Origin of the sequence: Bittarella sp. HCP28S3_D9, assembly GCF_052065655.1 — a bacterium.
Taxonomy (GTDB): domain Bacteria; phylum Bacillota; class Clostridia; order Oscillospirales; family Ruminococcaceae; genus Bittarella; species Bittarella massiliensis.
The window spans coordinates 57,672-110,308 of record NZ_JBQHTP010000006.1; the positions used below are offsets into that span (position 1 = coordinate 57,672).

Annotated in this window: 53 protein-coding genes (1 of these 53 only partly in view); 20 read left to right on the forward strand and 33 right to left on the reverse strand. The window is 63.0% G+C overall.

All coding sequences use genetic code 11. The features are described from left to right. On the reverse strand, positions 1-46 hold the 5' end (the start) of the coding sequence (locus ACTNAU_RS05040; protein WP_441097759.1) for a hypothetical protein. 245 nt of this gene lie to the left of the window's left edge; the window shows 46 of its 291 coding nt (coding positions 1-46); the start codon lies at positions 44-46; its stop codon lies beyond the left edge, outside the window. A 261-nt stretch (positions 47-307) separates the two neighbouring features. On the opposite strand from ACTNAU_RS05040, the gene trkA reads away from it, so the two are divergent. Both trkA and ACTNAU_RS05050 read left to right on the forward strand, forming a co-directional pair. Then, positions 308-1,669, forward strand: coding sequence for a Trk system potassium transporter TrkA (gene trkA / locus ACTNAU_RS05045; protein ID WP_256135267.1), 1,362 nt, complete (start codon positions 308-310; stop codon positions 1,667-1,669). Positions 1,670-1,684: 15 nt separating this feature from the next. Continuing rightward, positions 1,685-3,139, forward strand: a complete 1,455-nt coding sequence (locus ACTNAU_RS05050; RefSeq protein ID WP_441097760.1) for a TrkH family potassium uptake protein — start codon at positions 1,685-1,687, stop codon at positions 3,137-3,139. 74 nt (positions 3,140-3,213) lie between these two features. Here the strand turns inward: ACTNAU_RS05050 and ACTNAU_RS05055 are convergent, their stop codons facing one another. The 13 genes from ACTNAU_RS05055 to ACTNAU_RS05115 form a co-directional block, all read right to left on the reverse strand. After that, a complete protein-coding gene (locus tag ACTNAU_RS05055; protein WP_441097761.1) occupies positions 3,214-3,801 on the reverse strand; it encodes a M23 family metallopeptidase in 588 nt (195 codons plus the stop codon). Positions 3,802-3,804: 3 nt separating this feature from the next. Further along, positions 3,805-3,993 carry a hypothetical protein gene (locus ACTNAU_RS05060; RefSeq protein ID WP_441097762.1) on the reverse strand — a complete coding sequence of 63 codons (189 nt, stop codon included), beginning with the start codon at positions 3,991-3,993 and terminating at the stop codon, positions 3,805-3,807. Between the two features lie 13 nt (positions 3,994-4,006). Continuing rightward, positions 4,007-4,240 carry a hypothetical protein gene (locus ACTNAU_RS05065; RefSeq protein ID WP_021660956.1) on the reverse strand — a complete coding sequence of 78 codons (234 nt, stop codon included), beginning with the start codon at positions 4,238-4,240 and terminating at the stop codon, positions 4,007-4,009. Beyond that, a complete protein-coding gene (locus tag ACTNAU_RS05070) occupies positions 4,240-4,524 on the reverse strand; it encodes a hypothetical protein (protein WP_021660957.1) in 285 nt (94 codons plus the stop codon). Before ACTNAU_RS05070 ends, ACTNAU_RS05065 begins: the two co-directional genes overlap by 1 nt. Before the next feature lie 12 nt (positions 4,525-4,536). Continuing rightward, positions 4,537-6,069 carry a hypothetical protein gene (locus ACTNAU_RS05075; RefSeq protein WP_441097763.1) on the reverse strand — a complete coding sequence of 511 codons (1,533 nt, stop codon included), beginning with the start codon at positions 6,067-6,069 and terminating at the stop codon, positions 4,537-4,539. 16 nt (positions 6,070-6,085) lie between these two features. Beyond that, the gene (locus ACTNAU_RS05080) at positions 6,086-7,117 is read right to left on the reverse strand and encodes a siphovirus ReqiPepy6 Gp37-like family protein (RefSeq protein ID WP_441097764.1); all 1,032 of its coding nucleotides are present in this window, start codon (positions 7,115-7,117) and stop codon (positions 6,086-6,088) included. Between the two features lie 3 nt (positions 7,118-7,120). Then, positions 7,121-7,966: a phage distal tail protein gene (locus ACTNAU_RS05085; RefSeq protein ID WP_441097765.1), complete on the reverse strand. Its 846-nt coding sequence runs from the start codon at positions 7,964-7,966 to the stop codon at positions 7,121-7,123. After that, the gene (locus ACTNAU_RS05090) at positions 7,963-10,125 is read right to left on the reverse strand and encodes a phage tail protein (protein ID WP_441097766.1); all 2,163 of its coding nucleotides are present in this window, start codon (positions 10,123-10,125) and stop codon (positions 7,963-7,965) included. The genes ACTNAU_RS05085 and ACTNAU_RS05090 overlap by 4 nt, the downstream gene beginning before the upstream one ends. A gap of 71 nt (positions 10,126-10,196) precedes the next feature. Beyond that, entirely contained in the window at positions 10,197-10,340 is a 144-nt protein-coding gene (locus ACTNAU_RS05095; protein ID WP_216400786.1) for a hypothetical protein, read from the reverse strand. A gap of 29 nt (positions 10,341-10,369) precedes the next feature. After that, the gene (locus ACTNAU_RS05100) at positions 10,370-10,759 is read right to left on the reverse strand and encodes a hypothetical protein (RefSeq protein WP_441097767.1); all 390 of its coding nucleotides are present in this window, start codon (positions 10,757-10,759) and stop codon (positions 10,370-10,372) included. A gap of 12 nt (positions 10,760-10,771) precedes the next feature. Next, positions 10,772-11,377 (reverse strand): major tail protein, encoded by a 606-nt coding sequence (locus ACTNAU_RS05105; RefSeq protein WP_216400785.1) that lies wholly within the window; start codon positions 11,375-11,377, stop codon positions 10,772-10,774. A 70-nt stretch (positions 11,378-11,447) separates the two neighbouring features. Then, positions 11,448-11,774, reverse strand: coding sequence for a hypothetical protein (locus ACTNAU_RS05110; RefSeq protein WP_441097768.1), 327 nt, complete (start codon positions 11,772-11,774; stop codon positions 11,448-11,450). Between the two features lie 155 nt (positions 11,775-11,929). Next, positions 11,930-12,319, reverse strand: coding sequence for a hypothetical protein (locus ACTNAU_RS05115; protein ID WP_021660967.1), 390 nt, complete (start codon positions 12,317-12,319; stop codon positions 11,930-11,932). An 82-nt stretch (positions 12,320-12,401) separates the two neighbouring features. Here ACTNAU_RS05115 and ACTNAU_RS05120 point away from each other — a divergent pair, with 82 nt between their 5' ends. Beyond that, the gene (locus tag ACTNAU_RS05120) at positions 12,402-12,572 is read left to right on the forward strand and encodes a hypothetical protein (RefSeq protein WP_185915530.1); all 171 of its coding nucleotides are present in this window, start codon (positions 12,402-12,404) and stop codon (positions 12,570-12,572) included. A gap of 375 nt (positions 12,573-12,947) precedes the next feature. Beyond that, positions 12,948-14,327: an alanine/glycine:cation symporter family protein gene (locus ACTNAU_RS05125; RefSeq protein ID WP_441097769.1), complete on the forward strand. Its 1,380-nt coding sequence runs from the start codon at positions 12,948-12,950 to the stop codon at positions 14,325-14,327. 72 nt (positions 14,328-14,399) lie between these two features. Here ACTNAU_RS05125 and ACTNAU_RS05130 read toward each other — a convergent pair whose 3' ends face one another. After that, on the reverse strand, positions 14,400-16,052 hold the full coding sequence (locus tag ACTNAU_RS05130) for an AMP-binding protein (protein ID WP_216400781.1): 1,653 nt from the start codon (positions 16,050-16,052) through the stop codon (positions 14,400-14,402). A 5-nt stretch (positions 16,053-16,057) separates the two neighbouring features. After that, positions 16,058-16,639, reverse strand: a complete 582-nt coding sequence (locus ACTNAU_RS05135; RefSeq protein WP_441097770.1) for a helix-turn-helix domain-containing protein — start codon at positions 16,637-16,639, stop codon at positions 16,058-16,060. 1,185 nt (positions 16,640-17,824) lie between these two features. Here ACTNAU_RS05135 and ACTNAU_RS05140 point away from each other — a divergent pair. The 7 genes from ACTNAU_RS05140 (at position 17,825) to ACTNAU_RS05170 (ending at position 24,898) form a co-directional block, all read left to right on the forward strand. Then, the gene (locus ACTNAU_RS05140; RefSeq protein ID WP_185915526.1) at positions 17,825-18,073 is read left to right on the forward strand and encodes a YdbC family protein; all 249 of its coding nucleotides are present in this window, start codon (positions 17,825-17,827) and stop codon (positions 18,071-18,073) included. A gap of 68 nt (positions 18,074-18,141) precedes the next feature. After that, positions 18,142-19,086, forward strand: coding sequence for an AEC family transporter (locus tag ACTNAU_RS05145; protein ID WP_216400780.1), 945 nt, complete (start codon positions 18,142-18,144; stop codon positions 19,084-19,086). Positions 19,087-19,289: 203 nt separating this feature from the next. Then, positions 19,290-20,291, forward strand: a complete 1,002-nt coding sequence (locus ACTNAU_RS05150; protein WP_216400779.1) for a nucleoside hydrolase — start codon at positions 19,290-19,292, stop codon at positions 20,289-20,291. 139 nt (positions 20,292-20,430) lie between these two features. Beyond that, entirely contained in the window at positions 20,431-20,958 is a 528-nt protein-coding gene (locus ACTNAU_RS05155; protein WP_441097771.1) for a DUF4358 domain-containing protein, read from the forward strand. A gap of 244 nt (positions 20,959-21,202) precedes the next feature. Continuing rightward, positions 21,203-21,745: a rubrerythrin gene (gene rbr / locus ACTNAU_RS05160; RefSeq protein ID WP_059003345.1), complete on the forward strand. Its 543-nt coding sequence runs from the start codon at positions 21,203-21,205 to the stop codon at positions 21,743-21,745. Between the two features lie 391 nt (positions 21,746-22,136). Next, positions 22,137-23,813: a cobalamin B12-binding domain-containing protein gene (locus tag ACTNAU_RS05165; protein ID WP_216400777.1), complete on the forward strand. Its 1,677-nt coding sequence runs from the start codon at positions 22,137-22,139 to the stop codon at positions 23,811-23,813. Positions 23,814-23,830: 17 nt separating this feature from the next. Further along, a complete protein-coding gene (locus ACTNAU_RS05170) occupies positions 23,831-24,898 on the forward strand; it encodes an NAD/NADP octopine/nopaline dehydrogenase family protein (RefSeq protein ID WP_441097772.1) in 1,068 nt (355 codons plus the stop codon). A 394-nt stretch (positions 24,899-25,292) separates the two neighbouring features. Here ACTNAU_RS05170 and ACTNAU_RS05175 read toward each other — a convergent pair whose 3' ends face one another. Together ACTNAU_RS05175 and ACTNAU_RS05180 are read right to left on the reverse strand one after the other, a co-directional pair. Then, positions 25,293-25,448, reverse strand: coding sequence for a hypothetical protein (locus ACTNAU_RS05175; RefSeq protein ID WP_021660986.1), 156 nt, complete (start codon positions 25,446-25,448; stop codon positions 25,293-25,295). 1,296 nt (positions 25,449-26,744) lie between these two features. Next, positions 26,745-27,221, reverse strand: coding sequence for a hypothetical protein (locus ACTNAU_RS05180; protein WP_441097773.1), 477 nt, complete (start codon positions 27,219-27,221; stop codon positions 26,745-26,747). Positions 27,222-27,721: 500 nt separating this feature from the next. On the opposite strand from ACTNAU_RS05180, the gene ACTNAU_RS05185 reads away from it, so the two are divergent. Next, complete coding sequence (locus ACTNAU_RS05185; protein WP_185915521.1) at positions 27,722-28,123, forward strand: RrF2 family transcriptional regulator; 402 nt, start codon at positions 27,722-27,724, stop codon at positions 28,121-28,123. Between the two features lie 130 nt (positions 28,124-28,253). Here the strand turns inward: ACTNAU_RS05185 and ACTNAU_RS05190 are convergent, their stop codons facing one another. Genes ACTNAU_RS05190 through ACTNAU_RS05200 form a run of 3 tightly spaced genes read right to left on the reverse strand, consistent with a single transcriptional unit; the run spans position 28,254 to position 32,481 of the window. Continuing rightward, positions 28,254-30,245: an ABC transporter ATP-binding protein gene (locus tag ACTNAU_RS05190; RefSeq protein ID WP_441097774.1), complete on the reverse strand. Its 1,992-nt coding sequence runs from the start codon at positions 30,243-30,245 to the stop codon at positions 28,254-28,256. After that, positions 30,242-31,978, reverse strand: coding sequence for an ABC transporter ATP-binding protein (locus tag ACTNAU_RS05195; protein ID WP_441097775.1), 1,737 nt, complete (start codon positions 31,976-31,978; stop codon positions 30,242-30,244). The genes ACTNAU_RS05190 and ACTNAU_RS05195 overlap by 4 nt, the downstream gene beginning before the upstream one ends. After that, entirely contained in the window at positions 31,975-32,481 is a 507-nt protein-coding gene (locus ACTNAU_RS05200) for a MarR family winged helix-turn-helix transcriptional regulator (protein ID WP_441097776.1), read from the reverse strand. The genes ACTNAU_RS05195 and ACTNAU_RS05200 overlap by 4 nt, the downstream gene beginning before the upstream one ends. Positions 32,482-32,701: 220 nt before the next feature. Here ACTNAU_RS05200 and ACTNAU_RS05205 point away from each other — a divergent pair, with 220 nt between their 5' ends. The 5 genes from ACTNAU_RS05205 to ACTNAU_RS05225 all read left to right on the forward strand — a co-directional run bounded on the left by ACTNAU_RS05205 (position 32,702) and on the right by ACTNAU_RS05225 (position 37,492). Next, positions 32,702-34,063 (forward strand): aldehyde dehydrogenase family protein, encoded by a 1,362-nt coding sequence (locus ACTNAU_RS05205; RefSeq protein WP_216400771.1) that lies wholly within the window; start codon positions 32,702-32,704, stop codon positions 34,061-34,063. 34 nt (positions 34,064-34,097) lie between these two features. Beyond that, a complete protein-coding gene (locus tag ACTNAU_RS05210) occupies positions 34,098-35,063 on the forward strand; it encodes a carbohydrate kinase family protein (protein ID WP_441097777.1) in 966 nt (321 codons plus the stop codon). 94 nt (positions 35,064-35,157) lie between these two features. Beyond that, a complete protein-coding gene (locus ACTNAU_RS05215) occupies positions 35,158-36,141 on the forward strand; it encodes an initiation factor 2 (RefSeq protein WP_216400769.1) in 984 nt (327 codons plus the stop codon). After that, the gene (locus ACTNAU_RS05220) at positions 36,142-36,927 is read left to right on the forward strand and encodes a BtpA/SgcQ family protein (protein WP_441097778.1); all 786 of its coding nucleotides are present in this window, start codon (positions 36,142-36,144) and stop codon (positions 36,925-36,927) included. 226 nt (positions 36,928-37,153) lie between these two features. After that, complete coding sequence (locus tag ACTNAU_RS05225; RefSeq protein ID WP_441097779.1) at positions 37,154-37,492, forward strand: hypothetical protein; 339 nt, start codon at positions 37,154-37,156, stop codon at positions 37,490-37,492. 188 nt (positions 37,493-37,680) lie between these two features. Here ACTNAU_RS05225 and ACTNAU_RS05230 read toward each other — a convergent pair whose 3' ends face one another. The 12 genes from ACTNAU_RS05230 to ACTNAU_RS05285 form a co-directional block, all read right to left on the reverse strand. Continuing rightward, on the reverse strand, positions 37,681-38,061 hold the full coding sequence (locus ACTNAU_RS05230; RefSeq protein ID WP_059003317.1) for a cytidine deaminase family protein: 381 nt from the start codon (positions 38,059-38,061) through the stop codon (positions 37,681-37,683). Positions 38,062-38,083: 22 nt separating this feature from the next. Further along, complete coding sequence (gene trmB / locus ACTNAU_RS05235; RefSeq protein WP_216400766.1) at positions 38,084-38,746, reverse strand: tRNA (guanosine(46)-N7)-methyltransferase TrmB; 663 nt, start codon at positions 38,744-38,746, stop codon at positions 38,084-38,086. A gap of 198 nt (positions 38,747-38,944) precedes the next feature. After that, positions 38,945-40,771 carry a hypothetical protein gene (locus tag ACTNAU_RS05240; protein ID WP_441097780.1) on the reverse strand — a complete coding sequence of 609 codons (1,827 nt, stop codon included), beginning with the start codon at positions 40,769-40,771 and terminating at the stop codon, positions 38,945-38,947. A gap of 1 nt (position 40,772) precedes the next feature. Next, positions 40,773-41,471, reverse strand: coding sequence for a formylglycine-generating enzyme family protein (locus ACTNAU_RS05245; RefSeq protein ID WP_185915510.1), 699 nt, complete (start codon positions 41,469-41,471; stop codon positions 40,773-40,775). A 107-nt stretch (positions 41,472-41,578) separates the two neighbouring features. Next, positions 41,579-42,661 (reverse strand): BMP family lipoprotein, encoded by a 1,083-nt coding sequence (locus ACTNAU_RS05250; RefSeq protein ID WP_256135286.1) that lies wholly within the window; start codon positions 42,659-42,661, stop codon positions 41,579-41,581. A gap of 358 nt (positions 42,662-43,019) precedes the next feature. Then, positions 43,020-44,102 carry a BMP family lipoprotein gene (locus tag ACTNAU_RS05255; protein WP_441097781.1) on the reverse strand — a complete coding sequence of 361 codons (1,083 nt, stop codon included), beginning with the start codon at positions 44,100-44,102 and terminating at the stop codon, positions 43,020-43,022. A 431-nt stretch (positions 44,103-44,533) separates the two neighbouring features. After that, positions 44,534-45,085, reverse strand: a complete 552-nt coding sequence (locus ACTNAU_RS05260; RefSeq protein ID WP_256135287.1) for a pyruvate kinase alpha/beta domain-containing protein — start codon at positions 45,083-45,085, stop codon at positions 44,534-44,536. Beyond that, positions 45,082-45,576: an HNH endonuclease gene (locus tag ACTNAU_RS05265; protein ID WP_441097782.1), complete on the reverse strand. Its 495-nt coding sequence runs from the start codon at positions 45,574-45,576 to the stop codon at positions 45,082-45,084. The genes ACTNAU_RS05260 and ACTNAU_RS05265 overlap by 4 nt, the downstream gene beginning before the upstream one ends. Positions 45,577-45,579: 3 nt before the next feature. After that, complete coding sequence (locus ACTNAU_RS05270) at positions 45,580-46,728, reverse strand: aldo/keto reductase (RefSeq protein WP_256135289.1); 1,149 nt, start codon at positions 46,726-46,728, stop codon at positions 45,580-45,582. A gap of 160 nt (positions 46,729-46,888) precedes the next feature. Further along, positions 46,889-47,623: a hypothetical protein gene (locus tag ACTNAU_RS05275; protein ID WP_059003300.1), complete on the reverse strand. Its 735-nt coding sequence runs from the start codon at positions 47,621-47,623 to the stop codon at positions 46,889-46,891. A 21-nt stretch (positions 47,624-47,644) separates the two neighbouring features. Next, positions 47,645-48,382 (reverse strand): DUF5058 family protein, encoded by a 738-nt coding sequence (locus ACTNAU_RS05280; protein WP_185915504.1) that lies wholly within the window; start codon positions 48,380-48,382, stop codon positions 47,645-47,647. A gap of 70 nt (positions 48,383-48,452) precedes the next feature. Beyond that, a complete protein-coding gene (locus tag ACTNAU_RS05285) occupies positions 48,453-49,883 on the reverse strand; it encodes an amidohydrolase (protein WP_185915503.1) in 1,431 nt (476 codons plus the stop codon). A gap of 275 nt (positions 49,884-50,158) precedes the next feature. Here ACTNAU_RS05285 and ACTNAU_RS05290 point away from each other — a divergent pair, with 275 nt between their 5' ends. The 3 genes from ACTNAU_RS05290 to ACTNAU_RS05300 are packed head-to-tail and all read left to right on the forward strand — an operon-like array spanning position 50,159 to position 52,578. Further along, on the forward strand, positions 50,159-50,821 hold the full coding sequence (locus tag ACTNAU_RS05290) for an HAD family hydrolase (protein ID WP_185915502.1): 663 nt from the start codon (positions 50,159-50,161) through the stop codon (positions 50,819-50,821). Between the two features lie 59 nt (positions 50,822-50,880). Next, complete coding sequence (prmA, locus tag ACTNAU_RS05295; protein ID WP_441097783.1) at positions 50,881-51,798, forward strand: 50S ribosomal protein L11 methyltransferase; 918 nt, start codon at positions 50,881-50,883, stop codon at positions 51,796-51,798. A gap of 48 nt (positions 51,799-51,846) precedes the next feature. Beyond that, positions 51,847-52,578 (forward strand): 16S rRNA (uracil(1498)-N(3))-methyltransferase, encoded by a 732-nt coding sequence (locus ACTNAU_RS05300; protein WP_441097784.1) that lies wholly within the window; start codon positions 51,847-51,849, stop codon positions 52,576-52,578. Positions 52,579-52,637 lie beyond the last annotated feature (59 nt).

The window sequence follows — 52,637 nt, forward strand, 5'->3', positions numbered from 1 at the left end:
TCTCAAAGTAGTCCAGATTGGGGACTTCCAACACCCGCTCTTCCACCGCTCATTTCCTCCCTTGTTCCAGGGGACAGGCCAGCCGCCCCCAGCGATCTCCTGTCAGACAGTATAGCAGATTTTCGCCGCCCCCGGTAGCCCTCCTCCCCGACCTGCCCCCCTGTTTTTCTCCCTTTTCGCCAAAAAATCAGGGCAGGATTTATATAAAGATTTCGTTAATTTCATTCGCCTTATTGTTAATAACGTGTTAAGATATACCCATCGCGACAAAATTCTTTTCTTTTCACGAGAGATGAGAGGTGTTGAAATGAAAATCGTCATTGTCGGCGACGGCAAGGTCGGTCTGGCCCTCACCGCCCGCCTGTCCCGCGCCGGGCACGACGTGGTGGTCATCGACCGCGATCCCCGGGTGCTGGAAGAGAGTTTACAGACCTATGACGTGATGGTGGTGCAGGGCAACGGCGCCTGCAAGTCGGTGCTGGAGGAGGCGGGCATCGACACCGCCGATCTCCTCATCGCCGCCACCAGCAGCGACGAGATCAACCTCCTGTGCTGCATGGTGGCCAACAAGATGGCCAATGTCCACACCATCGCCCGGGTGCGCAGCCCTGAATACGCCGGCCAGCTCAACTTCCTCAAGGACGAACTGGGCCTCTCCATGACCATCAACCCCGAGATGGCCGCCGCCCGGGAGATCGACCACCTGCTCCAGTTCCCCTCCTTCCTCAAGCGCGACCGCTTCGCCAAGGGGCGGGTGGAGATCGTGGAGCTGAAGATCTGCGCCGACTCCCCCCTGCGGGGCAAGCCCCTCTCCCAGCTCTACAAACTCATCCGGGTCAAGGTGCTCGTCTGCGCTGTCGAGCGGCGGGGGATGGTCTACATCCCCTCCGGCGCCTTCACCCTCGAAGAGGGGGACAAGATCTCGGTCACCGCCGACAGCAAGGACCTGGTGACCCTGCTAAAAAATCTGGGCCTCACCACCGAGCGCACCCGCAGTGCCCTCATCATCGGCGGCAGCCGCATCGCCTACTACCTGGCGCGCCGCCTCCTCTCCAGCGGCATCACCGTCAAGATCATCGAGCAGGACATCGCCCGCTGCGAGGAGCTGGCCGCCCTGCTGCCCAAGGCCACCATCATCAACGCCGACGGCAGCCGGCAGGACATCCTGCGGGCCGAGGGGATCACCTCCACCGACGCGGTGGTCACCCTCACCGACATGGACGAGGAAAACCTCATCATCTCGATGTACGCCACCCATGTGGGGGTCCCCAAGAGCATCACCAAGATCAACCGGGCCGAGTACGTCGACACCTTCTCCGACCTGGGCATCGACACGGTCATCAGCCCCAAAGACCTCTGCTGCACCGACATCGTCCGCTATGTGCGCGCCATGGAAAACACCACCGGCGGCGCGGTGCAGACCCTGCACTACATCGTCGAGGGGAAGGCGGAGGCGCTGGAGTTCGTGGCCACCTCTGCCACCCGCCATCTGGACGAGCCCCTGACCCAGGTGCCCATCAAACCCAACATCCTCCTCTCCTGCATCCTTCGCGGGGGAAAGACCATCATCCCCCAGGGCTCCGACTGCATCCGCCTGGGCGACACCGTCATCGTCGTCACCACCGCCGAGCAGACCATCCGGGACCTGGGCGACATCTTCGCGGGATAGGCGGGGGAGGAAGCTATGAACTGCGCGATCATCAGCCGCTACCTGGGCAATCTCCTGCTGTTGGAAGCGGCCTTCCTCGTCCCCCCCGCCGCCATCTCCGCCTCCCTGGGGGAGGAGGCCGCCCGCCGCGGCCTCCTCCTGACTGTCGGCATCCTCGTGGTGCTGGGGCTCCTCCTGCGGCGGGCAGGGCAGAGATCCGGCTCCACCTTCTACGCCAAAGAGGGGTTTGTGCTGGTGGCCCTGGCCTGGGTGGTCATGTCCTTTCTGGGCAGCCTCCCCTTCTACTTCAGCGGGGAGATCCCCAGCCTGGTGGACTGCTTTTTTGAGACGGTCTCCGGCTTCACCACCACCGGCGCCTCCATCCTCACCGACGTGGAGGCCATGAGCAAGGGGTTGCTCTTCTGGCGCAGCTTCACCCACTGGCTGGGCGGCATGGGGATGCTGGTCTTCCTGCTGGCCGTCGCGCCCGGGCAAAAGGGGCAGGGCTTTACCCTGCACCTGATGCGCGCCGAGAGCCCCGGCCCCTCGGTGGGGAAACTGGTGCCCAAGATGCGCCAGACCGCCAAGATCCTCTATCTCCTCTACGTCGGGCTGACAATCATCTGCGTCCTCTTCCTGCTGGCAGGGGGGATGCCCCTCTTCGACAGCCTCTGCACCGCCTTCGGCACCGCCGGCACCGGGGGCTTCGGCATCAAAAACGACAGCATGGCCGGCTATTCCATCTACCTGCAGGGGGTCTGCACCGTCTTTATGGCCCTCTTCGGGGTCAATTTCAGCGTCTACTACCTCCTCTTCCGCAACTGGCGCGCCGCCCTTAAAGACGAGGAGGTGCGGCTCTACTTCGCCATCATGCTCAGCGTCTCGGCCGTCATCGCCTGCAACATCTACCCCCAGATGGGCTCGGTGGGGATGAGCATCCACGAGGCCACCTTCCACACCAGCAGCATCATGACCACCACCGGCTTTGCCATCTCCAACTTCGACCTCTGGCCGGAGCTCTCCCGGGCCCTTCTCCTGGTGCTGATGATCGCCGGGGCCTGCGCCGGCTCCACCGGCGGCGGCGTCAAGACCATCCGCCTGCTCCTCATCTTCAAGAACATGAAGGCGGGCTTTCGCAAGCTGCTCCACCCCAACAGCGTGGAGACGGTCAAGCTCAACGGCCGCCCGGTCGGCCGCTCGGTGCTCGAGGGGATCAACACCTACATGTCGGCCTACTGCCTGATCGCCATCGCCTCCCTGCTGGTCGTCTCCCTGGACAACTTCAGTCTGGTGACCAACCTGAGCGCCGTCCTCTCCTGTTTCAACAACATCGGCCCCGGGCTCGACATCGTGGGGCCCATCCACAACTACTCCACCTACTCCGACCTCTCGAAGATCGTCCTCAGCCTGGACATGCTCTTGGGGCGGCTGGAGATCTTCCCCATGCTCATCCTCCTGCGCCCCGCCACCTACCGGCGGCGGCAGGCGTGAATGCCCCGCGCACCAAAGGGAGAGGCCCGACCGGATTGCTGGTCGGGCCTCTTCCCCTCTATGGGGTCTTGTCTCTACTGGATCTCGGGGATCTGCGCATCCCGCGGGTCGACCCATTCCCGGCCGTAGCCGGCGGCGATGGCCTGCCAGTCGGGGCCGGAGGCCTTGCAGTAGGTCACCCGCATGGGGTCCACCGTGGTGTCCCTCGCCCCCCGCAGCCCCCTCTTGAGCAGATTGGAGTGCCCCGTCAGGGTGGGGGTGTAGGCCGGGTAGCGGGTGTCGGTGTCAAACTCGACATGCAGGTGGGGGCCGGTGGTCAACTTCCCAGTGTTCCCCACCGTGCCGATGCGGGTGTCCTTGGTGACCCGCTGCCCCTTTTTCACCCGCACGTCCGCCATGTGGTAGTACCGCCCCACCAGGGGGCGGTGCCCGCCGTCAAAGTGGTTGACGCAGTCGTCGTAGACGATGCCCACCACATAGCCGCAGACGTTGTCCCATCCGGCAAAGGCCACCGTGCCCTCGCCCTGGGCGTAGACGGTGGGGCCGCCGGTCATGTCCTGCCCGTAGTGCGGGGCCCCAAACTCCCGCTGGTAGGCGCCGCCCCACTTGTAAGACGCAGTCACCCGTGCCCGGTTGAGGGGCTGGATCAGTCTCTGTGCCATCTCTCATTCCCCCTTTTTGCCGCTGGACGGCTGTTTTGCAAAATAGAAGGTGATCACCGCTGTGGCCGCCGTCATAAAGCTCTGCACATCGATCCTCCCCGCCGCCGATAGCGCGCAGAAGACCCCCATCACCATCAGGGTGATGATGCTCTTGACATCGATGAGCCGCGCCAACTTCTCCTTCACCTGCACTTGCACCCCTCCTTTAAAGTGTCTGGACATACCAGATAAAAAATCCCAGCAGGACCGAGACAATGGCCCCGCTCATCCCCCACAGCGCCTTGGTCAGCCCCTGTAGGGAGTGGGTCAGGCTGTCGAATTTCTCCTCGAGACGGGCGAGCTGCACCGCGTGGTGGTCCAGCTCCTGGCTCTTTTGGTCCACCCGCCCCTCCAGCCTCGAAAAACGCTCGGTGCAGTATTCGTTGGGACAGGTCGACATCACTGCCCTCCTCTGTTCTCGCTGACAGTCGGGGCCTCTCCCCAGACGTTGGGGATCAGCCAGTCCTGCACCTGCTTGGGGTAGCTCATCAGCCGCTGCCGCCCCTCCTCCGAATTTTTCAGCGCCTCGCTGTGGCCCTCGGGAATGGTGTATTTGGCCCCGCCCAGGTCCACCGTCAACTGCGCTTTGATCTGGCAGCCGTCCCGGTCGACCGCGTCCAGTCGAAATGACAGCCGTTCGTCCTGTAAATCAACCATCTGTCCCGCAATGTAGATCTGTTCCATATCTCTCTCCTCCTAAGCAATTCGGTAGACAATGCCACCAGAAATTATAGCTCCCCCACTACCTGAGACTTCATGAGAACTCAATGTCCAAGGGCGGCCATCCCAGAACCCCATCAACTTAAAATGAGTATTACTAGCATAACAGCCAGGAAAAACTGACGGGGACGGGTTACTTGTAACACCATTTGCATAAAAACACACATTTGTATAGAATAAGTTTCCAATACCAATCGAGTCACTCATAAAGGGAAGGCCATATAAATCCAGTTCACTGCCACTGGTATTTGTACTAGAAATACATATTTCAAACTGTACATACACTATTTTGCCTACCCTAACATAGCGCCCACTCTTAGATGAAATGTTGAGCTGCGCGCAGTTCGGCGTCCAGCTGCCCACCTCGTAATCCCCCACCGGTTTCCCGTTGTTCTGAAACATCTGGTAGGTAGCGTAGACATTCTGGTTTGGCAGATAGGTGTTCCCGCCATTTCCAAAGATGATCTCGGTCTGCGTGGCCGCGTCCTTTTGATAGCGCAGCCCCTGGCCGGCACTGGCGCAAAAATAGTTGGCGCGCACCGTTCCCCCGGCAGTCAATCCCCCGGAAATACTGGCGTTTCCGCCCGAGAGGGGCACCGCCCCCACCTGGGCCGCCGTGTGGGTGTGCCCCGCAAGGGCCGCACCGACCTGGGCCGCCGTCACCCCGTGGGGATTTTGCTTGTTGCCGGTGTGGCTGCCCAGCGCCGTCTGCACCGCCGCCGCACTGCCGGCCGCGTCGGCCCCCACATCGCCGGCCGTCGGCATCTGTGCCAGCTTGCCCGCACCGTCCAGGGTGGCGATCCCGTCCGCCTGCCCCCTGCTGTCCGCCAGCGCCTGCAGCGCGTCCTGCCCGGCAATGCCCCCCGGCTGCCCCTTGCTCTCGGTGATCTGGTTGATCTGTGCCTGCAGAGACCCCGCCACATTGTCCGTCAGCTGGTTTTTAATGGTGTCGAACCAGCCCTGAAACTCCTCGTTTTTGCCGGTGCGGTACTCCTCCGCCCAGGCGTCCAACTGCGCCATCAGCTGGCTGAAATCCATCTGGTCAAACCCCTGGGTGTACCCGCAGACCGCCTTGTCCGTCCGGGTGTCCTGTACCGCCGACTGGGTCAGGGCGATCGCCCCCGTCTCCACCTTCACCAGCGCCAGTTGCAGGTCGTACACCTGCTTGTCCCGGCGCAGAGCGGGGGGCTGGGGGTTGTTGGCCGGCGTCCCCTCGACGACGCACACCCCCATCACCTTTTCCGGCAGATCCCACCGCAGCACCACCGCGTCCTTGCGGGGCAGCGAGGGGTGCGCCGTGGGCACGGTGACCTCGACCGCCTCATCACTGCGGTAAAAATACCCGTTGATCCAGGCCCGTCCCGGCGTGACCTGCAGTTTCATCGACCCGTCGGCCAGCACCTGCGACCCGTTTTGGTAGACGCCGTTTGGCACCAAAGCCGCAATTCTCTGGGCCGGAAAGTCCTCGTCATAGGCCAGCCCGTTAAAATATCCGTATTGTTCCGCCATCTATAAATCCCTCCTTTTACAGCTGCAACGTCTCCGGAAGGGGGGTCCCCAGCACCGGGATCACCTGGTGCACCCCGCCCTCAAAGACCTCTTCTATCTCGGTGACCCGGGCGTCCAGCCGGATCCCCCACCGGGAATCGTAGACGCTCACCACATCGCCCAGCGCCCAGTCCTCCCCGTACACAAAGGGGGCGGTGGGCAGAATGGAGGAGTCGAAGTTTTCCGCCACCTGGCTCTCCGCCAGCTTCTGCAGTCCCTCCTGGCGCAGGAGCGCCCGGTACTCCTCCTCTGTGCGCTCCTCCCGCCGCAGGCCGCCGGCGTCGACGTAGAGCATCCGCCGGTCACCCCCGCCGCTTCGGTCCACCTCCACCACCATCCGCTCGCCGTTTTCGGCCTCTTCCCCGGCCACCAGGGCCACGTTTTTGTAGCCGGTGGCCGAATAGGTGTAGACCGGGGCGAGCAGATTGTCGTACAGGTCGCTGAAGATCACCTGGGCGTTCTCCGTCTGTTCCAACGTCCGAACGGCCCCCTGGTAGATGGCCAGCTGAAGGGCGCCGTCGCCCAGCACCTCCAGGTAAAACCCCAGGTTGTAGGCCTTTGCCAGGGCGGAGACGATCTGCAGGTCGCTCTTGAACCGCGCCTGCAACTGGACGGTCTCCTCCGCTCCCCCGCCCCCAACAGAGGGCTCTGCCAGCGCCTTCACCCCCCCGGCCGCCACCGCCTTGCGCATGGCCTCGACCGCGCTGCAGGAGCAGGCAAACAGCGGTTGGATGTGCTGGTCCAGCCGGGCGGAGAGCATGCGGCCGGTCACCGACATCTCCTCCCCCTCCAGCTTGATGCCCGAGATCTCCCCCTGCTCCCGGCAGTCCAGCCGCTGCAGCCGGGCCCCTGGGCGGAGGAGGGCAACATTCTCTTTGCTGGCGGGGAGGTGCAGCTCAAACTCCCCCGGCTCGGTGTATTTCCGGCGCCAGCGCAGGGAGCCGAATTGGTCGATCACCCCGTTCCACGCCAGCCCTTGGCCGACGGGCGGGTACACATACAGTTCCATCTCTCAAGCCCCCCAGTATTCCAGGGTGTACTCCAGCTTCACATCCAGGTGTTCCACCCCCTGTTTCGCGCCGTACTGATAGGTGTTCTTCCCGGGGTACAGCTGGATCCAGTCGTTTGCCAGGGACCAGATCTCCGGGTGGGAGATCCCGTTGAGCAGCGTCCGCTTCTGGCCGCGCCCGGTCGTCACCACCACCGTGTCCCCCTCCGCCATCTCCAGCGCAAGCGCCAACTTGCCCCCGCTCCCCAACTCGGCGAGAGAGGGGTCTTTGACCGGTCCCCGGGCCACAAAGGTAATTGTCAGGCCGCAGGCCACGTTCTGGTCGTTTTGCACCTCCACGATCCGCTCCGCGATCCGCCGGGCGGTCATGATGGGGGCGCCGTACACAAAGGGGAAGCGCACCAGCGGCTCCCAATAGGCCATGTTCACCACCGACCGCTCCGGCGCGCGAAACAGCGGATAGGGGCAGATGAGGGAGATGCTCACATCCCGGGTCTTTCCCTGCAGCGCAAACTCCACGCTCTCCACCTGGTAGTCGATGACCTTCTCCCGGCCCCCCTGTTCCCAGTAGGTGAGGGTCCCCCTCTCCCGGGGCTGAAAGAAGCCGAAAAGCCGCTCTCTCTGGGCCGCGTACTCCCCCTTGATCGCCGCGGTGATGACGATGTTCCTCTTCTGGGCGCAGCTGCTCTGCCAGCTCTCCCCGTCCATTCCATCCTGCCGCTGGGTGCTCACCTCATAGGCAGCCGAGGTCAGCCCGGTGGCGTCCTTGAGCCAGAGGGGCAGAAAATACCCAAAGGAGATCTTCTCCCCCCTGCTGTTTTCACAGGTAATTTTCTTCTGTGTGATCAAGCGAATTTCACCCCCATCACCATCTGGCGCATTGCATTGCGGTTGAGCCGCGCCGTCTCCGCCGGCGAAAGGACCTTGGGGCTGTAGTTGTTCACCGTCTGGTTGAGGACCACCCCACCAGGCGCCCCGGCAGAGGCGGCGGCCAGTGTGCTGGGAGAGATCCCCCCCGCCAGCACGATCCCGCTAAACCGGGTGGGAATGGCATTTTTCATCTGCTCCCCCACGCGGTCCATCTCCCCCAAAAAGCCGATGCCCAGCCCCTTGGCCAGATTCATTCCCACCTGGTCCCGGAAGACTTTGGACGGGGAGTGAATGCCGAAGAACCCCTTGATTTTTTTGAGCACGTTGGCACAGGCCTCCTTGGCCATGTCCCAGAGGATCCCCCCCGCATTCGCAAGTCCTCTCCCGATCCCTTTAATCAGGTCGATGCCCACCTGCAACCAGTTGGTGTTGGCAAAGGCGCTGACGATCTTCCCGATGATTTCCGGGAGTTTGCCCACCAGCTGCGGGATGGCCTGTACCAGCCCGCTCGTCACTGCGGTCAGTATCTGTATCCCCGCCTGGATGATCTGGGGCAGGTTGTCCATGATCAATTTCACGATCATGGGGATCATTGCCACCACCGAATTGATCAACATTGGAAGGGCCTGCACAATACCCGCCACCAAGCTCAAGAGGATTTCCAACCCTGCGGAGAGGATCGCCGGCAGATTCTGCATCAACGTCTCCACAAAGACGGGGATGAGCGCGATGACCTGCTCGATCAAAACGGGGATCGTCTGTACGATTCCCTCGATCAATCCCAGTAGGATCTGCATCCCCGCGATGATAAGTGCCGGCAAATTGGCGATCAAGGAGGCCACCACCGTCGGGATCAGCAGTAAAATCTCCCCCACAAGCAGAGGGACAGACTGGGCAATCCCCGCCACCAAGCCCGTCAGCAGCTGGATCCCTGCTGAGATGATTTGGGGAATATTTTCCAGCAGGACCATGCTCATGCTGGAAATGAGCAGAGGGAGCTGTTCCATGAGCAGAGGAACCACCTGGTTGAGCCCCTGTATCAGCCCTAAAAACAGCTGTAGCCCCGCCCCCAACAGCGCCGGCAAAAGCGCGGGCAGTTGCCCGATCAGTGCGGAGACAAGACCCACCAGCGCCGTCATGACCGCGGGCAGAAGCGTCTGTGTCAGGCTGGGAAGAACCGCTGCCAAGGCCGCCATAAGGCTGGTCAGCACCCCCGATAAGCCGTTTAAAAAGGTCGGCAGCTGTTGGGTCAAGCCCCCGATCATCCCGTCAAACATCCCTGTCAGTGAGCTCGTCAGCGCGTCGCCGCTCACCTCATCGCCCGAAAAAAGCCCGTTGATCGCCTGGCTGATTGCGGGTTTGGCCGACTCCATACTGGATGAAAACACCTCGGCAATGGGCGCGGCCTGATCGCCCAAAACGCGAAACAGCTCCTGCTTCTTTCCATTTAGTTCCGCGATCACCTCCGCATCCATAAAGTTTTCGGCAAACTTCTTTGACACTCCGGCAATCCCCTGGAAGGCGCCTCCCACGGCACCCGCGATTCCCGAGGCCGCCTTTCCCACCACTTTCAATCCTGCGGAGATGTTCTTGGCCCCGGCGACAAATTTGCCGAGGGTCGTCTCGCCGTTTCGCGCCTGGTCAGCGATGTGCTGGATCGCCGTTTTAAAGGCCCCCAGTCCAGTTGTCTGCCCTTCGACTTGCGCCGCTTCGTCGGACATCTTCTCAATGTTGGTCGAGACGTTATACAGCTGATTTCGCAGCGCCGACACCGCAGCGCTCTGTTTCCAATAGGCCTCTTCCGCCCTGTTGACGGCGGCAGCGCTCTCGTCAGAACCGGCGGCAACCGTCTCCGAAAGCTCCTTGTATTTCTTTTTTTGCTCTTCCAGCTTTTTGCTCTGCCTATCATACTCTTCGCGCAGGGCCTCCTGTGCCGTCTGCTCCACTGCAATCGAATTGCGGAGCATCTGCTTTTTCACCAGCAGATCTTGCACCGAAGCCGCATTTTTGCCCATAGAAGCAGCGCTTTCGGCCAGCACAGACGAAAACATCTTGAGCTGCTTATTTAAAAACTCCATCTTCGCCGCAAATGTCTCGCTTCCGTTGACCTGAACGTCTACGCTCCAATCATTCGCCAAATCCTCTCCTCCTTTCTCTCTCTTTAGAAAGGGCGGGCGGCCAACGACCGCCCGCCCCTTCTCTCTTTTCCCTACGGGAGGTCGGGGATCATCTCCTCATCCAGCGGCCGCATCGGCCGCTCCTTTGCCCCCTGGGCGATCTGCCAGCAGGCGATCAGGTCGCACAGCTCCCCCATCGGCATCGCGCACAGCTCTCGGCGGGGGATCCCCAGCACCCTCCCGTAAAACCAGTACCACGCAGTGCTTACCGGCCCTGCGCGGCCTCCCCGTTTTTTGGGTCGGCCTGCACCTCGACCTCTCTGCCCTGGCCCAGCTGCATCGCCTCGGTCAGGGCCTCTGTGATCCGCCCGGCGTCCTGCGCGCCTAGCAGGCACTTCAGCTGCTCTTCGGTGAAGGGCTCTTCCTCTCTCCCCTCCATCACCCGGCAGTACTCGACCCCCTGGCGCAGCAGGACCGCCAGGATCCAGAGGATGTCGCCCAGCGCCTCGTGGATCGGCTTTTCGTCAAAGGCCGAAAAGGCCTCCTGCATCCCCTCCAGGCTGCCGTAGCGCCTGCCGATCTCCTCCACCGCACCCAGCGAGAAATTCAGCGGGCACTGCCGGCCGGCCAGCTCAATGTAACTCAACCTCTCCATCGGCTCTCCCCCTTACACCTGGGGCTCGGGAGAGGGGGCCCCAATGTGCAGCACCTGCTTGATGTAGGCCTCCGCCTTCTCCTCGCTGTCCAGGGTGGCCTCCCTCTTCCAGACGTGGGTGGCGCTGTCGTCCCGGAAGATGGCCCCCTCGATGGCCGGGGTCTGCCATTCCACCGCCTCGCCCTGGGTGGTGGCGCTGTCCTCCGGCACCTTGAACTGCACCTTGGTGAAGATGATGGCGCGGTAGGCATAGCTGCCGCTGCGCTTTTTCTTGATGATGATCCCCACCCCCAGATAGGGGGCGACGGACTCGTCGTCGTACACCAGCTCGGTGACCTTCTCCTCGCCCACGGTCACTTCGTTGGTCTTGAGCCCCAGCAGGGCTTTGCTCGCCTCCTGCAGCAGGTCGTCGGTGGTAATGGTCAGGGTGCCGCCGGCAAACGAGCTGTCGCTCTCCACCACCATGTTGTCGGCGTACAGGTTGTTCTCCTCGCCAGCCTCAATGCTGGCAGACAGTTCCACTGCCCTGCCCATCAGGCCGCCGCCCTGGTAGCTGACGGTGCCGCCCTCGCTCTGATACAGGGCATAATACGGTTTGCTCACGCCAATAGTCGCCATCTTGATCCGCTCCTTTAAAAAATTTATTTGCAAACGCCTCTCTCGGCGGTCTGCACCCTCTCAAAAGCCCTCACAGGCTGACCCAGCGCCAGCGGTGCTTGACCAGCCCCGCGTCCCGGTCGTAGCCGCTGCTCTCCCAGGAAAACGCCAGCCTCGCCCCGCGCATCGCCTCTTCCACCGCGGCGAACAGGGGGTCTTCCTCCAGGGTGGTGTAGAGTTCCACCATCCCCTTCACCCCCCGTTCCCCCGGCTGGTTGTCGGCGGCTGGACCCCCGGCCGGGCCGGTCTCCCCCCACACCAGGCAGCGCCCTGTGCCGCTGGGCGGGAACTGCCAGTACAGCGCCACCCCATCCTGCAGCGCGCCGGTCAAAACGGCCTTGATTTCCGCTTTTGTCAACGTCTGTTCCCCCTTTATCGTCTGGGCTCACCGCCCTGGTTTTCCTGCACCGCCGGCCCCTTCCCCTGCCGCTTCGCTGCGGTGTCTCTGCCACATCGGGGGAGTGTCCTCCCCTTCCACAATTTCAGTATACCGCCCTCCGGCCGTCCTTTTCGTCAAATGCGTCCCTCCTCCTTCACCCAGAACCGGCGGCACTTTTTGCGGGGGTACTGCTCGTCGTACTCGCCAATGGCAAAGGCCACCCGCTGCCAGCTCATCCCCTCGAGGTAGCGCAGGTTCAAGATCTGCCGCATCTGGCTGTCCTCCACCTCGCCCAAAAACGCATAGCCCTCTTCCACCCGCATCAGGTATTCACGAACGGTGGCCTGCAGGCGGCGCTCCAGCTCCCGCATCTCGGTGCCGATCTCCTCCTGCGCCATCTCCCCTTCACACGGCCGCCGCATCGTCCACCTCTCCTGCGCCCTGCGCAGCCGCTCCAACTGCCCCTGCAGCAGCTTGACCTCCCGCTGCAGATGGGGCAGCTCCCGCCATTCTCTCTCTGTCATTTTTTGTCCTCCCGTATTTTTTGCCCCCGCTGGGAAACAGTAAATGCAAACCTATCATCTCTTCCCAAAGGAGGTCTTTCTCATGTCCGCCAATGCCAACTTCTACCTCAACGACCCCGCCCTCTCCCCCTACTTCAACTCCCTCCCCGTCGCCGTCCGCGAGATCATCCTCGACTCCGGGGCCGAGATCACCACCCTGGGCGAGCTGCAGCAGATCGCCGAACACTACCGAGGCGACCTGACACTCGAATAATCGTTTCTTTTTAGAAACGAAAAGGGCGCACCTCTCCCCGGCGCAGCCCCCGGACAGGGGTGCCGCGCCATTTTTTATAGAATCTTCACTCATGGGGTCGCAAACTGACTGGACGGAAGTATCCCCCCTTCCAGCAGCCCATCATGCCCTCATTGCTGAATTTCTTTTTCGCAACTCTGTAAATACAGTATACCGCGTTTGTTTCTAATTTGCAACTATTTTTTACCGTTTTGTTTCTTTTTGTTCTGTCCTTCACCAGCTGACAGCCCGCCCAATTGTCTCCGTGTAGAACACATCTGCATTTTTATTGTAGACAACTGCCGATTTCTCTGGTATACTGCCAAACGTGTGACAAAAGAAAAAAGGGGCGTTATCATGTCATTTTTGGAATCTCTCGTATCGGTTGCAAACGACTATCTCTGGAACTACTTCCTCCTCTTTCTGCTCTGCGGGGCGGGCATCTATTTCACCTTCCGCCTGCGATTCGTGCAGGTGCGCCGCTTCGGTCAGAGCTGTAAAGAGGTCTTCGGCAAGATCCGCTTCAGCGGGAAAAAGGCCGGCGACGACGGCATGAGCTCGTTTCAGTCCCTGGCCACCGCCGTGGCCGCCCAGGTGGGCACCGGCAACCTGGCGGGGGCCGCCACCGCCATCGTCATGGGCGGACCCGGCGCCATCTTCTGGATGTGGCTCTCCGCCTTCTTCGGCATGGCCACCATCTTTGCCGAGGCCAGCCTGGCGCAGGCCCACCGCACCCAAAAGGACGGCGCGGTCATCGGCGGGCCGGTCTACTACATAAAATCGGCCTTTAAGGGGCGCTTCGGCAGGGTGCTGGCCGTCCTCTTCTCGGTCTTCATCATCCTCGCTCTGGGCTTTATGGGGAACATGGTCCAGGCCAACTCCATCTCCTCGGCCTTCGCCACCGCCTTTGGCGCCAACAAACTGGTTGTGGGCATCGCCATCGCCGTGCTGGCCGGCTTTGTCTTCATCGGCGGCATCCGCCGCATCGCCTCCCTCACCGAGAAGATCGTCCCCTTCATGGCCATTGTCTACATCCTGGGCTGTGCCGTCGCCCTGGCCTTTCACGCCGGCTCCATCGGCGACGCCTTTCGCCAGATCTTTGTGGGCGCCTTCTCCCCCGCCGCCGTGCTGGGGGGCGCCTGCGGCATCGGGGTGCAAAAGGCCATGCGCTACGGGGTGGCCCGCGGCCTCTTCTCCAACGAGGCCGGCATGGGCTCCACCCCCCACGCCCACGCCCTGGCCCAGGTGGAGCACCCCTGCCAGCAGGGCGTTGTCGCCATGATGGGGGTCTTCATCGACACCTTTGTGGTCCTCACCCTCACCGCCCTGGTGATCCTCACCAGCGGCCAGTACGGCTCGGGAGCAGACGGGATCGAGCTGACCCAGGCGGCCTTCACCGCCACCTTCGGCCCGTTCGGCAACAGTTTTATCGCCATCTGTCTGCTCTTCTTCGCCTTCTCCACCATCGTGGGCTGGTTTTTCTTCGGCCAGCAGAACATCGTCTACCTCTTTGGCAAAAAGGCCGTCCTCCCCTACGCCCTGCTGGTGGTGGGCTTCATCGTCCTGGGCTCCCTTCTCAAGTTGGAACTGGTCTGGTCCCTGGCCGACCTCTTCAACGGGCTGATGGTCATCCCCAACCTGCTGGGCCTACTGGCCCTCTCCGGCTCCGCCTCCCGCCTCTACCGCGACTACGCCCGCTCCCCCCTGCTCGCCAAGGCCAAAAAGGGGCGGCAGTGACCCATTTTACAACAAAAAAGGGCCCGAGACCGCGCCTTCGGTCTCGGGCCCCTTTTTGCTTTTGGCAGTCGCCTACTTCTGTGCCTCCTGCCGCAGCTCCACCCGGCGGATCTTGCCGCTGATGGTCTTGGGCAGCTCCTCCACAAACTCCACAATCCGCGGGTACTTGTAGGGGGCGGTGTTCTTTTTCACGTACTGCTGGATCTCCTTTTTCAGCTCCTCGCTGGGGGCGTAGCCCCGGGCCAGCACGATGGTGGCCTTCACCACCTGGCCCCGCACCGGGTCGGGGGCCGCCGTCACCGCGCACTCCAGCACCGAGGGGTGCTCCATGATGACGCTCTCGATCTCAAACGGCCCGATCCGGTAGCCGGAGGACTTGATCACGTCGTCGGTGCGCCCCACAAAGAAGAAGTAGCCGTCCTCGTCCCGCCAGGCGGTGTCGCCGGTGTGGTACATCCCGTCGTGCCAGGCCTCCTTTGTCAGGGCCTCGTCCAGGTAGTAGCCGATGAACATCCCGCAGGGCTTCCCCTTGTCGGTGCGGATGACGATCTCCCCCACCGCGCCGGGCACGCAGGAGCGGCCGTTTTCGTCCACAATGTCCACGTCGTACTGGGGGCTGGGCTTGCCCATGGCCCCCATCCGCGGCTCGGCCCCCAAGAGGTTGCCCACCGTCAGGGTGGTCTCGGTCTGGCCAAAGCCCTCCATCAAGGTCAGGCCGGTGGCCGCCTTCCACTGGCGAAACACCTCGGGGTTGAGGGCCTCGCCGGCGGTGTTGGAGTAGACCAGGGAGGAAAGGTCGTACCTGCTCAGGTCTTCCTTTATAAAGAAGCGGTACATGGTGGGCGGCGCGCAGAAGGTGGTGATGTGGTACTTGGCAAACAGGGGCAGGATCTTGTTGGCGTCAAAGCGGTCGAAATCGTAGGTGAAGATGCAGTCCTCACACAGCCACTGACCGTAGAGTTTCCCCCACATGGCCTTCCCCCAGCCGGTGTCGGAGATGGTGAAGTGCAGTCCCCCCGGCCGGTTGTTGTGCCACCAGCGGGCGGTCACCACATGCCCCAGCGGGTAGGTGAAGGAGTGGGCCGCGATTTTCGGGTACCCGGTGGTGCCGGAGGTGAAGAACATCAGCATCGGGTCCTCGTTGTCCGGCGCCTCCTCGGGGGCCGGGCGGGGAAACTCGCCGGGGAAGGCCCCGTACTCCGCGTCAAAGGGCCGCCAGCCCGGCCGCTCCCCGTTGACGCAGATTTTCAGCTCCACCGTGGGGCTCTCCGCCATGGCCCGGTCCACCTCGTCGGCCACCGTCCCGTCGCAGGTGCAGACGATGGCCTTCACCCGGGCGGCGTTGAAGCGGTAGACAAAATCCTTCTTCATCAGCTGGTTGGTGGCGGGGATGACGATCGCCCCCAGCTTGTGCAGCGCCAGCACCGCAAACCAGAACTGGTAGTGGCGCTTGAGCACCAGCATCACCACGTCCCCCTTGCCGATGCCCATGTTGGCAAAGTAGTGGGCCGCCCGGGAGGACTCCCGCTTGAAGTCCCCAAAGGTGAAGACCCGCTCCTCCATTGCCTCGGACAGCCAGACCATGGCCCGCTCGTCGGGTTTGGTCCGCCCCAGTTCGTCCATCACGTCAAAGGCAAAGTTAAAGTGTTCCGGCGGGTGAAAGGAGATGCCGGTCAGCCGCCCCTTTTCGTCCACCGTCTCCTCGGTAAATCTCTGGTAGATCATCTCGCTCACTTCTCGTCACACCCTTCCACAACCATTGCCAAAAATTCGCAGTCCTCGCCCTCGGCGGCGATCATCCCGTGCCCGTGGCTGGAGTCGTAGTAGATCGAATCCCCCGCGTGCAGCACCGTGTAGTGGTCCTCAATGCGCACCTTCAGGCTCCCCTTGAGGACAAAGTCGAACTCCTGCCCCTTGTGGCGGGAGAGGGCGATCTCCTGGTTTTGCTCTTCCTTCCGATAGGGAGCTTTGACCAAAAAGGGCTCGCACATCCGCCCCCGCAGCAGATAGGCCAGGTGCTGGTACTCAAACCCCGCCCGGCGGCGGATGGGCATCCCCTCGCCCCGGCGCACCACGGTGAAAAAGGACAGCTTCGGCATCTCGCCGGTGATCAGTTCGGTCAGGTCCACCCCCAGGTGTTTGGCGCAGTTGTAGAGGAAGGTGAAGGAGAAGTCCTCCTCCCCCTCCTCCAGGCGCAGGTACTCCTCCACCGCGGTGTCGGTGACCTGGGCCATCTCCTCGGGGGTGGTGTCGGTCATCTGGCGCAGGCCCCGCAGTCTCTCGGCAATTTGGCTGATTTCATTTTGCAGCATTGCAATGTCCTCCTCTGACTCTGGTTTTGTTTCCCTGTTGGACGTGGGCCCTGCCGTGAAGGCAAGAAAAAGGCCCCGCCCCCCTGACCGACCCGCCCTCTCGGGCGGATCGGTTCAGAGAGACGAAGCCGACTGTTTTTCATCGCTGCTCCGCGGTACCACTCTCAGTTGCCCCTCAAAAAGGGCCGCTCAGCCGTGTCCAACAACACGCTCCCCTCTAACGGTGGGATACCGGCGACACTTACTCCCCTTTTGGGTTTCACTGCGCAGCTCCGGGGTGATCGGCGGCGGAACGGTCCGCCGGGCCAAGGCCCTTCCACACGGTTTCCTTCGCGCCTTTCACCAACCGGCGCTTCTCTGTAAGGTCCCGTCTGGTCCGCTGTCCCCTTCTGGGCTTTTTTGCTCTTTGCTGTAGCCCCAAAATACCACAATCCACCAGGGTTGTCAACCGCCCTTTGCCAATCTTTTTCACCCCTCACCCTCCCCGTGCGCCGGCGGCAAAAAAGGGCGGATCGCCGCTGCCGCCGTCTCTCTGCCGGTTTTCTCCTCGCCAGGGGGGGCCCTTCCCCAATCCCAAAAAGCGGGGGCTGCCATCGCCGCCTCCGCTTCGCCATTTTCTCCCGCCAAATCGCCCCCCACATCTCCAGTCAAAAGGAGGGAGGGCGCCACTGCCGCTCCCCATTTGGCCGGTTTTCTCTCCTCCCTCCGACGGGGTAATCCCCCCTTCCTCTCCGGGGTGGCCCCTCTTTCCCCGCTAAAAAAGAGAGGGGGGAACCTGCCGCTCTCGCCCCCACCTTGCCGGTTTTCCCCCGCCCCTCCCTCTGCCAGGGCAGCCCCTCCCCTCTCGGTCAAAAAAGGGGGCATTCCCGCCGTTTCCCCCACTTCGCCATTTCCCCCTTATCCCCCCTCCGTAGGGGCAACCTCCTCTTCACCCGGTCATAAAAGAGGCGGCTGCCGTCGCCGCCCCCACTGTACCCACCCCTCCCCCGCCGACGCATCCCCCTTCCCCCGGTCGAAAAAGGGGCCAAAAATTGGTTTTCATGCTTTTTTTGCGGGCGGGAGTGTGCTATGATATACAAATGGATGCGCCCGGGAAGCGCGGTATCCCCCGCCCCCGGCGCAGCGCCAGCGAGAACACAGCGGCCGGGCGAAGAGCGCCCGCCGACTTTCAGGAGGTATTTCAAATTGGCAGAATTCAAATACGAAATCGTGGACATGATCGGCGTTCTCTCTGAAAACGCCAAGGGCTGGACCAAAGAGCTCAACCTCATCAGCTGGAACGAGCGGGAGCCCAAGTACGACATCCGCGAGTGGTCCCCCGACCACAGCAAAATGGGCAAGGGCGTCACCATCACCAAGGAGGAGCTCTACTCCCTCAAAGAGCTGCTGATGGAACTGGAGATCGAGGCCCCGGACGACGAGCCCGCCCTCTAAACCCCGCCCTTTTCGGCCCTGCGGCGGGCCGCCCCAAATCCCATCACAGAGAGGACAGTGCACCCCCTATGGAAATTGCCCTTGCAGTATCCGGCCAGGTCGTGGTGATGGTCATCATTGCCGTCTGCGGCATCCTGCTGAAAAAGACCGGCAAGATCAGCGACGCCCTCACCACCCCTTTGAGCAACATCCTGCTCTACCTGGTCTCCCCCATGCTGATCATCAACTCCTTCCTGCGCCCCTTTGACGCGGCCGAGTTTCGCCTCTTCCTCTACGCCTTTGCGCTGGGGGTGGTGGTGCAGGGCGTCTGCGTCCTCACCGGCACCCTGATCTTCCGCAAAAAGGGCGACCCCTTGAACGGCATCAACCGCTACGGCACCGGCTACTCCAACGCCGGGTTTATCGGCATCCCCCTGGTGCAGGCCAGCCTGGGCTCCACCGGGGTGTTCCTGCTGGTGGGCTTCCTGGCGGCCTCGGGCATCTTCATGTGGACCAACGGCGCCAAAGAGGTGTCAAATGGCCGCTATAAGATCAACCTGAAAAAGGCCCTCATCAACCCCAGCAACATCGGGGCGGCCATCGGCTTTCTGCTCTACATCTGCCGCTTCACCCCGCCCACCGTCTTCACCGGGGCCATTCAGAACATCGCCAACCTGAACACCGCCTCCTCCATGCTGATCATCGGCATCCTCATCTCCAACGTAAAGCCCAAAGAGCTGGTGAAAAACAGGGAGGTCTTTCAGGTGGCGGCGGCCCGCCTGCTGCTCTGCCCCCTGCTGATCTTGGGGCTGGGGTGGCTCCTCTGCCAGACCGGCATCGAAAACATCGAGTTCGCGGTGATGGTCAACCTGATTGCCAGTTCCACCCCCTCGGCGGTGGCCACGGCCATGTTCGCCAACATCTTCGGCGCCGACGACGTCTACGCCGGCAAGATCGTGGCGGTCACCACCATCTGCTCGGTCATCACCATCCCCGCCGTCCTCTTCCTCTCCACCTTCCTCATCCCCGTGTGAGGGCGGCCGGTTTTCCCGCGCCTGTAAGCCCCCTGCAGCACTGCGCTGCGGGGGGCTTTTTTGCGGGCAACTGTGGCCTTTTCACAAAGCCGCCCCGCCCCTTTGCAGCGTTTGGGAGAAAACCCCTCTTTTCTCTTGACCTCCCCCAAAAGCTGCCCCTATACTAAAATCCAAAGCCAAGGCAATCAAAGGAGGTTTTTCCCATGCAATCGACACCCCGCAAAGTCATCCTCGACGTGGACACCGGCTCCGACGACGCCATCGCCATCATCATGGCCGACCTCTCTCCCGACATCGACTTGTTGGGGGTCTGCGCAGTCAACGGCAACCAGCCCCTGTGCTACACCCTGGAAAATACCCTGCGCATCGTCGAGCTGCTGGGGGCGCAGGAGCGCATCCCCGTGGTCAAGGGGATGGACGTCCCCCTGGTCAAAGAGCTCAACCCCGGGCGGCTGCACCAGCCCATGACCCCCACCACCCAGTACGACGACCAGGGCCGCGAGATCTGCTACCACCCCAAGGAGTTCGACCTACCCAAGGCCACCCTCAAGCCGGTGGATGAAAACTTCATCCCCTGGTACATCCGCACCATCAAGTCCTGCCCCGAAAAGGTTACCCTCATCCCGGTGGGGCCACTGACCAACATCGCCATGGTGCTGCGGGCCGACCCCACCGTGGTGGAGAATATCGAGGAGATCGTCATCATGGGCGGCGGCCACACCGAGCGCAACTCCACCGCCGCGGCCGAGTTCAACATCTGGAAGGACCCCGAGGCCGCCGAGATCGTCCTCACCTGTGGGGCCAAGGTGGTGCTGGTGCCGCTGGACGCCACCCACAAGGCCTCCACCCGGCTGGAGGAGGCCCAGCTCTACCGCGACCTGCACACCCCCGTGGGGGAGATGGTGGCCCAGCTCATCGAGATCCGCACCCGGGCCTACAACCTCTTACAGCCCCTGCACGAGCCCGACCTCTGCCCCATTCACGACGCCCTCTGCGTGGCTTACGTCATCGACCCCAGCGTCCTCCCCGGCCTGCTGCACACCCGGGTGGACGTGGACATCTCCGGCGGCTTTGCCGACGGCCAGACCATCGTGGACACCCGCAAGCTCCACAACCTGCCGGACAACTGCTGGGTCGCCCTGGACGCTGACCGCGACAAATTCAACCAGATGCTGCTCGACATCTGCGCCCGCTTCTCCCGCTAAATTTCCGCTTTTCACAAAAAAGCCGCCCGCCTTCGCCGGCGGCTTTTTTGCGCATAACGGCGCTCGGCCGGGGAACACTCTGGAAAAAGGGCCGCCCTTTCCCGGCGGCCTTGAAATCGAGAATCGAGGTACGACCGCCATGCGCCACACCCCCATCACCCGCCTGCTCCCCCTGTTCCTGGCCGCCCTGCTGGCCTTTACCGGCTGCGGCAACGACTCCAACGGCTCCTCCAGCGACGCCGACCTCTCGGCCATCCACCGGGAGGTCAAGGCCCTCTACGGCGAGGCGTACTACCCCTCCCTGGCCATCGACAACGACACCCTGTCCCGCAAGTACGGCCTGACCCGCGAGAAGATGGACGAAGTCATCGCCGAGGAGGCCGCCCTCTCCGAACACCCCGACGCCTTCATCGCCATCAAGGCCAAGGAGGGGGAGGCCGACGCCCTGGAAGAGGAGTTGGCCGCCTACCAGGACAAGGCCGTCCGCGAGTACCCCGACAGCCCCAAGGCCCAGGCCGCCCAGGTGGTGCGGGCAGGCGACTATCTCTTCTACCTGGCCCTGGGGCCCGAGCCCGCCGAGGGGGCCTCGCCCACCGCCGCCCTGGAGAGCGCCCGCGAGGAGATCGCCAAGGGGGTGGACGCCGTCACCGCCCGGCTCAAGCGCTAGTCCGCCCCTCCCCCTTCTCCCTTTCCCTTCACGCACCCCTTCCCCGCGGCCACCCGCCGCGGGATTTTTTTGCCCCTTCCTCTCTCCCCCAAACGCCCGGTCAAAGAGGCCCTTTTCTCTCCTTTCTGTTCCATTTTTGCGCCAAATCGGTTCAAAAATGGCCCGCAGTGCATACAAATGGCTTGAAGGGCTTTCGCGCTCCCTCGCAAAAGCGCCCACAAACCATTTCGAGGAGGAACATCTCATGAAATCACTCAAAGGCACCGCCACCGAACGAAATCTCCGGGCCGCCTTTTCCGGGGAGACACAGGCCTGCGCCAAGTACCAATTCTACGCCACCCAGGCGGGGGTGGACGGGCTGCACGCCTACGGCAAACTCTTTTCCGAGACCGCCGCCAACGAGTTGGAACACGCCAAAGTCTGGTTCAAGCTGCTGCACGCGGGCATCCCCTCCACCATGGAGAACCTGTTGGACGCCGCCGGCGGCGAACACGCCGAGTGGACCGACCTCTACGAGCGCTTCGAGAAGGAGGCCCGGGAGGAGGGCTTCACCGAGATCGCCGACCTCTTTGCCAAGGTCGGCTCGGTGGAGAAGGCCCACGAGGAGCGCTACCGCGCCCTAATTGAAAACCTCTCCCAGGGGGCAGTTTTCAAAAAGGGGGAAAAGGTGCTGTGGCAGTGCGGCTCCTGCGGCTACCAGTTCGAGGGAAAAGAGGCCCCGGCCATCTGCCCGGCCTGCCACCACCCCCAGAGCTTTTTCGCCGTCAAGTGCGAGTCCTACAAGTAATCGCCGTCCCGCCCGCAGCGGTCGATCCACCAGTCTTTTCCAGCCCAAACCATTGAAACGCGACAATGATTTTTCATAATTTTCGTCAAATTCCCCAATATTTCTCCTCCGCCTTTTCTGTGTGGGCCCTTTTGTTCACAAAATGTTGATTGTTAAGGGCCGGCAATTCTGCTATAATAATTGCGATACAAACAACAGTTAACAGAGGTGAACACACACCTGGAGGCGTTTTGAAGCAGATAGCGGAACAAGCGAATGACCCGGCACCAAAAATCCATTGATTGCGCTATACCTGAAGCGGGTTTGCCCCGCAAAACGCCCCGCCCGGGTGTTTTGCGGGGCTTTTTTGTCGAAAGACCGCCCTGTCTCTTCTCGGAGGGAGGAAATGACTATGGAAAAAATCATTCTCGGCGCATCCCTTGGCAACTGCGTGCACGTGGGCGGCGTGGCCCACTTTTTGCAGCTGGCCGAGCGGGAGGGCTACACCCCCATCTACCTGGGGCCCGCCATCCCCGTGGACGACCTGTTGCGGGAAATCGAGCTGCACCACCCCGCCATGGTGGCTGTCGGCTACCGGCTCACCCCCGACAATGCCCGCCCCCTGATCGCCGAATTGGTGCAAAAGGTGAGAGAGCGGGGGATCGAGACCGTCTGGTCCTTTGGCGGCACCGGCCCGGTGGCCCGGGTGGCGGAGGAATTTGACTTCTTCGACTACATCTCCGACGGGAGCGACGACATCGACGACTCCCTCTACTTTCTGCGCAACGGCAAAAAGGCCACCAAAGATGAGGTCCTCCCCGACGACCTGGTGGCCCGTATCGGCGCCAAGTACCCCTACCCCCTGCTGCGCCACCACTACGGCGAGCCCTCGGTGGAAAAGACGGTCGCCGGCATCCGCGAGATCGCCGAGAGCCGGGTGCTGGACGTCATCTCCGTCGGCCCCGACCAGAACACCCAGCAGTTTTACTTCCACCCCGAAAAGCGCAAACCCGAGTACGAGGGCGCCGGCGGCGTCCCCCTGCGCACAAGGGAGGAATTCGAGGCCCTGAAGGCCGCCACCAAGTTTGGCAACCAGCCCCTCATCCGCTGTTACAGCGGCACTGCCGACGTCTTCGACATGGCGCAGCTGCTCAAAGACACCCTCAACAACGCCTGGTGCGCCGTCCCCCTGTGCTGGTACAACAAGCTCGACGGCCGGGGCGACCGGGACATCGACACCTCGGTCAAAGAGGCGGTGGAGCTGATGCGCTGGCACGCCGAGCGGGGCATCCCCGTCGAGGCGAACGAACCCCACCACTGGGGCCTGCGCGACGCCCACGACGTCATTCCGGTGGTCATGGCCTACCTGAGCGCCCGCAACGCCAAAAAGGCGGGGGTCCGCCACTACGTCAGCCAGTACATGTTCAACGTCCCCAACTCCCTCTCCTTCCCCATGGACTTGGCGCGGGTGCTGGCCATGATCGAGCTGACCGAAAGCCTGCAGGACGACACCTTCACCCTCTACCGGGAGACCCGGGCCGGCCTGCCCTTCCTCAGCGCCGATCTCGACGTGGCCAAGGGCCAGCTGGCGGCCACCACCTATATGCAGATGGCGGTGCACCCCCACATCATCCACGTGGTGGGCTTCTGCGAGGCGGAGCACATCGCCTCCCCCAAAGACGTCATCGAGAGCTGCAAGATCGTGCGCGGGGTCATCAAGACCTGCCTGGAAGACCAGATCGACCTGGTGCACGACCCCCGGGTGCAGACCCGCAAAGAGCACCTTCTCAAGGAGGCCCGCTTCCTCCTCTCCTTTATTGAGCGATTTTACAGCAATTACCAAGACCCCCTCTGCGAGCCGGCCGTCATCGCCGACTGCATCAAGCGGGGCTTTATCGACGCCCCGCACATCGTCAAGGGCGGCGAATTCACCGGCGACCTGTTCACCACCATCATTGGCGGCCGCTGCGTGGCGTACGACCGGAAGGCCGGTCGGGAATTGACCGAGCGGGAACGGCTGGCCCACCTCTGCGAAAAAGAGGGGATCCCGATTGAGGGACACTTGGACCCCGCTCCCCTTCACGCATAAGCAGAGGGGGATTCAGGATGAAAATTACTGTCATCGGCAGCGGCAACGGCGGCACCGCCTTTACCGGCTACCTGACCTACCTGGGCCACCAGGTCAAGCTGTTCACCCGCACCCCCCAGAAGGTGGAACTCTACCGTGCCCAGCCGGAAATCAACCTGGCCGGCGTGGTGAATGCCACCGTGCCGGTGGGCCTGGTGACCCTGGACATGGAGGAGGCCATTCGCGGCAGCGAACTGATCATGGTGGCCACCCCTGCCAACACCCACAAGGAGATCGCCACCAAAATGGCCCCCTATTTGAAGAGCGGGCAGACAGTGGTCCTCAATCCCGGCCGCACCTTTGGCGCCTACGAGTTTGCCCACACCCTGGAGAGCTGCAGCTGCACCGCCGACGTCACCGTGGCCGAGACCGACACCCTGGTGTTCACCTGCCGCAACCAGGAGTTCAACCACCCCATCATCTACTCCATCAAAGAGGACATCCGCCTTGCCTGCCTGGAGCCGGAGCGGACCCCGGCGGCGGTGGAGCTGATGCAGGAGCTCTTCTCCGGGATCCACGGGGTGCCCTCCATCCTCTACACCGGGCTGACCAACATCGGCATGATCTTCCACCCCACCCCCATCCTCCTCAACTACACCCGCATCGAGTCGGGGCAGACCTTCCTCTACTACAAAGAGGCCATCACCCCCATGGTCGCCCAGTACATCAGCCAGGTGGACGCCGAGCGGGTGGCCGTGGCCGCCGGCCTCGGGCTGGAGGTGGAGACCGCCCTGGAGTGGCTGGTGCGCTCCTACGGCATCGAGCCGGGGGCAGACCTCTACGAGACCATTCAGAAAAACCCCGCCTACGCCGACGTCTACGCCCCCCAGTCCACCGACTGCCGCTATGTCTGGGAGGATGTGCCCACCGGCCTGGTCCCCATCTCCAGTGTGGGGCGGCTGCTGGGGATCCCCACCCCCTTTATCGACACGGTGATCCAGCTGGCCTGCACCATCTACCGGGTGGATTTCCGCCAGACCGGGCGGATGATTGCCGACCAGGCGGCCCTCGATCGCATCCGCCTGCCGGAGACAGCGCAGGTCTGACGCGCATAAAGAAGCGCCCGCGAACGGGGTTCGCGGGCGCCCTTTTTGTCGTCTGCCGCCTCTTCTCGCCATTCAACCCCATGGCGGGCCCTTCCGCAGGCCCCGTGCCCCCGCTCCCGTAAGCACAAAAAAGGACCCGCTTCCGGCGGGCCCTTTTTATGCGTTTTGCAGGACGGTGACGGTCACCAAAAGAATGGCCAGCAGGGCCACCACGCCCGACATCATCAGCATTTTGGTGGTGTTGGGCAGCTTTTTAAACCACTTGATCACAGTCGGCTCCTCCCCGCCCCCAGGGGGCGATCTGTCGTTTCGTTCAGTATAGCACAGTTTGGCCGACGGCGCAAAAAAAAGGCGGCCCAGCGCCTGCCGGGCCGCCCCCTCCTGCCGGGAAATCCTACTTTTTCTCGGCGAACTTGCACTGCATGCAAGCCACCGCCTCGTGGATGTTCTCCTGCCGGTGCAGCTTGATGCACTCACAGCAGTGGCCGTGATTTTTGCAGTCGGCGGTGCAGGGGCAGGTGTCCTTGTTGGCACTGGTGGAACAAGACATGGGCCATACTCCCTTTCTGAAAAGATACTCCAAGTCTAACAAATTTCGACGCCCTTTGCAACCGGCCCGCAAAAAAAGAGAAGGTGCGCTCCCCTTCTCCTCGCCCTCCGGTCGCGGCGGGCCGCCTGCCCCTCTCAAAGAGTCTCGGCGGTCTTTCGGAAACCGCCCAGTCCTCCTCACTCAATTGGCGATACCGCTCCGCCAAATCGCCGATCTCGTCATTTCCCCATCCAAAGTTCCCTGGCTGGGAAAATGAACGAGAGCGGGGAGCAGGGAAATTTTTTCGCCATCCAAACAGCTCACATTTCCCACATCGTCAAACCGAGGACGTCTTTTCCCCCTTATAAACGAGAGCTACAAAAGGGTGTGCAAGTCAAGTAGTTCTCTTCCCCATCGACCCCATCCGCCAGGTAGAGAAGGGCTTTCTCTTTTATAAAAGAGGGGGACCGCATCCCCCTCTAGCGGCAGGGGACAAGGCGCGCAGAGGGAGGGCCGCCAGCCCCTGTCACTCTCCAGAGACCACCCCCTCTCCCGCCCCGATAGCAGCGGGGAAGGCATCCGCCACACGGCGGTCCCTCCCTGCATCCCGCCCCGACGCTGCCCGCTGGCAGAGGGCAGAGGAGCACGGCCGCCCAGCTGTTGGTTTCTCCCCATCCAGCAGGGCATAAAAAAGGTGCGCAGAGGGAAGGACAGGCTTTACCGCTCCCCATCTTCCGCCGCCCTCTCCCTCCCGACAGCGGCGTGAGAGGGCGGACACCCCACGGCGGCCTCTCCCCCCACATCCCTTTCTGACGCCGTCCGCCAGAAAGGGCAAAAGGGGAGAGGGGAACACCGCCCGGCAGTCCTCCCCTCCCACCCGCAGGGCAGCAAGAGGGGAAGGCGGAAAAAGCAGCCCGGCCCCTGCCAACTCCCCAAGCGACCCTCTCTGCACGACCCGCCAGCGGCAGGAGAGGGGACACGATCCGCAACAGTCTCGCCCCCTCCTTCTCTGGCACCGTTCACCGGCAGGGGGAAAAGGGGAAAAACACCGCTCAGCGGTCGGTTCCTACTCGTCCAGTGGGGGGAAAAGGCATGGGGGGAGCTGGACCCCGTCGCTTCTGTCGGTCGCCCCCCTCCGCTCCAGCAGCAGGGAAGGGCATCCACTACGCGGCGGCCTCCCGTCCCGCATCCCACCCTGACGCCGTCCACCGGGAAAGGGTAGGGGGTACCGCCGCCCGACAGTCAGTCTCCCCACCCAGCAGGGCGGTAAAAAGAGGGCCGCCCCCCTCACACAAGGGGAGCGGCGAAACTTTGCGGCTACCGTCGGTAGGCAAAGGCGTACTCGCAGCGGGTGTTTTCGCCCCAGCTGCACGCCAGCAACACGCCGCAAACCGCCTCGCCTTCCGGCAGGGCGGGCACCGTCCAGCTGCCGTCCTTCCCGTCCCAGACAGGGGCGGCCGCGGAAAAGGGTTCCAGCCGGCGGCCCTGCTCGTCCAGCGTCCAGCCCCCCACCGCCATTTCACCGGGGGAACGGCCGTCCAGCCGCAGGACGATTTCCTCCCCCTCCGCCAGTTCGGGCAGGTTCTCCCACCCCTCCTGCTGGGCGAGGGCGGCAAAAACGTCCTCCCGGTCGTACACCGCACCGCCCCACCTGCTCTTGGCACAGACGGTGGGGAGGGCGGTCTCTCCCGCCCGGGCGGTGAGGGGCGGGGGCTCTTTGGGCGCGCAGCCGGCCAGCAGGGCCGCCAGGGCGCAGAGGGAAAGCAGTTGGAAAAAGCGGGTCGTTGTCTTCACAGGCGCTCGCCTCCTTCTACCGCCAGTATAACACGGTCGAAAGCCGCCACACAAGGGCAAGTCGCCCTGCGTCCGCCTTGGGTGACCCCGCTTTTCCATTTTGGCGTGGGGTTTCGCGGCAATCAACTGGCGGAAGCCTTTCCCTTTTCTCTCTATTGCGGCACTAGATGAAAATGGCGGCGAGTGTGCGCCCGGCGACAGAGAAAATACTCCTCAAAAACCGGAAAGGGCTGCGCGAACGGCGCGGCCTCCCCTGGTCCGGACAGAGGCCCTCCCTTCTGCCCCCCGCCGGCACCTGATTGCCCTGCGGGGACCTCGCCGGGGAAAATCAGGAAATGGCCCCCGGCACAGGAAGTACTTCTTCCTTTTCATCCATTTTCTGTAAAGCAATCCCATTTATTGACCATTATTGCCTTTTTTGTTAGAATGTTGGTACAGTTAAACGGCGAGGGCCTGTCCTCCGCTGTGCAGACAACAGTTCTTCAATAAGGTGGTGTATCATGTTAATCACGCGGGAAATGGACTATGCCATTCGGGCGGTGCGCGCACTGGCCGATGGCGAAAAACACAACATCAAAGAAATATGCAGCATGGAGGACATCCCCACCGAGTTCGGTTACAAAGTTCTCAAAAAGCTCAGTCACAGCGAAATCGTAACTGTCATCCGCGGCCAGGGCGGCGGCTACCGCCTGCTCTGTGATCTCAACGAGACGACCCTGCTGGACATTGCCCGGGCAATCGGCGGCAACCTGCTGCTCAACGAGTGCCTGGAAGGGGGCTATGTCTGTATCAACAACAGCGGGGAAAAGGTCTGCACCGTCCACAAAGAACTCTGTCGCATTCAAAATGTCTTGATTGCAGAATTAAAGGCCAACACCCTGGCCCAGATCCTGGCCATGTAATGGTCAAAGGCCTGTCAAGCCGTTCCCGCCTGCCGGGGGCGGCTTTTTCCCTCTTCCCCCGGCACCGCTTCCAAAAAAAGGGACCCGGCGCGCAATGGCGCCGGGCCCCTTTTGTCTGTCGGACAAGCCCTTATGCGGTCTGTTCAAACTGGGCGTTGTACATGGTCTTGTAAAAGCCGCCCTGCTCGATGAGCTGGTCGTGGGTGCCCTGCTCGATGATGTCGCCGTCCTTCATCACCAAGATCCAATCGCAGTCCTTGATGGTGGAGAGCCGGTGGGCGATGATGAAGCTGGTGCGCCCCTTCATCAGGTTGTTCATGGCCTTTTGGATGCGCACCTCGGTGCGGGTGTCCACCGAGCTGGTGGCCTCGTCGAGGATGAGGATCTTCGGGTCGCTGACCATGGCCCGGGCGATGGTCAAAAGCTGCTTTTGACCCTGGGAGACGTTGCTGGCCTCCTCGTTGAGCTCGGCATCGTAGCCGCCGGGCAGGGTCTTGACAAAGTGCTCCACATGGGCGGCCTTTCCCGCGGCCTCCACCTCTTCGTCGGTGGCGTCCAGCCGCCCGTAGCGGATGTTCTCGCGGATGGTGCCGCCGTAGAGCCAGGTGTCCTGCAACACCATGCCGAAGACATCCCGCAGGTCGCTGCGCCGCAGGTCGCGGATGTCCACCCCGTCGACCTTGATGGCGCCGCCGTTGACGTCGTAAAAGCGCATGAGCAGCTTGACGATGGTGGTCTTGCCGGCGCCGGTGGGGCCGACAATGGCGATGCGCTGCCCCGGCTGGATGTGGGAGGTGAAGTCGTGGATGATGATCTTGTCGTCGCGGTAGCCGAAGGAGACGTCTTCAAAGTCCACCTGGCCCCGCACCTCGCCCAGCTCTTTGGGGGGATCTTTCTCGGGAACCTCTTCGGTCTCGGCCAAAAACTCAAACACCCGCTCCGCCGCGGCGGCAGTGCTCTGCAGCACATTGGCGATGGACGCCATCTGCGAGATGGGCTGGTTGAACTGCCGCAGGTACTGGATGAAGGACTGGATGTTGCCGATGCTGATGGAGCCCTGCACCGCCAGGTAGCCGCCCAGCACGCAGACCCCCACATAGCCCAGGTTGCCCACGAAGGTCATGATGGGCATCATCAGCCCCGAGAGGAACTGGCTCTTCCAGGCCGAGTCGTAGAGCTTGCGGTTGATTTTTTTGAACTTCTTGACCGAGACGTCCTCCCGGTTGAAGACCTTGATCACGTTGTGGCCGGAGTACATCTCCTCGATGTGGCCGTTGACGTTGCCCAGGTATTTCTGCTGGCCGACAAAGTGCTTCTGGCTCTTTTTGACCACGGTGGAAATCAGCCCCACCGAGATGGGCAGCATCACCAGGGCGACCAGGGTCATCCAGACGCTGATGGACAGCATCATGTAGAGGACGCCGGCCAGGGTGGCCACGGCGGTGACCATCTGGGTCAGGGACTGGTTGAGGGTGGTGGCCACCGTGTCCACGTCGTTGGTGACCCGGCTGAGCACCTCGCCGTGGGTCTGGCGGTCAAAGTAGGCCAGGGGCAGCCGGTTGATTTTTTTGGAGATGTCCCGCCGCAGGTTGTAGGACACCTGCTGGGAGACCCCGTTCATGATAAAGCCCTGCACATAGCTGAAGGCCGCGCTGAGGGCGTAGAGCCCCAGCAGCCAGAGGAGGATGCCCCCCACCCGGCCAAAGTCGATGCCCGGCTCGTGGGAGAGGTCCATCTCCTGGATCTTTTCAAGGGTGCCCTCGGGGATCTTGGCCTTGGCCTCCTCGGGCATCTGCGCCAGCAGCTGGCCGGCGGTGGTGCCCTCCGGCAGCTGAACGCCCTCGGGCAGGTGCTCCATGATCTGGCCGTAGGCGGCCTTTTGCACAAAGCCGTCCACAATGGCGTCGGTGGCGTTGCCGAGGATCTTGGGGCCGATGACCACAAAGACAGTGCTGGCGATGGCAAAGAGAAAGACAACGGCGATTTTCAGGTAGTAGGGGCGCATGTACCGCGCCAGCTGACCCATGGTGCCCTTGAAGTTCTTGGCCTTTTCACCCGCAGGCTTGATGCCGCCGCCCATGGGGCCGCCGCGGCGGGGGCGGTGGGTGGTTTTCTCACTCATGCCAATTCCTCCTTTGAAAGCTGCGACTGGGCGATCTCGCGGTAGACTTCACAGTTTTCCAGCAGTTCCCGGTGGGTGCCGATGCCGGCGATCTGGCCGTCGTCCATCACCACGATCTGCTCGGCGTGCATGATGCTGGAGATGCGCTGGGCGACAATGAGGACGGTGGCGTCCTTGGTCTGGGGGGCCAGGGCCCGGCGCAGGGCCGCGTCGGTCTTGAAGTCGAGGGCGGAAAAGCTGTCGTCAAAGATGTAGACCTCGGGCTTTTTCACCAGGGCGCGGGCGATGGAGAGGCGCTGTTTCTGCCCGCCGGAGACGTTGCCGCCGCCCTGGGCGATCTCGGTCTCAAAGCCGTCGGGCTTCTCCTCGATGAAGTCCAGCGCCTGGGCCACCTGGGCGGCCTGGCGCAGCTCCTCCTCACTGGCCTCCTCGTCACCGTAGCGCAGGTTGTCGGCGATGGTGCCGGTGAAGAGCACCCCCTTCTGGGGGACATAGCCGATTTTGTCGTGCAGGGCGTGCTGGCTCTGCTCCCGCACGTCCACCCCGTCCACCAAGATCTGGCCCTCGGTGGCGTCGTAGAAGCGGGGAATCAGGTTGATGAGGGTCGATTTGCCCGACCCGGTGGAGCCGATGAAGGCGGTGGTCTGCCCGGGCTTGGCGACAAAGGAGATGTTCTTGATGACCTCGTCGTCGGCCCCGGGGTAGGCAAAGGAGACGTTGCGGAACTCCACCGTGCCGGGGAGGGTGTTGCCGCCCTCGGCGGAGCGGTCGCCCTCGGGGTCGCGGATGGCGGGCTCACAGGTGAGCACCTCGTTGATGCGCTCGGCCGAGACGCTGGCCCGGGGGAGGAGGACGAAGGCCATGGACACCATGAGGAAGCTCATGATAATCTGCATGGCGTACTGGATGAAGGCCATCATGTCGCCGATCTGCATGCTGCCGGCGTCCACATAGTGGGAGCCGAACCAGACGATGCCCACGGTGAGGGCGTTCATCACCAGCATCATGGTGGGCATCATGGCGGCGATGATCCGGTGGACAAAGGTGTTGAGGTGGGTCAGGTCGCGGTTGGCCTCGTCAAAGCGCTCCTCCTCGTGGTTTTGGTTGTTGAAGGCGCGGATGACCAGCATCCCAACCAGGGATTCGCGGGTGACCCGGTTGAGGCGGTCCACCAGCTTCTGCACCACTTTGAAACGGGGCAGGACGATGGAGAACAGCACCAAGATCACCCCGAGGATGACCAGCACCGCCAGGGCGATGAGCCAGCTCATGGAGGGGCTCTTCCCCACGGCCTTGATGACGCCGCCGATGCCCTGGATGGGGGCGTAGAGGACGAAGCGCAGCAGCATGACCGTCACCATCTGGATCTGCTGGATGTCGTTGGTGGTGCGGGTGATCAGCGACGAGGCGCCAAAGCGGTCAAACTCGGCCAGGGAAAACCCCTCCACCTTGGAAAAGACGTCGTTTCGCAGGTCGCGGCTGATGCCGGCGGCGATGCGGGCGGCGATCAGCCCCACCGCCACGGTGCAGCCGGCCCCCACCAGGGCCACCAGCAGCATCTTCCCGCCGGCGGGAAGGATGTAGGCCAGGTCCTGGGCGGCCACCCCGTTGTTGACGATGTCCGACATGTAGTCGGGCAGCGACAGGTCGCACATAGCCTGCAGGAACAGCAGCGCCAAGACCGCCAGGATCTGCGACCAGTAGGCCTTGAAATACCTTGTCAGTTTGGTCAATCTCTCTCTCTCCCTTCACCTGTGTGCCGGGGCCCCCTGGGCGACTGCTCGGGGTGTTCCCGGTCGTATTGAAACGCGGCCTGAAAGGCCGCCTTGACAAGCGAGATCATCTGCAAAAAGTCCTCCCGCCCCATCTGGCGGATGATGTGGGTCACCTTCTCTACAAAGAGGTCGGTCTGCCCCTGGATAAAGGCCCGCCCCTCCTCGGTGAGGGTGACCTGGGCCCGGCGGCGGTCGGACTGGCTGGGCTGGCGCTGCAACAGCCTCTTTTTTTCGAGGGAGTTGAGGGCCGAGGTCACCTGGGCCCGGCTGACCCCCAGCTCGGCGCTGATTTGAGAGGGGGAGAGGGGCCCCTCCGCCCCCTCGGTGCAGCCGTAAAGACAGCCGAGCACCGCCATCTCCCCCTGGAAGAGGGCGGCGTCCCGCGCCCGGGCCATCCGCCGGTAGCCAAACCGGTGGGTCTCCTTCAAAATCTGCACCGCCAACGCGCGGTCGTCCTGCATCTCCCGTTCCTCCCCTGCAAATAGTTCAGTATGTAAATTATCAATGTGGTTTATTATACGTCGGCTGTTGGCGATATGCAACAATTTCTTTGTGAATCTTTTGTGAACTTGCACAGAGAATGGAGGACAACCGGGAAAGCGCCGAAACAGAGGGGCCAGGTTGTGCTATACTAGGTGTACAGAGTGAAAAAAACGATTTGACAAGTGGGGAGACAGAGCGATGAACCATCTGGAAAAGCGGCTAGGTCGGCAGCGCGTCTACTTTGACAGCGGCGCGACCCGCCCTCTGCCCCGGCGGGAGGCAGCCCTGCGCCGGCTGCTGCGGGCGCTGGAGCAGAGCGAGGGCGACCTGCTGGCCGCCCTGGAGCGGGATTTGGGCAAACACCCCTTTGAGGGGTACGAGACCGAGGTGGGGCTGGTGCGGCAGCACCTGCGCTACACCCTGGCCCACCTGCGAAGGTGGGCCAGGCCCAAGCTGGCGGCGGTCTCCCCCCTCCACTTCCCGGCGGGGGCCTTCCTCCGCCCCGAGCCCCGGGGGTTGGTGCTGATCATCGCCCCCTGGAACTACCCGGTACAGCTCTGCCTCATCCCCCTCATCGACGCCATCGCCGCGGGCAACTGCGCGGTGCTCAAGCCCTCCGAGGGGGCGCCTGCCACCGCCCAGGCCCTCTGCCGGCTGCTGCGGCTGGCCCTGCCGGAGGGGTGGGTCAGCTGCATCCCCGGCGGGGTGGAGACCACCCAGGCCCTGCTGGCCGAGCGGTTTGACTACATCTTCTTCACTGGCGGCCAGCGGGTGGGGAAGATCGTGATGCGGGCGGCGGCGGAACACCTGACCCCGGTGACCCTGGAACTGGGGGGGAAGAGCCCCTGCATCGTCGCCCCCAGCGCCGACATCCCCCTGGCGGCCCGGCGCATCCTCTGGGGCAAACTGCTCAACGCCGGGCAGACCTGCGTGGCCCCCGACTACCTGCTGGTGCACCGCTCGGTGAAGGAGGCGCTGGTGGCAGAGCTGCGGCGGCAGCTGGCGCTGCTTTGCCCCGACTTTGCCCGCAACAAAGACTACCCCCGCCTGGCGAGCGCCCGCGCCTTTGACCGGCTGGCGGGGCTGCTCATCGGCCGCACCCCCCTGGTGGGGGGCGGCGTCTGCCGGGAGGAGCTGAAGATCGAGCCCACCGTCGTCGAGGCGGAGCCGGGCGACCCCCTGTTGAAAGAGGAGCTCTTCGGCCCCCTGTTGCCCCTGGTCACCTTCGACCGGCTGGGCGACGCCATCCGCCTGGTGCGCGCGGGGGAGAAACCGCTGGCCCTCTACCTCTTCACCCGCAGCGCGGGGACGGTGCGCCGGGTCTGCGAACAGCTCTCCTTCGGCGGGGGCTGCGTCAACGACACGGTGGTGCAGATGGCCGGGAACACCCTCCCCTTCGGCGGGGTGGGGGCCAGCGGGATGGGCCGCTACCACGGCCCCCACGGCTTTTTGGCCATGAGCCACCAAAAGCCGGTGGTGCTGCGGGGCAGCCTGGACCTGCCGGTGCGCTACCCGCCCTACGGCGAAAAGTTGGACCTGTTAAAGCTGCTGCTGCGCTAGCGCGGCGCGCTGCAATATAAAGGAGGCAACTGCCATGAATCAGACAAACCGCCCGAGCGGCTACGTGGTGGCCGTGGGGCCCAACGACATCGACGAGTACTACGAGTGCGTGCAGCCGCTGGTGGTGGGGGACAAGTGCTTTATCCGCCAGCTGTCGGTCTCGCCCGGCGGGCTGACGGCCAACAGCGCGGTCATCCTCAGCGCCTTTGGCACCAAGACCTACCTGCTGGACTCGCTGGGGGACGACCAGTACACCCCCATGCTGCTAGAGGACCTGCGCAGCCACGGCATCGACACCGACTACATCGAGGTGCTGCCGGGGGAGGAGAACATCCGCGCCCAGATCCTCCTCTCGGGCAACGAGAAGACGGTGCTCCTCTACGAAAACCACAAGCCCTTCATCACCATGACCCCCCAGAAGCGGGAGCTGATGGAGGGGGCCTCCTACATCTACACCACCATGGTCAACATGAAGGAGATCGCCGGCAACCGGGAGCTGATCGACGACCTGGTGGCCCACGGGGTCAAAATCATGTACGACGCCGAGCGCTCCACCTTCACCTCCTACGACGACCCGGACGACCGCTTCTATTTTGAGCGCGCCTCCGTCCTCTCCTTCAACGACGCCTCGCTGGAAAAGTTCTGTGCCGGGCGGGGGCTGGCGGCCATCGACGAGCTCATCGGCGAGAGCGACAAGATCGTCCTTCTGACCCTGGGGGCCAAGGGCTGCATCGTCAAGACCCGGGAGGGGGAGATCGCCATCCCCGCCTACGACGTCAAGCCCAAGGACACCACCGGCGCCGGGGACACCTTCAACGCCGGGTTCCTGCACGGCCTCTGCAGCGGGATGACCCTGCGGGAGGCCGGGGAGTTCGCCACCGCCGCCGCCAACCGCTCCATCCTCTCGGTGGGCTCCCGCACCGGGGCCGTGTCAGTGGCCGAGGTGGAGGCCTTTGCCCGCGATCACGCCGGCCTGCGGGTCGCGCCCCCCGCTTTCTGATCCATATTATACAACTTGTATAAATGAAAATACATATTTAATCTTGTTGACTGCGGGCGCCGCCTGACGGCCCCTTTAAAAAGGAGGACAACCCATGTACCAACCCGACACCCTGAAAGAGTACCTCTCCCCCAGCGCCAAGGACGATTTTGACGACATCGTCCTCGCCCGAAAGCTGGGGGCCAGCGCCAACATCGTCTCCATCGGCAACATGCTCAAGGACATCGCCGCCCACGCCGCCGAAAATGGCCTCTCCGCCGGGGAGATGATCGACCGGGTGCTGGCGATCGCCGGGTACTTTGACAAGCTGCGGGGCGAGAGCACCGTGGCCGTGACCAACGCCATCAAACTGATGACCGGCGGCCTGCCCGCCCTGCGGGAGGCCCCCCTGGCCGAGGCCTGCAAGCGGGTGACCGACAGCTGCAACCGCTACGGCGAAAAGGCTCGGGAGTGGATGGACAACATCGTCACCTATGGCTACAACCTCATCAAGGGCTGCAAGGGGATCTTGGTGTTCGACTACTCCTCCTCGGTGGACGCCATCGCCAAGCAGGCGGCCCTGAACGGGCAGATCATGGACATCTACATCCCCGAGAGCCGGGTCTTGGACGGGGGCAAACCCTTTGCGGTGACCGCGGTGGAGATGGGGCACCGGGTGCACTTCTTCCCCGACGTGGCCATCTACCACTTCCTCAAAAAAAGCGACATGGCCTTCATCGGGGTGGAGACCTTCTACCCCGACGGCAGCGCCGCCAACACGGTGGGCACCGACATGCTGGCCATCCTCTGCAAGCAGGCGGGGGTCCCCTTCTACATCCCCACCACCCTCATCAAGGTGGACATGCGGGGGCTGCAGGGGATCGTGAAGCGGGACCTGGCCCAGGATCTGTCGGGGCTGCTGGCCCCCCACTGGGACGAAAACCTGCGCGCCCACACCGACTTCACCTGCCCCGACCTCTCGATCATCGGGCCGGAGTACATCACCGGCTACATCACCGAGGTGGGCATCGTGCCGGGGACGGCCATGTTCGGCGTCGCCCGGGAATACGCCGCAAAATTGGAAAAGGGGGAACTGTAAATGGAGCTGTTTGGAAAGAAGAAGATCGCCCTGGGGATGGTGCAGCCGCCGCCGCTGCCCGGCAGCTATCTCTACGATGGCCGCGGGATGGGCGCCATCCTGGACTACACCCTGAACGAGGCCGGCACCCTGCAGAAATACGGCTTTGACGGCTACATCCTGCAAAACTTCGCCGACGGCCCGGTCAAACAGCAGTGCGGGCCCGAGACGGTGGCCTGCATGACCGCCCTGGCCACCCGACTGAAGGCGGCCTTCCCCGAGATGGTCCAGGGCATTTTGGTCAACTGGGACGGGGTCGCCTCCCTGGCGGTGGCCGAGGCCGCCGGCAGCGACTTTGTGCGGGTGGAGCACGTCTACACCCGGGCGGAGATGACCCTCTGCGGGATGATCGAGGGCCAGTGCGTCGAGGTGCTGGAGCTCAAGAAGAAGCTGGGCTCCAAAATGCCCATCTACGCAGACATCTACGAGTTTCACGGCACCCCGGCCTACCCCATCCCCCTGCCGCAAAACGCCTTTGAGACGGTGACCGGGGCCCATGCCGACGGGCTGCTCCTCTCGGCCCCCACCCCGGAAAAGAGCATCGAGTACGCCCAGTCGGTGCGGGGGCTGGTGGAGGTCCCCCTGATTTTGGGGGGCGGCACCACCGGCGACAATGTCTACGAGCTGCTGCAGCACTACAACGGGGTCTGCGTGGGCGCCTGGATCAAAAACGGCAGCCTGCAAAACCCGGTCGATCCCGAGCGGGCCAATCGCTACATGGCCGAGGTGGAGCGGGCCCGCGCTTAAGAGCGAGCCAAAGAAAACCCGCCCGCCTCTGCCGGGCGGCTATAAAAAACAGAATGCGGGAGGGGGGGACCGGCCGCTCCTCCCCTCTCTTTTTATTCCTGTGCGCAGCGGGACGGCGGCCGGGGGTGGTGCAAAGGCCCAACCCGCTGTCCCGCCAAAATCCTCCACTGCGTCACCACCCCCCTGCCCTGGCATGACGGCATCCCGAAAGGGGGCGCTCCCGCCGATGAAAACCTACCAGACAGCCGAGGTGGCGGGTGTCCTTGCCGGCGCGCTCTACTTTCCCATGCTGCTCTTCCCCGGGGCGACCCTCCCCTACGAGAGGATGCCCGCCGCCCCGCAAAGGCTGGCGGACATCCTGCCGCTGACGCAGTGGGTCAAGCTGCTCGAGGCGGCCTCTCTCAACACCCCGGCCGGCAGCGCCCTTGTGCCGCTGGCGGTCACGCTTGTCATCGCCGCGGTCTGCATCTGCCTGTCCCTGAAATTTTTCAGGGGCGGGGCATCGAAAAGCCATCTGCCGGCGGCGGGCGCCAGGCCGGGCCTGCGGTGTTTTCCCAGCAATTAAAGAATGCTTTTGCCCCCCGCACAGACAGAGAGTCAGATCTTCCGCCAAAAATGAAAGAAACAGCCGCGCGACAGCACAGAGGGCTGTCGCGCGGCAGAGATATCCTGCTATTTCGGCGGCTTTGGCTCGGTCAAAGCCGCCGTTTTTCCGGCTGCGGGCCCGGCCGTTTTGCGGGTTTTCCGGCAAGCTCATCCCCAGCGGTCGGGGAGCAGTTCATCCAGGGTGGCCACCCGGTCGGCCAGTTGGACCAAACAGGCGGGGTTTTCGTCGTGGAGCTGGCAGAGGAATTCGCGGCAGCGGCCGCAGGGGGGGATGACCGAGCCGTCCTCGTACACGGCGATCAGCCGGACCACCCGGCTCTCGCCGGCGGTGACCATGGCGGCGGCCGCCGCGTGTTCGGCGCAAAAGCCCATGGAGCAGGGGGTGTCGATGCAGACACCGGTGTAGACCGCCCCGCTGGGGGTCTCGATGGCGGCCGCCACCGAGCCGGCAAAGCTGTTTTTGGAGAGCTGGCGGGGGCGGAGCACCGCCTTGGCCCGCTCGTAGAGGGCGATGAATTCGGGTTGCACGGGAAATCCCTCCTCTCGGTGTTCAGCCGTCCAGGGCGGCCTTGCAGAATTTGATGGTCTTTCCCATCTCGACAAACATCTGCTCGTGCTCGGTGACGATGTTGTCGGGCAGCTGCTGGGCGTGCAGGTCGGTGGTGGCGTAGAGCACCCGCCACCCGCCCTCGTCAAAATAGACCATGGTGTCGGCAAAGAGGGGGTCGTCGTCGGTCTTGAACCAGATCTCCCCCCCGGGGGCCAACAGCGCCCGGTAGTTTTGCAGCTGGCGGGGGTGGGTGAGCCGCCGCTTCTGGTGCTTGGCCTTGGGCCAGGGATTGCAGAAGTTGATGTAGATGCGCTCGACCCTGTCCTCGGGGGCCAGCACCTGGGGCAGCAGCTCGATGTTCTGGGCGAAGATGTAGAGGTTATCTACCGGCCGCCCGGCGGCGGCATAGGCGGCCTCTGCCTTGCGCTTGCACAGCCCCAGCATCTCGCTCTTGATGTCGATGGCCAGATAGTTGTTTTCCGGGTGCTGGGGGGCCAGCTGGGAGATGAACCCCCCCTTGCCGCAGCCCAGTTCCAGGTGCAGGGGGGCGTCGGGGCGGGCAAACTGCTGCCGCCAGCGCCCCCGGTTCTCACCCGGCTGGGCGACGTAAAAGGGGCAGGCCTCCAATTCGGGGCGGGCCCAGGGTTTTCTGCGTATGCGCATGATCGATCGCTCCCCACTTTCTTCTCTCGCGTCGTTTACCTGGGCTATTATAGCACAGCGGGCGGGCGCTTGCCAGCCCCTTTCCCCAAAGCGCAGAGGGGGGTCGCCGGCAAAAGCCGGCAGCGCCCCTCCCCATTTGGATGGAGATCCTCTCCGCGGCCTGTGTGGCGGCCGCGGCGGGTCAGTTTGGCTGGGTGTCTAGGGTTTGACCGAGATGTGCACCACCTCTTTGGGGGGCAGTTGGGCGTAGAGCTTGCCGTTCTTGACCGACGCCTCGCCGCTGCCCAAAATCACCTCGGCTTTGGAGCCGGGGACAAAGAGCTCGCAGAGGGCCCCGTCAAAGGGCAGGTCGCCGTCGTTGTAGAGGGAGTAGATCTGCTCGCTGCCGCTGTCGGCCGGGAAGAGGTTGCAGTAGACCTCCCGCGGGGCCACCGGGTAGAAGGGGGTGGGCAGGGCGCACTGGTAGGTGAGGCGGTGGGCCAGATAGACTTCCTTCCAGCCCTTGATGGCGGCCTTCTGCTCGGCGGAGAAGGGCATCCAGCGGCCGAAGATGTCCTGCCAGATGACCAGGGGGGCCGCGCCGAACTGGCTGTACTGGATGAGCAGGTCCTTGTCCTCCTTGCGGTACCAGCGGGAGATGACCGGGGCGATGTGCCGGGGGCAGAGGAAGCGGAAGATATCCACCTTGGGCATGGGGCGGGTGTCCCAGAACTCGTCCCAGGAGGTGGTGATCTTCTCGATGGGGTGTTTCTTGTCGGGGTGGTGCTGGGTGGTCATCACCAGCCCGGGGCGGACCGCGTCGCACTTTTCGCGGAAGGAGTCGGGGATGTCGCCCAGGGTGTCCAGCTGGTAGCCGTCGGCGCCGGTTTGCTCCAGCAGCCCGGCGAAGTGATCGCCCAGGGTCTCGGGGGATTCCTCGGCCCCGGCGTCCCAGGGGATGTAGGGCATGAAGACCTGTACCCCCTTGGCGTGAAAGGCGTCCACCGCCTCTTTAAAGGCGGCCATCCCGCCAGGGAAGTCGTTGTAGAAATCCCACTGGCTGCGCTTGTCGACGCCCAGGCGGGGGTACTGGTTCCAGAGGGTGACGGTGTCGAATCCGCCGAACGCCTCCCCCTCTTTGAGCAGCTTTTCGGGGTCGATCCTCTGGTTTTCGGCGTCATAGGCCTCGGTGCCGTAGAGGAAGGAGAACTGGTGGAGGAACTTCTCGTTGAACCACTTCAGATCCTCCTTCTCGTACTCGGAGAAGTCGTACCCGCTCTCCCACTGCTGGCGGAAGCGGGCAAAGGCCTCCACCCAGCCGCCGGAGAGACCGGTGATCTCGAACTCGAAGGTGTCGTTGTAGGTGTTGTCGGGGTTGCAGAGGATCTGGTGGGTGTGCAGCTCCTCGGCGCTGGCGATCTTGGAAAACTGCATGTTGCGGTTTTGGATGGCGCCGCAGTCGTCTAAGTCGGCCTTGGAGGGGAACTGCACGGCAAAGCCGCTCTTCCCGCCCTTGTCGCAGCAGACCAGGGGCAGCTTGACGTCGTTGTTGTAAAAGCTCTCCCGCATCATCTTTAGCAGCGGGGTGCCGTCCGGGCTCTCGACGGCGTTGGCCGGGTAGTAGTAGCGGTCCCCTTCCCCCCGCATGGACAGTTGGGCCAAAAAGGGGCTGTGCAGGAACAGCTCGTAGGGGACGCCGTGGATGTAGCGGTCCCGGATCTGCACGATGACCGAGATGGTCTCTTTCTTGTCGTTGAGGAAGTGCACCCGGATGGAGAGGCCCAGGGCTTCGTTTTCCAGGGGGACCGTCAGCAGCTGGTGCACCCGGTCCTGACAGGTGAGCACCTCGCCCACTGCAAAGTCGCGGGAGGAGTACTGCCCGCCCATAAAGGTGAGGTTGAAGAGCTCCCGCCGGGGGTTTTGCAGGTCCCCGGTGAGGAGGTTGGAGCACTCCTCGATGAGGATGCCGTCGGCGAAATTCAGGGTCATCTGGAGGGTGTTGTTGCGGATGACCGCCCGCTTGGTGTTCTGGTCGTATTGCAGCATATCAGTCTCCCTCCTTTACGCAGCGAAAGCCAACGGTGGCGTTGCGGCTCATGGCGCCGCCCAAAAACTGCATCTTCAAGTGGGTGTTGTTCTTCTGCGGCCCGCCCTCGGCGTGCCAGTAGTGGTGGGCCCGGTAGAAGCTGCCGCCCCGCAGCAGCTGGAAGTAGTGGCTGCCGTCAAAGTGGAATTCGTCCACCATCTCCCAGCAGTTGCCGCACATGTCCATACAGCCGGTGGGGGACACCCCCTGGGGGAAGGCGTCTACCGGGGTGAGGCCGTGGCTGTACACATTGGCCCGGCTGTAGTCGGGGCTGTTGCCCCAGGGCCACTCGAGGCACTCGTCCCCGGCGGCCAGGTACTGCCACTCGTAGTCCTTTGGCAGCCGCTTGCCATAAAAGGCGGCGTAGGCCCTGGCGTCTTCCAGGCTGACCCAGACCACCGGCTTGTCGGCGTCCTCGGGCTTGTAGCAGCCGTCCACCCAGTGGCGCAGGTAGCCCCGGTCGTCCTCCGGCCGGTAGCCGCTGTCCTGCACAAACTGGTAGTACTGGGCGTTGGTGACGGGGTAGACGTCGGCGTAAAGGGGGCCGACGGTGACTGGCATCGGGCCGTGCTCGCACTGGCAGTCCCCCTCCATCACCCGGTGTACCACCCGGTAGATGTAGGTGGTCTGGGGAATGAATACAGTGTTTTCGCGTTCCATGGGGTACCTCCCTCAAATCGGTATTGAACAGAGCAGCGGGGGGCCCGGCCAATGGCCCTGGCCGCCGCTGACGGTGCGTTTCACGTGTCAGAAAACAGGGGCGCCTGTTACGGCTTGACAGACTCGCGGATCTTCACAAACTCGTCCTGGCTCATGCCGTACATGGTGGAGACCTTCTGCTCGCCGCTGACGAGCTTCTTCTCCAGCCCGTCGATGTAGGTCTGCACATCCTGCGGGGTGTGCTCCTTGTAGTAGTCGTTCTTGGCCAGGCCCACAGCCTCTTCCTTCAGGCCCCACTTCTCCAGGTGGCCGTACTCTTGGGTGCCGGCCAGGGTGTCTTTAATGACCTTGTAGACCACCATGTCCCCCCGCTTCATGGCCGAGGTGAGGATGGTGTCGGCGATGTCCTTCTTGGTGTCGATGAAAAACTGGCGCTGGTCGGCGTCTACGCCGATGGCCCAGAGGTCGTTGTCGCGGCAGGCCTCAATGACTCCCAGCCCGGCGCCCATGGCGCAGGGGTGGAGCAGGTCGGCCCCCAGCTGTTTGATCTGCACCAGGGCCATCTCCTTGCCCTTGGCGGCGTCGGTCCAGCTGCCGATATAGGAGGTGGCGACCTTGCCGTTGGGGGCAACCAGCTGCGAACCCTCGATGAAGCCGATCAAAAAGTCGTTGATGATGGTGTCCTCGCTGCCGCCCAGGAAGCCGATGGTGTGGGACTTGGACATCTTCTGCGCCAGCGCGCCGGCCAGAAAGTCCACCTGGTTTTGCAGGTAGGTGATGCAGAACATGTTGGACATCTTGATCTCGGTGGTGGGCTCGATATCAAAGCCCACGAATTTGGACTCCTTGTACTCGTCCATGTGCTTTTCGATGATGGGGATGTACTCGCTGCTGCCAAAGAAGATCAGGTCGTACCCAGCGTCGGCCACGTCCTGGATGGCGGGCTCCATCTTGGCCTTGTCGGTGCCGATCTCGGCCACCTTGATCTCCACCCCCAGGTCGGTCTCGGCCTTTTTGAGCCCCTCATAGGCGATGTCGTAGTAGGACTTATCCCCCAGGGCCGAGCAGATCATCACCACCCGGTACTTCTTCTCCCCGTCCTTGTTGCCCTCGTCCTTCTCGCCGCAGCCGGTCATCAACAGCGACGACGCCGTCAGGGCGGCCAACAGAATTGCCAGTGCCTTTTTCACAATTTTCCCTCGCTCTCTTGATTTGGATTTTTACGATTTCGACGGGCGTTCACCCGTTCTTCACAATCCCATCCTAGACCTTGAAAAGGGGGGGAGCTAGGACAATTGTCCCGCTTGAACAGATTTTTTTAAGGCCTTGACAAACTGGGAAAAAGCCTATTTTCTCGCCGTTTCCTCCAATTGCAGAGGGCGGGATTTGTCCCTTTTGGCGGAAGATCGACTCCACTTTTGTGTGGGGATACAAAAGCCTTCTTTTTTTCTTGGCAAAAACATCTAGGTAAAACCTGGAAAAGTTTTAGGGCCACCAATCCAACTTTTTTAAATTTTTTTCTTTTTTGCGGAGGCAGTGTGTGCGCCGTCAGGGCTTGACCCCCTCGCGGATGGCGACAAAGTCCTCCTGGCTCATGCCGTAGGCGGTGGAGACCTCCTGGCTGCCGTCGAGGAGCTGGCTCTCCACTTTGTCCACATAGTCCTGGATCTCCTGCGGGGTGTGCTCCTTGTAGTAGTCGTTCTTGGCCAGGCCCACGGCCTCTTCCTTCAGGCCCCACTTCTCCAGGTGGCCGTACTCCTGGGTGCCGGCCAGGGTGTCTTTAATGACCTTGTAGACCACCATGTCCCCCCGCTTCATGGCCGAGGTGAGAATGGCGTCGGCGATGTCCTTCTTGCTGTCGATGAAGAATTCCCGCTGGTCGGCGTCCACGCCGATGGCCCAGAGGTCGTTGTCGCGGCAGGCCTCAATGACTCCCAGCCCGGCGCCCATGGCGCAGGGGTGGAGCAGGTCGGCCCCCAGCTGTTTGATCTGCACCAGGGCCATCTCCTTGCCCTTGGCGGCATCGGTCCAGCTGCCGATGTAGGAGGATGCCACCTTCCCCTTGGGGTTGGCCAGGAGGGAGCCCTCGATGAAGCCAATCAAAAAGTCGTTGATGATGGTGCCCTCGGTACCGCCCAAAAAGCCGATGGTGCCCGATTTGGACATCTTCTGGGCGAGGACGCCGGCCAGAAAGTCCACCTGGTTTTGCAGGTAGGTGACACAGAACATGTTGGACATCTTGATCTCGGTGCTGGGCTCGATGTCAAAGCCCACGAACTTGGACTCCCTGTACTCGTCCTGGTGCTTTTCGATGATGGGGATGTACTCGCTGCTGCCAAAGAAGATCAGGTCGTACCCGGCGTCGGCCACGTCCTGAATGGCGGGCTCCATCTTGGCCTTGTCGGTGCCGATCTCGGCCACCTTGATCTCCACCCCCAATTCAGAGCCGGCCCGCTTGAGCCCTTCATAGGCGATGTCGTAGTAGGACTTGTCCCCCAGGGCGCCGCAGATCATCACTACCCGGTACTTCTTCTCCCCGTCCTTGTTGCCCTCGTCCTTCTCGCCGCAGCCGGTCATCAGCAGCGACGACGCCGTCAGGGCGGCCAACAGGATCGCCAACGCTTTTTTCATTGCTCATTTCCCTCGCTCTCTCTTTTTTGTTCAGAATTGTATAGATTTTCATTCACTCTAGAAAGGGGGATAAAACAGAAAAAAGGTCGACATTTCACTAGCAATGCCAACCTTTTAGTTAAATTTCCTCATTTTTTAGGGCGAAAGAAATCCTATACGAAACTGTTCCTTGCCTTCTAATTTAAATACAACAAACAAATTTGTCAACTAAATTTTACTGTCCACTTATTTTTTGGATAAAATTACTCTTTTCTGTGGTAAAATGCTTTTTGTACCGCCTCCACAGCCGCAGTGCGCTCTTTTTAGAAGTTTCTCTAGAAAAAGAGGGGCGGTGCAAAAATCACAGGGGGAAGAGGCCGCAAAATCTGGGAAAACCGCCAAAAAAGGCCCTCGCCGCCGCAGAAGGGCGCCGAGGGCCTTTTGAGGGGTACTTACTCCCCCTCTTTGCCGGGGAGACAGAGCACCTCTTTGACCTTGGTGGCAAAGAGTTTGGACGAGTAGCTGGGGCGCAGGACCAAAGCCGTGTCGCAGCCGAGGCTGGTGCCCCCCACCGCCACCACGTCCTCGCCAAAGGGGAGATAGCCGCCGTCCATGGCCATGGTGGAACACTCCACACAGACCTTGGTGCCCTGGGAGAACATCCGCAGGGTGTTGGCGACGATCTCCAGCGGGTACATCCCGCCGGCGGCGCCGGAAACGGCCCGCTCGGCTGCGGAGAGGGCGTGGGCGGCGGTGCAGACCGAAAAGCCCCAGTCCTTTAACTTCTGGCGCTCGGCCTCTTCCATGACGTTTTTGCCCGGCTCCTTGGAGCCGTAGGCCAGGGTGACCACCGTCACCTGTAAGCCGCAATCCCGAAAGAGCTCGGCCGTGGCGCCGGAGGAGCTGGCCACCACCAGGTGGCGGATGCCCCGGGCCTTGGCCCCTTCAATGGCAATGCGGGCGGTTTCCTCTGCCCCGGCGGGGCCGACTGGTACCAATTTCAATTGTCTTCCTCCCATTCTGTGCGCCCGCCGCCGGCAGGGGTGTCGGGCGGGCGCTTCTCCCCCCGCCGCGGCGGGGGATAGCGAACTTTTGTGACCCGGTGCCCATCGCACCAGGCGGTAAAGGCGGGCCCGAAAAAGCAGAGCCCTGCCGACCAGGGGCGCACCCCCGCCACCCCCTGCGCCACCGCCGGGGGCAGCCGTCTCCCCTCCCCCCGGGGGAGGGGAAGGGCCCCGTCGCCCACCGCCCGGGAGAAGAGGGCGCAGACCGTCCCCTCCCAGTCGGAAGGGACCGCGTCCCCCTTCTCCCGGTTGCAGGAGCGGCAGCAGAGGACCAGGTTGTAGACCGCCGAGGGACCCCCGCGGGCGCGGGGCAGGTGGTGGTCCAGGGTGCCGCCGCCAAAGGAGAGGGGTTTGCCGCAATAGAAGCAGCGGCCCCCTTCCCGCAGATAGCAGTAGCGGCGCTTGGTCTTGTCAAAGACGTAGGGGCGCACCGGCTATTTCCCAAAAAGGCGGGTGGCCCGGGCCATGTTCTCGATCACCGGCACCCCAAAGGGGCAGTTTTTCTCGCAGGAGCCGCAGGCGATGCACTCCCCCGCGGTGACGGGCAGGGCCTCGTAGTGGGCGGCCACGGTGGCGGGGACCGACAGCCCCTCCCCCGCCTCGGCCAGGTCCAGGTATTTGTGAACGGCGGCCACGTCGATGTGCTGGGGGCAGGGCAGGCAGTGGTTGCAGTACATGCACCGGTGGGAGAGGGAGCCCTGCATCTCCTGGGCGAGGAAGGAGAAGTCCCGCTCCTCCTCGCTGGCGTCGAAGTAGCCAAGGGCGTCCTCCAGCTCGGCCACGCTCTGCACCCCCAGCAGCACGCTGGCCACCCCGGGTTTGGAGAGGGCGTAGTGGATGCACTGGGCGACGGTGAGGGGCCGGTGGAAGGGGGTGGTGGCCGGGTCCAGCAGTTTGCCGGCGGCCAGGGCCTTCATGACGGTGATCCCCACCCCGCGGGCCCCGCAGAGCTGGTAGAGCCGCTCCCGCTCGGGGGAGAGCTGGCCCTGGGTGGGGGTGGCGGCGATGAGCTGGTCGAGGGTCTTCTCGGCCGGCTCAAAATCGTAGGCGGGGTTGATGGAGAAGAGGAGGAGGTCGAAGATCCCCGTCTCCACCAGCTTGATGGCGGTGGCGGGCATGTGGCAGCTGACCCCCAGCTTGCGGATGACCCCCTTCTCCTTGAGGCGGAGGGCGTAGTCGATAAAGTCGCTCTCAAAGACGCCGTCCCAGTCCTTCTGGGTGTCGACAAAGTGGACCATCCCCAGGTCGATGTAGTCGGTGTGGTACTTCTCCAAAAAGTCGCGCACATAGGTGTCGGCCTCTTTCACCTTGCGGGAGCGGGCGTACTGCCCCCCCTGGAGCACCGCGCCGATGTGCCCCTGCAGGTAGACGTTTTTGCGGTAGGGGCGCAGGGCGTCCCCCATCTTCTGGCGGTACTCCACCTCGGGCATGAAGAGGTCGAAGATGTTGACCCCCCGCTCCACAGCGGCGCCCACGGTGGCCTCGACGGTGGGGTAGTCGCGGGTGCAGAGGTGCTCGCCCCCCACCCCCACGGCGCTGACGGAAAATCCGGTATTGCCCAGCTGTCTGTATTCCATCTCCATGAAAAGGCCTCCTTCTCTCCTCTGCGGGCGCGGCGGACCGGCCCGGCAGGACCTGTTGTAACTTCAGTATACCCCTCCTTTTAAAAGGGCGCAAGGAGCGGGGCGCAAAAAAGGGCCGGGGCAGCTGCCCCGGCCCTTTTCAACTGCGAAAAGGGGGTGATTACTTCTTGGACGCGACCGGCTCGGGCTCGGTCTTGCCCTGCTCGAAAACTTTGATGATGCCCTTTTTGTACATCAGCCAGGAAGTCAGGATGGTGACGGGGATCATGCCCACGATGACAAAGCCCTGGTAGGTGCTCAGCGGCACGCCCATGATCATCAGGATGATGACGATGATGACGGCGGGGACAGCGCCCAGCAGCTTGCCCTTGATGTTGTACTTGCCGGACCGGCCGTTGAAGATGCCCAGGGCCAGGCCGCCGAACAGAGCGGGCAGCATGTAGCCAGTGGCGGTCTTGACAGCGGGGATGGCGAAGATGGGCTGCAGCGGCACCAGCAGGATGACGCCCAGGGCGATGATGGCCATGGTGACGATGGAAGAGGCGCCGACGGCCACGGTGACAACGGCGTCGCCCTCGTCGGTGGACTGCTCCACGCCGGCGATGTCAATGGCGTTGATGGCCACAGGCAGTTTCAGGTTCATGACGTTGCCGGTGATAAAGGTGATGTAAGAGGCGGAGCCGAGCACGGGGGCGTAGCTGAACACCTCAGAGATGGCGATGGGGATGAACATGGCCAGCAGGCCGGTGCCGCTCTGCAAAACCAGGCCGAAGTCCGGGAAGCAGCTATAGATGGCACAGATGACCAGGGGGATACCCACCATGAAGCCGAGGGCGCCAATACTGCCGAGCCGGCCCAGGCGATGGATGGACTTTATGTATTTCTCGTTGTTCATTGTATAGTCCTCCTTTCCCTATTAAGCGAACATGCCAACCACGTTGGTCCAGAGCACGGAGGAAGCCATGCCCAAAATCAACACGATGGCGAGGTTGAAGTCGTTGAGCCACTTGGCCCCGGTCTTCTTGGCGATGGTCGCGATCAGCAGGCCGATGCCGGCGCTGGTGAGCAGGGTCAGGGTGCCGACGAAGTTCCAGCCGGTGGCGGGGTTGTAGACCTGCAGGGGCATCATGACGGACATCATGGCCATCATGAAGCAGCCGGAGAAGACAGCGCCCCAGCCGCCGCTCTTGCGATTGTAGTCGGCCATGCTGGTGGTGATCTTCTTGGCGGCAATGATGTTGGTGATGATGCCGAACATGATGCCGATGCTCATGACGATCATCACGGCGCCAAAGACGTTGGCGGGCTGTGCACCGGCGCTGGCGAAGTTCAGGCCCATGGCCTGAATGACCATGTCGGCGGCCATCAGCTCATAGGAGACAGCGCCCACGACGGAGAGCCGGAACCAGGCCCAGGGGGTGCCCAGGACAGCGGCCAGGGAAATCAGGCCGATGACGATGGACAGGGAGGGGACGATGGAGAAGGTGCAGGACGAACTGATGACCTTTTTGATGGTCGTGTTCTCAATGCCCAACTCCAGGCAGCGCTTGCGGGCCTTCACCATAAAGGCGGCGGCCAATCCGGCTACGTACAGCAGTCCGGCGATGACCAAAATCCACAGCCAGGCACTGTTTGACAGTTCTTTGAATGTCATTTGATTCACTCCTCATTTCTGTTTCATAGTTTATCGCAACAGCGCAGTTACCGCTCGCTGTTTGAGACCGTTAGTCCAAATAGGGCTTGACGTCGTCGGGGAAGGGGCAGTTGTACTTGCCGCCGGTCTTTTTCAGGTACTCCTCCTGGGCGGGGCCGAGGACGGAGGGGTCCTCAATGACCTTGACTGCGGCCAGCGCCATGGCCTTGCCGGCCTGCAGCAGCCCCTTGTGGGCCAGGCGGGAGCCGGCCTGCGCCGTCTGCTGCCAGGAGTGCCCGGGGGTGCCCAAACAGGCGGTGGGGGCGGTCATCTGCGCGGTGGGGGTGACATAGCTGACATCGCCCACATCGGTGGAGCCCGGCATGGCGATGTTGCCCATGGGCCGGTAGGGGAAGACCTCGCCGCAGATGGCCTTGTCGGCGTATTTCTGCGCCAGTTCCGGGCCGCCCAACATCCCCAACTGCTGGGCCGAGGCGGCCTTTTCGGCGGGGGTGAGGGTGTCGCGGAAGGACTGGGCCAGGGCCTTGTCCTCCTCGTCAAAGGGGACCTCGCCCACCTCGTTCATGGCCTCGGTCAACAGGGCGGTGAGCACCTCGTTGGGGACGTAGTCAGAGAGGCCGTCTTTGATCTGGATGATCGACTCGGTCTCGGTCATCATGGCCGCGCCCTTGGCGATCTTCTCGATGCGGGCAAAGAGCTCTTTGGCCTCGGCGATCTTGGGGGCGCGGATGTAGTAGTGGAGCTTCGCCCGGTCCTGCACCACGTTGGGGGCGGTGCCGCCCACATCGTGGAAGGCGTAGTGGATGCGGGCCTCGGGGCTGACGTGCTCGCGCAAAAACTGCACGCCGATGTTCATCAGCTCGGCGGCGTCGAGGGCGCTGCGGCCCAGCTGGGGCGACGCGGCCGCGTGGGAGGTCCTGCCCACAAAGCTGAAAAAGACGCTGATGTTGGCCAGGGAGCTGACCCCCATGGGGGCGAAGCAGTCGCCGGGGTGCCAGCTGAAGGCGCAGTCGAGGCCGTCAAAGCAGCCCTCTCTGGCCATGAAGGCCTTGCCGCAGCCGAACTCCTCGCCGGGGCAGCCGTAGTAGATAACGGTGCCGCTCTTGCCGGTGGACTGCAGGTAGTCCTTGACGGCGACAGCCGCCGCCAAACTGCCCGCGCCCAGGGCGTTGTGCCCACAGCCGTGGCCGGGTGCGTCCTTGACCACCTCTTTTTTCGAGGGGCAGCCCGCCTCCTGGCTGAGAGAGGGCAGGGCGTCAAACTCGCCCAGGATGCCGATGACCGGCTTGCCGCTGCCGAATGTGCCGGAGAAGGCGGTGGGGATGCCCGCCAGCCCTGTCTCCACCGCAAAGCCCTCCTGCTTCAACACTTCGATGAGGGCGGCCGAGGACTGGAACTCCTTAAAGCCCAGCTCCGGCGTAGACCAGACCTTGTCGCTGACCTGGGTGAAGAGAGCGGCCTTGTCGTCCACCAACTTGCAGATGTCGTCCCGTACCGACATGATTTTGATCGCCTCCTAATCTAAAGCGCGGCTGCCAGTCATTGGTGATAATGACGGAAAACAACAGGTTTTTTTAGTAAATGCAACCTATGCCTTCTTTTTCTTGCAGAACAGCGCCCTTGTATTTATGGATTGTAACATAAAATGAACAAACAAGCAATTGTGTTTTAACGATTTATGAATATTGGACAAAGGGATGTTGCAGAATTTATCTATTTATATTTGCTGGGAAATATGGTAGAATCAACCCATGAAAAGAAGGGGAGGGCGTTGCCATGCGCTATCGCGCGCTGCTACTGGATATGGACGGGACCCTGATCGACTCCTCGGGGGGGATCATCGCCTGTGCCAAAGAGGCCATGGAGGAACTGGGGATCCCCATCCCCCCGGAGGACACCTTCCACCGCTTTATCGGCCCGCCCCTGAAGGAGTGCTTCCGCATTGTCGCCGGGGTGGAGGACGAGGCGCTGCTGGACCGGGCAGTGGCCAGCTACAAGGCCCATTTTCGGGACGAGCACATCGCCGCCGGCAGGCTCTACCCCGGGTGGGAGAGCCTGCTGCCCGCCCTCAAGGCCCAGGGGGTCAAGCTGGGGGTGGCCACCCTCAAATTCGTGGGTTTTGCCCGCAAGACCACCGACCACTTCGGCCTGACCCCCCTCTTTGACGCCATCTGCGGCTCGGTGCCGGAGAAGACGCCTTCCAAGGAGGGGATCATCCGGGAGGCGCTGGCCGAGATGGGGATCGACGAGGCCGACGCCGACAAGGTGCTGATGGTGGGGGACAGCCCCTACGACGAGGAGGGGGCCGCCGCCGTGGGCTGCCGCTTTGCCGCCGCCACCTACGGCTTTGGCTACCTGGGGATGGAGGAGAGCCAGATCGAGGCCGACGCGCTGGTGCACAGCGTGGCAGAGCTGGCCGACTACCTGCAAAACAGTTGACCGGGGCGCCCGCAGGCTGTCTGCCGCGGGCGCTCTTTTGGAGAGAGGAGACAGAGAAGATGGACTGGACAGAGATTCAGGTCGCCGTCGCCGCCAAAGACGTGGAGGTGGCCTCGGCCATTGCCCACATGGTGGTGCCCTACGGCATCTACATCGAGGACTACTCGGATTTGGAGGAGGTCGCCCCCCAGGTGGCCCACATCGACTTGATCGACGAGGAGCTGCTGGCCCGGGACCGGGAGCACGCGGTCATCCACCTCTACATCCCCGCCGACCAGGCGCCCATGGAGGCCGTCTCCTTTTTGACCGGGCGGCTGGAGGAGGAGGGGATCGGCCACACCCTCTCCACCGGCGAGATCGCCGAGGAGGACTGGGCCTTTGGCTGGAAGAAGTACTACCACCCCCTGCCCATCGGCCAGCGGCTGGTGGTCTGCCCCAGCTGGGAGCACTACGAAAAATCGCCCGGCCAGGTGGTGGTGACCCTGGACCCGGGGATGGCCTTCGGCACCGGCACCCACCACACCACCAAGCTCTGCCTGGAGCGGTTGCAGGAGGTGGTGCGCCCCGGCTGCAGCGTGCTGGACGTGGGCTGCGGCAGCGGGATCCTGGCCATCTCCTCCCTGCTGTGCGGGGCCGGCTCGGCAGTGCTCTGCGACATCGACGAGACGGCGGTCAAGGTGGCCCGGGAGAACGCTGCCCTCAACGGGGTGGCCGAGCGCTGCACCGTGGTGCAGGGGGACCTGGCCACTGGGGTGCAGGGGCGCTTTGACGTGATCTTTGCCAACATTGTGGCCGACATCGTGATCCGGCTGCTGCCGGACGTGAAGCCCCACCTGAACGAGGGCGGGGTGCTGGTGGCCTCGGGGATCGTGGACGTGCGCCGGGATGAGGTGCTGGCGGCCATGGAGCAGGCCGGGCTGACCGTTTTGGACGTGCGGGAGGAAAAGGGCTGGTACGCCATCACCTGCCGGGCCTAAAGCCTGCCCCTGCGGGCGGTGGACAGCTTTGTTAAAGGAGTATGCGGGATGCCCAAGTTTTTTACCGAAGACATCGCCGGGCAGCGGGGAATTTTGCGCGGCGGGGACGTCAAACACCTGACCCGGGTGCTGCGGCTGGGCCCGGGGGACGCGGTGACCCTCTGCGACGGGGCGGGGTTTGACTACGACTGCCAGATCGAGACCGTCGAGGAGGGCCAGGTGGTCTGCACCGTGCTGGAAAAGCGCCCCTGCCCCGCCGAACCCGACCTGGACCTGACCGTTTACATGGCCCTGCCCAAGCAGGACAAGATGCAGTTGGTGGTGCAAAAGTGCGTGGAGCTGGGCTGCCGGGAGATCGTGCCGGTGACCAGCGAGTGGTGCGTCTCCCGCCCCGACCCCAAGAGCCTGCAAAACAAGACAGAGCGCTGGCAGAAAATCGCCTGGGAGGCGGCCAAGCAGTGCGGGCGGGGGGTGCTGCCCACCGTCTCGCCCTGCCTGCCCTTTGCGCAAGCGGTGGAGGAACTGGCGAAAAAGGACCTCCCCCTCCTCTTCTACGAGAAGGGCGGCCGCCCCATCGGCGAGCTGCTGGCCCAGGCAGCCGGGCCGGTGGGCAGCTGCGGGCTGCTGGTGGGCAGCGAGGGGGGACTGACCCCCGAGGAGGTGGCCCTGGCCGCGGGTCGCGGGGTGGGGATCGCCTCCCTGGGGCCCCGCATCCTCCGCTGTGAGACCGCCCCCCTGGCGGCGGCGGCCGTGGTGATGTATTTGACGGGGAATCTGTAAACGGCTGTTTTATCTATAATGAAGAGGGGGGGGGGGGGGGGGGGGGGGGGGGGGGGGGG

What these genes read in the sequence shown, in the direction of transcription:
- ACTNAU_RS05300 (WP_441097784.1), top strand. Translation starts at nt 51,847, where the DNA reads ATGCCCAAGTTTTTTACCGAAGACATCGCCGGGCAGCGGGGAATTTTG.
- trmB (WP_216400766.1), bottom strand. Translation starts at nt 38,746, where the DNA reads ATGCGCATACGCAGAAAACCCTGGGCCCGCCCCGAATTGGAGGCCTGC.
- ACTNAU_RS05080 (WP_441097764.1), bottom strand. Translation starts at nt 7,117, where the DNA reads ATGGAACTGTATGTGTACCCGCCCGTCGGCCAAGGGCTGGCGTGGAAC.
- ACTNAU_RS05255 (WP_441097781.1), bottom strand. Translation starts at nt 44,102, where the DNA reads ATGAAAAAAGCGTTGGCGATCCTGTTGGCCGCCCTGACGGCGTCGTCG.
- ACTNAU_RS05225 (WP_441097779.1), top strand. Translation starts at nt 37,154, where the DNA reads ATGAAAACCTACCAGACAGCCGAGGTGGCGGGTGTCCTTGCCGGCGCG.
- ACTNAU_RS05220 (WP_441097778.1), top strand. Translation starts at nt 36,142, where the DNA reads ATGGAGCTGTTTGGAAAGAAGAAGATCGCCCTGGGGATGGTGCAGCCG.
- ACTNAU_RS05200 (WP_441097776.1), bottom strand. Translation starts at nt 32,481, where the DNA reads ATGCAGGACGACCGCGCGTTGGCGGTGCAGATTTTGAAGGAGACCCAC.
- ACTNAU_RS05150 (WP_216400779.1), top strand. Translation starts at nt 19,290, where the DNA reads ATGCAATCGACACCCCGCAAAGTCATCCTCGACGTGGACACCGGCTCC.
- ACTNAU_RS05185 (WP_185915521.1), top strand. Translation starts at nt 27,722, where the DNA reads ATGTTAATCACGCGGGAAATGGACTATGCCATTCGGGCGGTGCGCGCA.
- ACTNAU_RS05135 (WP_441097770.1), bottom strand. Translation starts at nt 16,639, where the DNA reads ATGCTGCAAAATGAAATCAGCCAAATTGCCGAGAGACTGCGGGGCCTG.
- ACTNAU_RS05115 (WP_021660967.1), bottom strand. Translation starts at nt 12,319, where the DNA reads ATGACAGAGAGAGAATGGCGGGAGCTGCCCCATCTGCAGCGGGAGGTC.
- ACTNAU_RS05055 (WP_441097761.1), bottom strand. Translation starts at nt 3,801, where the DNA reads ATGGCACAGAGACTGATCCAGCCCCTCAACCGGGCACGGGTGACTGCG.
- rbr (WP_059003345.1), top strand. Translation starts at nt 21,203, where the DNA reads ATGAAATCACTCAAAGGCACCGCCACCGAACGAAATCTCCGGGCCGCC.
- ACTNAU_RS05210 (WP_441097777.1), top strand. Translation starts at nt 34,098, where the DNA reads ATGAATCAGACAAACCGCCCGAGCGGCTACGTGGTGGCCGTGGGGCCC.
- ACTNAU_RS05280 (WP_185915504.1), bottom strand. Translation starts at nt 48,382, where the DNA reads ATGACATTCAAAGAACTGTCAAACAGTGCCTGGCTGTGGATTTTGGTC.
- ACTNAU_RS05070 (WP_021660957.1), bottom strand. Translation starts at nt 4,524, where the DNA reads ATGGAACAGATCTACATTGCGGGACAGATGGTTGATTTACAGGACGAA.
- ACTNAU_RS05100 (WP_441097767.1), bottom strand. Translation starts at nt 10,759, where the DNA reads ATGGAGAGGTTGAGTTACATTGAGCTGGCCGGCCGGCAGTGCCCGCTG.
- ACTNAU_RS05145 (WP_216400780.1), top strand. Translation starts at nt 18,142, where the DNA reads ATGGAAATTGCCCTTGCAGTATCCGGCCAGGTCGTGGTGATGGTCATC.
- ACTNAU_RS05155 (WP_441097771.1), top strand. Translation starts at nt 20,431, where the DNA reads ATGCGCCACACCCCCATCACCCGCCTGCTCCCCCTGTTCCTGGCCGCC.
- ACTNAU_RS05215 (WP_216400769.1), top strand. Translation starts at nt 35,158, where the DNA reads ATGTACCAACCCGACACCCTGAAAGAGTACCTCTCCCCCAGCGCCAAG.
- ACTNAU_RS05290 (WP_185915502.1), top strand. Translation starts at nt 50,159, where the DNA reads ATGCGCTATCGCGCGCTGCTACTGGATATGGACGGGACCCTGATCGAC.
- ACTNAU_RS05205 (WP_216400771.1), top strand. Translation starts at nt 32,702, where the DNA reads ATGAACCATCTGGAAAAGCGGCTAGGTCGGCAGCGCGTCTACTTTGAC.
- ACTNAU_RS05050 (WP_441097760.1), top strand. Translation starts at nt 1,685, where the DNA reads ATGAACTGCGCGATCATCAGCCGCTACCTGGGCAATCTCCTGCTGTTG.
- ACTNAU_RS05165 (WP_216400777.1), top strand. Translation starts at nt 22,137, where the DNA reads ATGGAAAAAATCATTCTCGGCGCATCCCTTGGCAACTGCGTGCACGTG.
- ACTNAU_RS05190 (WP_441097774.1), bottom strand. Translation starts at nt 30,245, where the DNA reads ATGAGTGAGAAAACCACCCACCGCCCCCGCCGCGGCGGCCCCATGGGC.
- ACTNAU_RS05130 (WP_216400781.1), bottom strand. Translation starts at nt 16,052, where the DNA reads ATGATCTACCAGAGATTTACCGAGGAGACGGTGGACGAAAAGGGGCGG.
- ACTNAU_RS05175 (WP_021660986.1), bottom strand. Translation starts at nt 25,448, where the DNA reads ATGTCTTGTTCCACCAGTGCCAACAAGGACACCTGCCCCTGCACCGCC.
- ACTNAU_RS05075 (WP_441097763.1), bottom strand. Translation starts at nt 6,069, where the DNA reads ATGGCGGAACAATACGGATATTTTAACGGGCTGGCCTATGACGAGGAC.
- ACTNAU_RS05120 (WP_185915530.1), top strand. Translation starts at nt 12,402, where the DNA reads ATGTCCGCCAATGCCAACTTCTACCTCAACGACCCCGCCCTCTCCCCC.
- trkA (WP_256135267.1), top strand. Translation starts at nt 308, where the DNA reads ATGAAAATCGTCATTGTCGGCGACGGCAAGGTCGGTCTGGCCCTCACC.
- ACTNAU_RS05065 (WP_021660956.1), bottom strand. Translation starts at nt 4,240, where the DNA reads ATGTCGACCTGTCCCAACGAATACTGCACCGAGCGTTTTTCGAGGCTG.
- ACTNAU_RS05285 (WP_185915503.1), bottom strand. Translation starts at nt 49,883, where the DNA reads ATGTCGGTACGGGACGACATCTGCAAGTTGGTGGACGACAAGGCCGCT.
- ACTNAU_RS05245 (WP_185915510.1), bottom strand. Translation starts at nt 41,471, where the DNA reads ATGGAACGCGAAAACACTGTATTCATTCCCCAGACCACCTACATCTAC.
- ACTNAU_RS05275 (WP_059003300.1), bottom strand. Translation starts at nt 47,623, where the DNA reads ATGAACAACGAGAAATACATAAAGTCCATCCATCGCCTGGGCCGGCTC.
- prmA (WP_441097783.1), top strand. Translation starts at nt 50,881, where the DNA reads ATGGACTGGACAGAGATTCAGGTCGCCGTCGCCGCCAAAGACGTGGAG.
- ACTNAU_RS05170 (WP_441097772.1), top strand. Translation starts at nt 23,831, where the DNA reads ATGAAAATTACTGTCATCGGCAGCGGCAACGGCGGCACCGCCTTTACC.
- ACTNAU_RS05105 (WP_216400785.1), bottom strand. Translation starts at nt 11,377, where the DNA reads ATGGCGACTATTGGCGTGAGCAAACCGTATTATGCCCTGTATCAGAGC.
- ACTNAU_RS05270 (WP_256135289.1), bottom strand. Translation starts at nt 46,728, where the DNA reads ATGGAGATGGAATACAGACAGCTGGGCAATACCGGATTTTCCGTCAGC.
- ACTNAU_RS05125 (WP_441097769.1), top strand. Translation starts at nt 12,948, where the DNA reads ATGTCATTTTTGGAATCTCTCGTATCGGTTGCAAACGACTATCTCTGG.
- ACTNAU_RS05240 (WP_441097780.1), bottom strand. Translation starts at nt 40,771, where the DNA reads ATGCTGCAATACGACCAGAACACCAAGCGGGCGGTCATCCGCAACAAC.